This is a genomic window from Marinobacter sp. tcs-11, from assembly GCF_002049515.1.
GTDB classification, from domain to species: domain Bacteria; phylum Pseudomonadota; class Gammaproteobacteria; order Pseudomonadales; family Oleiphilaceae; genus Marinobacter; species Marinobacter nauticus.
Map to the genome: position 1 here is coordinate 1 of NZ_LLYU01000017.1, position 57671 is coordinate 57671.

General features: G+C 57.0%; 47 protein-coding genes and 2 tRNA genes (1 of these 49 running past the window's edge). 19 read left to right on the top strand and 30 right to left on the bottom strand.

The window, feature by feature from the left end:
* From ARC85_RS15365 to ARC85_RS15380, 4 genes are all read right to left on the bottom strand, one after another.
* Window positions 1-76: transfer RNA gene (locus tag ARC85_RS15365), tRNA-Val, on the bottom strand.
* A 179-nt stretch (window positions 77-255) separates the two neighbouring features.
* Window positions 256-525 (bottom strand): hypothetical protein, encoded by a 270-nt coding sequence (locus ARC85_RS15370; protein ID WP_199453251.1) that lies wholly within the window; start codon window positions 523-525, stop codon window positions 256-258.
* 45 nt (window positions 526-570) lie between these two features.
* Entirely contained in the window at window positions 571-1428 is an 858-nt protein-coding gene (locus tag ARC85_RS15375; protein WP_022991642.1) for a DUF2846 domain-containing protein, read from the bottom strand.
* A 118-nt stretch (window positions 1429-1546) separates the two neighbouring features.
* Entirely contained in the window at window positions 1547-2506 is a 960-nt protein-coding gene (locus ARC85_RS15380; RefSeq protein WP_286715343.1) for a coiled-coil domain-containing protein, read from the bottom strand.
* Between the two features lie 185 nt (window positions 2507-2691).
* Here ARC85_RS15380 and purE point away from each other — a divergent pair, with 185 nt between their 5' ends.
* The 6 genes from purE to ARC85_RS15410 all read left to right on the top strand — a co-directional run bounded on the left by purE (window position 2692) and on the right by ARC85_RS15410 (window position 10039).
* Complete coding sequence (gene purE / locus ARC85_RS15385) at window positions 2692-3183, top strand: 5-(carboxyamino)imidazole ribonucleotide mutase (RefSeq protein WP_224849189.1); 492 nt, start codon at window positions 2692-2694, stop codon at window positions 3181-3183.
* A gap of 167 nt (window positions 3184-3350) precedes the next feature.
* A complete protein-coding gene (locus ARC85_RS15390; RefSeq protein WP_153740471.1) occupies window positions 3351-4469 on the top strand; it encodes a 5-(carboxyamino)imidazole ribonucleotide synthase in 1119 nt (372 codons plus the stop codon).
* 73 nt (window positions 4470-4542) lie between these two features.
* Window positions 4543-5121: a superoxide dismutase [Fe] gene (sodB, locus tag ARC85_RS15395; RefSeq protein WP_286715345.1), complete on the top strand. Its 579-nt coding sequence runs from the start codon at window positions 4543-4545 to the stop codon at window positions 5119-5121.
* Between the two features lie 256 nt (window positions 5122-5377).
* Window positions 5378-7438: a putative bifunctional diguanylate cyclase/phosphodiesterase gene (locus ARC85_RS15400; RefSeq protein WP_286715346.1), complete on the top strand. Its 2061-nt coding sequence runs from the start codon at window positions 5378-5380 to the stop codon at window positions 7436-7438.
* Window positions 7439-7461: 23 nt separating this feature from the next.
* On the top strand, window positions 7462-8049 hold the full coding sequence (locus ARC85_RS15405) for a LemA family protein (protein ID WP_011785499.1): 588 nt from the start codon (window positions 7462-7464) through the stop codon (window positions 8047-8049).
* 10 nt (window positions 8050-8059) lie between these two features.
* Window positions 8060-10039 (top strand): M48 family metallopeptidase, encoded by a 1980-nt coding sequence (locus tag ARC85_RS15410; RefSeq protein WP_286715348.1) that lies wholly within the window; start codon window positions 8060-8062, stop codon window positions 10037-10039.
* A gap of 87 nt (window positions 10040-10126) precedes the next feature.
* Here the strand turns inward: ARC85_RS15410 and gspD are convergent, their stop codons facing one another.
* The 6 genes from gspD to ARC85_RS15440 all read right to left on the bottom strand — a co-directional run bounded on the left by gspD (window position 10127) and on the right by ARC85_RS15440 (window position 16689).
* Complete coding sequence (gspD, locus tag ARC85_RS15415; RefSeq protein WP_114433390.1) at window positions 10127-12076, bottom strand: type II secretion system secretin GspD; 1950 nt, start codon at window positions 12074-12076, stop codon at window positions 10127-10129.
* Window positions 12077-12110: 34 nt separating this feature from the next.
* Window positions 12111-12959 (bottom strand): type II secretion system protein N, encoded by an 849-nt coding sequence (locus tag ARC85_RS15420; RefSeq protein ID WP_286715350.1) that lies wholly within the window; start codon window positions 12957-12959, stop codon window positions 12111-12113.
* A 1-nt stretch (window position 12960) separates the two neighbouring features.
* On the bottom strand, window positions 12961-13752 hold the full coding sequence (gene gspN / locus ARC85_RS15425; RefSeq protein WP_153740477.1) for a type II secretion system protein N: 792 nt from the start codon (window positions 13750-13752) through the stop codon (window positions 12961-12963).
* 166 nt (window positions 13753-13918) lie between these two features.
* Window positions 13919-15571, bottom strand: coding sequence for a chaperonin GroEL (groL, locus tag ARC85_RS15430; RefSeq protein WP_014421008.1), 1653 nt, complete (start codon window positions 15569-15571; stop codon window positions 13919-13921).
* A 76-nt stretch (window positions 15572-15647) separates the two neighbouring features.
* Entirely contained in the window at window positions 15648-15935 is a 288-nt protein-coding gene (gene groES, locus ARC85_RS15435; protein ID WP_011785505.1) for a co-chaperone GroES, read from the bottom strand.
* 196 nt (window positions 15936-16131) lie between these two features.
* Window positions 16132-16689 carry an FxsA family protein gene (locus ARC85_RS15440; RefSeq protein WP_278349930.1) on the bottom strand — a complete coding sequence of 186 codons (558 nt, stop codon included), beginning with the start codon at window positions 16687-16689 and terminating at the stop codon, window positions 16132-16134.
* Between the two features lie 72 nt (window positions 16690-16761).
* Between ARC85_RS15440 and ARC85_RS15445 the strand changes: the two genes are divergently transcribed.
* On the top strand, window positions 16762-17523 hold the full coding sequence (locus ARC85_RS15445; RefSeq protein ID WP_278349929.1) for an SDR family oxidoreductase: 762 nt from the start codon (window positions 16762-16764) through the stop codon (window positions 17521-17523).
* 23 nt (window positions 17524-17546) lie between these two features.
* Window positions 17547-17870 (top strand): MGMT family protein, encoded by a 324-nt coding sequence (locus ARC85_RS15450; RefSeq protein ID WP_011785508.1) that lies wholly within the window; start codon window positions 17547-17549, stop codon window positions 17868-17870.
* A gap of 42 nt (window positions 17871-17912) precedes the next feature.
* Here ARC85_RS15450 and ARC85_RS15455 read toward each other — a convergent pair whose 3' ends face one another.
* Window positions 17913-19427, bottom strand: a complete 1515-nt coding sequence (locus tag ARC85_RS15455; RefSeq protein ID WP_011785509.1) for a fumarate hydratase — start codon at window positions 19425-19427, stop codon at window positions 17913-17915.
* Window positions 19428-19904: 477 nt separating this feature from the next.
* Here ARC85_RS15455 and ARC85_RS15460 point away from each other — a divergent pair, with 477 nt between their 5' ends.
* Entirely contained in the window at window positions 19905-22721 is a 2817-nt protein-coding gene (locus ARC85_RS15460; RefSeq protein WP_286715352.1) for a hypothetical protein, read from the top strand.
* Window positions 22722-22785: 64 nt separating this feature from the next.
* Here the strand turns inward: ARC85_RS15460 and ARC85_RS15465 are convergent, their stop codons facing one another.
* Window positions 22786-23838 carry a CaiB/BaiF CoA transferase family protein gene (locus ARC85_RS15465; RefSeq protein WP_286715353.1) on the bottom strand — a complete coding sequence of 351 codons (1053 nt, stop codon included), beginning with the start codon at window positions 23836-23838 and terminating at the stop codon, window positions 22786-22788.
* Window positions 23839-24024: 186 nt separating this feature from the next.
* On the opposite strand from ARC85_RS15465, the gene ARC85_RS15470 reads away from it, so the two are divergent.
* The gene (locus ARC85_RS15470; RefSeq protein WP_206851374.1) at window positions 24025-25041 is read left to right on the top strand and encodes an AraC family transcriptional regulator; all 1017 of its coding nucleotides are present in this window, start codon (window positions 24025-24027) and stop codon (window positions 25039-25041) included.
* Between the two features lie 10 nt (window positions 25042-25051).
* Here the strand turns inward: ARC85_RS15470 and ARC85_RS15475 are convergent, their stop codons facing one another.
* Window positions 25052-25927 carry a hypothetical protein gene (locus tag ARC85_RS15475; RefSeq protein ID WP_286715354.1) on the bottom strand — a complete coding sequence of 292 codons (876 nt, stop codon included), beginning with the start codon at window positions 25925-25927 and terminating at the stop codon, window positions 25052-25054.
* Between the two features lie 4 nt (window positions 25928-25931).
* Window positions 25932-27578 (bottom strand): DNA recombination protein RmuC, encoded by a 1647-nt coding sequence (locus ARC85_RS15480; protein WP_206851369.1) that lies wholly within the window; start codon window positions 27576-27578, stop codon window positions 25932-25934.
* A gap of 250 nt (window positions 27579-27828) precedes the next feature.
* On the opposite strand from ARC85_RS15480, the gene ARC85_RS15485 reads away from it, so the two are divergent.
* The 4 genes from ARC85_RS15485 to ARC85_RS15500 all read left to right on the top strand — a co-directional run bounded on the left by ARC85_RS15485 (window position 27829) and on the right by ARC85_RS15500 (window position 31614).
* Window positions 27829-28212 carry a hypothetical protein gene (locus ARC85_RS15485; protein WP_206851352.1) on the top strand — a complete coding sequence of 128 codons (384 nt, stop codon included), beginning with the start codon at window positions 27829-27831 and terminating at the stop codon, window positions 28210-28212.
* A 132-nt stretch (window positions 28213-28344) separates the two neighbouring features.
* The gene (locus ARC85_RS15490) at window positions 28345-29151 is read left to right on the top strand and encodes an ATP-dependent zinc protease family protein (protein WP_022991663.1); all 807 of its coding nucleotides are present in this window, start codon (window positions 28345-28347) and stop codon (window positions 29149-29151) included.
* A complete protein-coding gene (locus ARC85_RS15495; protein ID WP_011785517.1) occupies window positions 29148-30665 on the top strand; it encodes an inactive transglutaminase family protein in 1518 nt (505 codons plus the stop codon). Before ARC85_RS15490 ends, ARC85_RS15495 begins: the two co-directional genes overlap by 4 nt.
* A gap of 1 nt (window position 30666) precedes the next feature.
* Complete coding sequence (locus tag ARC85_RS15500; RefSeq protein ID WP_014420996.1) at window positions 30667-31614, top strand: alpha-L-glutamate ligase-like protein; 948 nt, start codon at window positions 30667-30669, stop codon at window positions 31612-31614.
* Between the two features lie 68 nt (window positions 31615-31682).
* On the opposite strand, the gene ARC85_RS15505 is transcribed toward ARC85_RS15500, so the two are convergent.
* On the bottom strand, window positions 31683-33278 hold the full coding sequence (locus tag ARC85_RS15505) for a BCCT family transporter (RefSeq protein WP_222197302.1): 1596 nt from the start codon (window positions 33276-33278) through the stop codon (window positions 31683-31685).
* Window positions 33279-33550: 272 nt separating this feature from the next.
* On the opposite strand from ARC85_RS15505, the gene ARC85_RS15510 reads away from it, so the two are divergent.
* Entirely contained in the window at window positions 33551-35194 is a 1644-nt protein-coding gene (locus ARC85_RS15510; protein ID WP_286715356.1) for an FMN-binding glutamate synthase family protein, read from the top strand.
* Between the two features lie 110 nt (window positions 35195-35304).
* Window positions 35305-35381, top strand: a tRNA-Pro gene (locus ARC85_RS15515).
* Window positions 35382-35428: 47 nt separating this feature from the next.
* On the opposite strand, the gene ARC85_RS15520 is transcribed toward ARC85_RS15515, so the two are convergent.
* The 3 genes from ARC85_RS15520 to putA form a co-directional block, all read right to left on the bottom strand.
* Complete coding sequence (locus ARC85_RS15520; protein WP_286715358.1) at window positions 35429-36697, bottom strand: MFS transporter; 1269 nt, start codon at window positions 36695-36697, stop codon at window positions 35429-35431.
* Window positions 36698-36699: 2 nt separating this feature from the next.
* A complete protein-coding gene (locus ARC85_RS15525; RefSeq protein WP_286715360.1) occupies window positions 36700-37911 on the bottom strand; it encodes an MFS transporter in 1212 nt (403 codons plus the stop codon).
* A gap of 117 nt (window positions 37912-38028) precedes the next feature.
* Complete coding sequence (putA, locus tag ARC85_RS15530) at window positions 38029-41658, bottom strand: bifunctional proline dehydrogenase/L-glutamate gamma-semialdehyde dehydrogenase PutA (protein ID WP_286715362.1); 3630 nt, start codon at window positions 41656-41658, stop codon at window positions 38029-38031.
* 199 nt (window positions 41659-41857) lie between these two features.
* Here putA and ARC85_RS15535 point away from each other — a divergent pair, with 199 nt between their 5' ends.
* Together ARC85_RS15535 and ARC85_RS15540 are read left to right on the top strand one after the other, a co-directional pair.
* A complete protein-coding gene (locus ARC85_RS15535; protein WP_011785524.1) occupies window positions 41858-42310 on the top strand; it encodes an Lrp/AsnC ligand binding domain-containing protein in 453 nt (150 codons plus the stop codon).
* A 1-nt stretch (window position 42311) separates the two neighbouring features.
* Window positions 42312-43448, top strand: coding sequence for a glycerate kinase (locus ARC85_RS15540; protein ID WP_286715363.1), 1137 nt, complete (start codon window positions 42312-42314; stop codon window positions 43446-43448).
* Here ARC85_RS15540 and ARC85_RS15545 read toward each other — a convergent pair.
* Window positions 43437-44078 (bottom strand): Crp/Fnr family transcriptional regulator, encoded by a 642-nt coding sequence (locus tag ARC85_RS15545; protein ID WP_153741387.1) that lies wholly within the window; start codon window positions 44076-44078, stop codon window positions 43437-43439. The genes ARC85_RS15540 and ARC85_RS15545 overlap by 12 nt on opposite strands.
* A gap of 112 nt (window positions 44079-44190) precedes the next feature.
* Between ARC85_RS15545 and ARC85_RS15550 the strand changes: the two genes are divergently transcribed.
* Window positions 44191-44379: a YgaP family membrane protein gene (locus ARC85_RS15550; protein WP_011785527.1), complete on the top strand. Its 189-nt coding sequence runs from the start codon at window positions 44191-44193 to the stop codon at window positions 44377-44379.
* 89 nt (window positions 44380-44468) lie between these two features.
* Here the strand turns inward: ARC85_RS15550 and ARC85_RS15555 are convergent, their stop codons facing one another.
* The 11 genes from ARC85_RS15555 to ARC85_RS15605 form a co-directional block, all read right to left on the bottom strand.
* The gene (locus tag ARC85_RS15555) at window positions 44469-44834 is read right to left on the bottom strand and encodes a MerR family transcriptional regulator (RefSeq protein ID WP_011785528.1); all 366 of its coding nucleotides are present in this window, start codon (window positions 44832-44834) and stop codon (window positions 44469-44471) included.
* Entirely contained in the window at window positions 44815-45117 is a 303-nt protein-coding gene (gene ihfA / locus ARC85_RS15560; protein ID WP_011785529.1) for an integration host factor subunit alpha, read from the bottom strand. The genes ARC85_RS15555 and ihfA overlap by 20 nt, the downstream gene beginning before the upstream one ends.
* 3 nt (window positions 45118-45120) lie before the next feature.
* A complete protein-coding gene (gene pheT, locus ARC85_RS15565; RefSeq protein WP_199453295.1) occupies window positions 45121-47493 on the bottom strand; it encodes a phenylalanine--tRNA ligase subunit beta in 2373 nt (790 codons plus the stop codon).
* A gap of 62 nt (window positions 47494-47555) precedes the next feature.
* A complete protein-coding gene (gene pheS, locus ARC85_RS15570; protein ID WP_199453297.1) occupies window positions 47556-48554 on the bottom strand; it encodes a phenylalanine--tRNA ligase subunit alpha in 999 nt (332 codons plus the stop codon).
* 137 nt (window positions 48555-48691) lie between these two features.
* Window positions 48692-49045 carry a 50S ribosomal protein L20 gene (gene rplT, locus ARC85_RS15575; protein WP_011785532.1) on the bottom strand — a complete coding sequence of 118 codons (354 nt, stop codon included), beginning with the start codon at window positions 49043-49045 and terminating at the stop codon, window positions 48692-48694.
* Window positions 49046-49095: 50 nt separating this feature from the next.
* Window positions 49096-49287 (bottom strand): 50S ribosomal protein L35, encoded by a 192-nt coding sequence (gene rpmI / locus ARC85_RS15580; protein ID WP_007151842.1) that lies wholly within the window; start codon window positions 49285-49287, stop codon window positions 49096-49098.
* Between the two features lie 92 nt (window positions 49288-49379).
* Entirely contained in the window at window positions 49380-49925 is a 546-nt protein-coding gene (gene infC / locus ARC85_RS15585) for a translation initiation factor IF-3 (RefSeq protein ID WP_081432078.1), read from the bottom strand.
* The gene (gene thrS / locus ARC85_RS15590; protein ID WP_286715365.1) at window positions 49922-51847 is read right to left on the bottom strand and encodes a threonine--tRNA ligase; all 1926 of its coding nucleotides are present in this window, start codon (window positions 51845-51847) and stop codon (window positions 49922-49924) included. The genes infC and thrS overlap by 4 nt, the downstream gene beginning before the upstream one ends.
* Before the next feature lie 151 nt (window positions 51848-51998).
* Entirely contained in the window at window positions 51999-54599 is a 2601-nt protein-coding gene (locus ARC85_RS15595; protein ID WP_286715367.1) for a TRAP transporter permease, read from the bottom strand.
* Window positions 54600-54679: 80 nt separating this feature from the next.
* Window positions 54680-55663 (bottom strand): TAXI family TRAP transporter solute-binding subunit, encoded by a 984-nt coding sequence (locus ARC85_RS15600; protein WP_011785536.1) that lies wholly within the window; start codon window positions 55661-55663, stop codon window positions 54680-54682.
* A gap of 187 nt (window positions 55664-55850) precedes the next feature.
* Window positions 55851-57671 carry the 3' portion of an efflux RND transporter permease subunit gene (locus ARC85_RS15605; RefSeq protein WP_011785537.1) on the bottom strand. The gene runs 567 nt beyond the window's last position, so 1821 of the gene's 2388 nt are visible here — the last part of the coding sequence; its start codon lies beyond the right edge, outside the window; its stop codon occupies window positions 55851-55853.

A 57671-nucleotide genomic window follows, 5' to 3' on the forward strand; every position in this document is an offset into this window, starting at 1 on the left:
TGGTGGGTGGTGCAGGGATCGAACCTGCGACCCTCGCCTTGTAAGGGCGATGCTCTCCCAGCTGAGCTAACCACCCACTTTCGCTGCCTTACTTTACTTCAGGCTCAAAACAGTCACTTGCTGCGCTTGGCGCCTGCTGAGTCAGCGTTGCTGTCTCAACCAAGTGAGACGCGCATTTTAAGCATTTCGCTCACTGTGTCAAATGTTTTTCCGAAAAATACTGAACTTTTTTCCGAGACGCTCTCAGGCGAACATTTATTGATCAAAATCAGAACGTTGTACTGTTTTACCCTGCTCAGGGAAGTGCCGTATTTCCGCAGACTTCTGGCCTGCCTGCTGCCCCTTTCGCTTCAGAGCCAGCTCACTCACTCGCGCCCGGCGCTCGCCAGGCACCGCCTGACTGGCAAGCGCCTGGTTAAGGTCATCCAGGCGTTGCCGAGCCTCCCGCCAGGATTCCTCAAGCAACGGACCAACCTGCCGGGCCAGCCTGCCAATACGTAGCCGGAACGTATCTTTGAAGGACATTGTTTTTATCTCTCTTCACTACACCATCCCCAGTGTAGACATTGCCTAGAAGATCCACCAGCCTCCCGATTCCGCCTCTTCCCTGCGCTCGCGCTCAAGTTCCAGTTGGGCATACTCCTGCTCCAGCGCCTTCAGCTTGCGATCAGCTTCCAGTGGTACCGTTGGCCCACCCCCGAATGGCCAGAACCAGGAGGTCTCCTCATATTTACCCTGCTGCTGCAGGCGCTCAATCTCCAGCTCGCGCTCCTGCTCAAGAGCCAGCTTCCGCTTCTCGTAGTCGGTATCTTCGTTAACTTCGACAATCGACGTTGCGGCATGGTTCGGCGCCAGTAGATCGCTGTTCAGGAACAGCGTGGACACAATTTCGTCCGACTGCATGGCGTATTCACGGGTAACCAGTTGCAGCTCACCGGAGGCCAGCGGGTGCTCCGGATCCAGGTCCGGATGAGGACGCGAGGGCTCCTCCAGTTCGTTGTATCTAAGGTAGTAGATCTTGCCAGGCTCCACCTTCAGAGTGGCATCCGCAATCAGGCTCAAACTGAAGGAGTTCAGGCCTTCAAGCCCAAGCAAAGGCCGACGCATGGCGATGTGCCGTTCACCGGGGCTCACTTCCAGCCAGGTAAAGCTGTTATTGCGAATGTTGAAATAGTGCTTGTCGTCAATATAGACGCTGGGAGACTCGATCTCATCCGCCGCCCATTGGGAGTGGGTACGGTAGAAATACAACAAGGCATTGCCCTGATCCCACTGATCGGTGTCGATATGCACGAAATCATGGCCCGACACCGGGTGGAGAAAGCCACCCACACTCTTGCCGATAGACTGATAAACGGTGCAGCCAGACAACACCAGAAAGCACGCCACAACGGCGGCACTTTTAACGAAAGGCACTCGGATTTTCATTGTTATGCACTCTTCATCCCTTATCGAGTAGGGACGATCATAACAACTGGCCACCACAAGAAATGAGAGCTACCGCAAGGGATGAATACAAACCGTTACATTCACCCCCCGGCAACCGCTACTGCCCTGAACTCGACGCCCTGAGCTGATTGACCTCCTCCGACAGGCGCACGAGGCGCGAGGTAAGTTGGGCACGGGAAGCATCGATGGATTCCACGGTCCGGGCCAGTTCTGCCAGTCGATTCCGCAGCGCCTGAACATCACTGGCTCCTGCGAGGCCGTCCGTTCGAGCCTCGACGGAGGACAGCCGGCTTTCAATACCATCGATACCCAGTTTCTGCTCCTGCTCAAACCGGCGGATACGGCTCTCCACCACCTGATCGATATCACCGATCTGCTGACTCAGCCTGGTCAGTTGCGACGTCGCCTCACTATTTGCCTGCTCCAGCGCAGCCACAGACGTCTCCAGCTTCTGGCTCAGCTGGGCGATATCTCCAGCAAACGTGGTACGAACCTGCTCGAGCGTGGTTTCCAGATCCGACACCGATTTGCCGGTCTCGGCCAGATTCTGATCCAGCACCGAGAGCCGCTGACCATGCTCCTCAAGCTGTTTCCGGTTTCGTTCATTGGCAACCACCCAGAGCTTGCGGATTTCACTGTTGGCGGTCTCAACCTTTTCCGCATTGGCCGCTATCTTTTCCTCCAGCGAGGCACCCCGCTCCTGCAAGGATTCCCCGGTTTCCGAAAGCTCACCCTCAAAACGGGCCAGCGCCAGCTTACTTTGCCGCGCCCAGTAATCCGCCTCTTCCAGTTGACTCTCCAGCGCCGCGATGCGCTGACTCTGGCTATACCACCCTGCGCCAGCAGCCACCGCAAGCCCGAGCATCGCTCCCCAGACAAGAATTCGTCCACCACGACCACCGCCTCCGCCAGCGCCCGAAGCTGCACCTGGCGGCCTGGCTTTGGGAGCCCCATGCCCAGTCTCACGCTCTTTGCTGGCACGAGGGGGTCGCACTTCCCCAGCGCCGATCGGGGGTTCTGCTCTCAGCTCGTCTTCGTCCGGGCGGATGGGTTCCATTACAGCTCCTGGGAATGGATGGTTTAATCGTATAACCGACGATAATACCTGCAGTTACGGACGGGTTAAAATGAAGGCTTATAAAGAAAGCGCTCAGACAGCCGAACGCCCGGGTTGCCGTGTTGCACGGCAACTGGCCAGAACATACAATGGCCGGCTTTCCAATTATCACAGGACTGTTGCTTATGCAGCCGCTTGTTGGACTCATCATGGGCTCCAAATCTGACTGGCCCACCATGGAACACGCTGCCGACATGCTCGACAAACTCGGCGTGCCCTACGAAACCCGGGTTGTCTCCGCCCATCGCACACCGGATCTGCTTTTTGATTACGCCAAGACCGCGGCCGATCGCGGCCTGAAGGTCATCATCGGTGGTGCCGGCGGCGCAGCGCACCTGCCTGGCATGGTTGCCTCACAAACGCCTTTGCCGGTACTGGGTGTGCCCGTACAATCAAAAGCACTGAATGGCCTGGATTCGCTGCTATCCATCGTGCAGATGCCAGGCGGCATTGCTGTTGGCACATTGGCGATTGGCAAGGCCGGCGCCACCAACGCAGGCCTGTTGGCAGCGCAGATCGTTGGCACGTTCGACGACAAGGTTCGCCAGGCGGTGGAAGACTTCAGGAAAAATCAGACCCAGACGATTCTGGACAACCCTGACCCCAGGGATCAGTAGCACCAATCCAAAGCCAGGTGAGCGGGCCGGGGAAGACTTTCCAAAACTGTTGAGGGCCAAGGACGGCCCGAAACAAGCGCACAGGGATGTGCTCGTAGCGTGTTTTGGAAAGTCTTCCCCGGCCCGCTCAGGCACCGAAGCAGCTTTCTTTTGATCAGGAGAACCAGATGAGAATCGGTGTACTAGGAGCCGGCCAACTCGGGCGCATGCTGGCCCTTGCCGGATACCCCCTCGCAAAGGAATTTGTCTTCTACGACATGTCCGGCAGCCCCAGCGCTGGTCTGGGGGAAGTCATTGTGGATCGCGACGGCAGCTACCTGGACGACTTCCTCTCCCGCGTCGACCGCGTAACCTACGAATTCGAGCACCTGCCTGTTGAAGTGGCGGAGAAGCTGGCCCAACACAAGCCGGTTCACCCCTGCCCCCGGGCGCTTCAGGTTTGCCAGAACCGGGAGGCAGAGAAAACCCTGTTCGGCCAGCTTGGCATTCCAACGCCGGAATGGAAAATCGCTGATAGCGCCGCTTCCCTGAAAGCCGCTGCCGAGGCACTTGGCTGCCCGGTGGTAGCCAAATCCATCACTGAGGGCTACGACGGCAAAGGCCAGGCCGTCCTGAGAGATCCGGAACAGGCAGAAGAAGCCTGGACCGCCATCGGCCATCCCAGGGTAATCGTGGAGAAGTTCGTTAACTTCAAACGCGAAGTGTCCATCATCGCTGTTCGCGGTGAGGATGGCGATGTCGCCTTTTACCCCATTGCCGAGAACACCCACCACGAGGGCATTCTGCGCTACTCCATTGCCCCGGCACCCGGACTGCAACTCCACATCCAGCAAGATGCTGAAAAGTACATCAAGGCACTATTGAACGAATTGAACTATGTGGGCGTACTGACTCTGGAACTGTTTGAGACCGGGGACGGCCTGGTAGCAAACGAGATGGCTCCACGGGTCCACAATTCCGGGCACTGGACCATTGAGGGTTCCATGACCAGCCAGTTCGAGAATCACATTCGCGCGGTCAGCGGACACGCTCTGGGCAATGTTCAGGCACGCGGCCTGAGCTGCATGATTAATATCATCGGCGAGCACGGCGACATTGAACGGATACTGGAACTGCCCTACGCTCACCTTCACCTCTACAATAAAGGGGAGCGCCCAGGGCGCAAGCTCGGGCATGTGAACATTCTGGCAGACAGTTATGAAGAGCTGGTCTGGCGGGTCCGGAACTGCGCTCAGTTTCTGCCCGGCAGCCCCGAGTTTAAAAGCTCTCTCACAACAAAGGGTTGATTTAACTCAAACCGCCCTTATATTGCGAGAGTGTCAACTCACATAAACAGAGAGAACCAGGGAGAACGACCTCATGGCATTTGAACTTCCCGCACTGCCTTACGAAAAAAACGCACTGGAACCGCATATCTCTCAGGAAACCCTTGAGTACCACTACGGCAAACATCACAACACCTACGTAACCAAGCTGAACGGTCTGGTTGAAGGTACTGAGAATGCCAACAAGTCTCTGGAAGACATCATCAAGAGCGCCAGCGGCCCGCTGTTCAACAACGCAGCCCAGGTATGGAACCACACCTTCTACTGGCACTGCCTGAGCCCGAACGGTGGTGGTGAACCCACCGGCGCCGCCAAAGAAGCCATCGAGAAGGCCTTTGGCTCCTTCGAAGACTTCAAGAAAGAATTCAACGACAAGGCCGCCAACAACTTTGGTTCTGGCTGGACCTGGCTGGTAAAAAAAGCTGACGGCAGTGTTGCCATCACCAACACCAGCAACGCCGAAACTCCGCTGACCGGCGCCGACAAGCCGGTACTGACCGTTGATGTCTGGGAGCACGCCTACTACATCGACTACCGGAACAGCCGTCCGAATTACCTGGAAGCGTTCTGGAACCTGGTCAACTGGGATTTCGTGAACGAAAACCTGGCCTGATCCAGCCGGAACAACGGTAGGTAGCAACAGCCTGACCGTTGACCAAACGCCCGCACGGGAACCCCTGCGGGCGTTTCTGTATCTGAATGCGACGAAACCGAAACAAATCGACACACGCATCCACAAGAAACTCTGAAAAAATCGTCCATACTCCATGAAGTTGAAAGGAATCTGAACCATACTGTCATGTGCCGCGTGATAGATCCTGTCGCAGGGTCCGACAGAACCAATCAGACAGATGAGCCAAGAACAGCGGATGCAAAAAACCTTTGAAGTAGAGAACCACCTCGGATATCGCATTCTCCGATGGGTACTGCTCGTCGCGTTGCTGAGCGGTATTCTGATGAGCGCGGTACAGGTGGTGCTGGATGCAAAGAGGGTATCCGCTGAACTGGAGCGTGATGCGGCCCAGACCCTTGCCATGGTGGAAGACTCTGCCACCCAGGCCGTTTTCAGCATTGATGACACGCTCGCCCAACAGGTGGTGGATGGACTGTTCGCCCTGGAACCCATTCACATGGCCAAAATCACCCATCCCGATGGTGATGAACTGGGTGATCGGCTACGGCCTCTGCAGGACTCCCCGTTTCGCCCTTTAACTGATCCGATATTCGGCCAGGTTCGCGAATACCGCGAAAGTCTCACGCGAGGCAGCAATCCGGATCTTGTCTACGGCTATCTTGAGGTTCACTACGACACCGCCCCCTATGCTCGAACCTGGCTCGGCCGAGCACTGGTGACGTTTGCCTCAGGCATCGCCCTGGCACTTATTCTTGGCATCGTACTGTTCGTGGTGTTCCATCTGCTGCTGACCCGCCCGCTGCTGCGCATTGTGCAGTCGGTCAAAAAGGTGGACCCGGCACACCCGGACGATCGCCTGGTTTCGATCCCGGAAGGACACCGGGCCGACGAGCTTGGCCTCTGGGTTAACGCCACCAACAATCTGCTCGTAGCCATCGGAGATACCCAGAAAAAACATCGGGAAGCAGAAGACCGGGTCACCCGACTGGCCCGTTACGACACACTGACAGGCCTGCCCAGCCGCGATGCCTTTATGGAAGATCTTCAGGGCGCTATTGAACGAGCCCAGGAAGGCCACAGCTCTATCGCTCTGATGGTCTGCGGTATTGACGACTTCAAATCCGTCAATGAGCAGTGCGGTTTTCGTACCGGGGACACCATCCTGCAGACCGTCGCCAGTCGCCTGAGCGCCAATCTCTCATCCGACAGATTCAATGTCGCCCGGCTGGGCAGCGACCAGTTTGTCATCGTTGAAAAACATCTTCGCGACGGTTTCCAGGCGGCAGAAACCGCCGAAAAAGTACTGGCCACCATCGGGTCACCGATCAATTCCGGTAACCACCGGATTTCCATGACCGCGACCCTCGGCATTTCCCTGTTTCCGTCAGACGCCGACCAGGCCGACCGACTGCTCCAGAGTGCAGAGCAAACCATGGCGTTGGCGAAACAGACCGGTCACAACCACTTCCAGTTTTATGTAGCCAGCATCGACCAGGAAATTCGCGAACGCAAACAGATGGAAAAGGACCTTGCCCAGGCCCTCGCAAACCACGAATTCCATCTGGTCTACCAGCCACAGATCAATCTGGAGACACGGCGCGTTATTGGTGCAGAAGCACTGCTGCGGTGGGAACACCCTGAACACGGCATGATTCCCCCGGACCTTTTCATTCCGGTAGCGGAAGCGAATGGTTCCATCGTCGAGATTGGTCAATGGGTCCTGGATCAGGCTTGCTGGCAGGCCGCTCGCTGGGCCAGCGAGGGCACTCACATCAGAATCGCTGTGAATCTGTCCGCTGTTCAACTGCGCCAGGAATCGATCGTTGACGATGTTCTCAACACCTTGAAACGACATAATATTCCTGCGGGCCGTCTGGAGCTGGAAGTGACCGAAACAAGCTTTATGACCAACCTCACCGATGCGGTCGCCAAGCTGCATCGGCTGCATCGGGCCGGCATCAGTATTGCGGTTGATGATTTCGGCACGGGCTATTCATCGCTGACCTATCTGAAGCAGATGCCGGTACAGCATCTGAAGATCGACAAGCAGTTCATTCGGGACCTGCTGATCAACGAGGAAGATACCCGAATTGCCAACACCATCATCGACCTTGGCAAGAGCCTGAATCTGACCGTCGTCGCAGAAGGTGTGGAAACAGCAGAGCAGGAGTATTACCTCAGCCAGCGTGGCTGTGCGCTTGCTCAGGGGTATTTCTTCTCCAAACCCCTGTTACCCAGAGATTTTGAGAATTTCGTACAGACTTTCCACGCCCGGATCGTGGAAAATAACGCCTGAACCTTTAGCCCTTAGGAGTAGTCATGGGAACGACTGTCATCGGTCTTGTAGTAATTGCCGTTGTCATCCTCTATCTGGTGTTTATCTACAACCAGCTTGTTTCTTTGCGCAACCAGTTCAAGAATGGCTTCGCCCAGATTGATGTCCAGCTTCAGCGCCGCCACGATCTGATCCCCAACCTGGTGGAGTCCGCCAAAGCCTATCTGGACCATGAAAAGTCCACCCTGACCCAGGTAATGGAAGCACGCAATAACGCGGTCAGTGCCCAGAAAGATGCCGCCCGTGACCCAGGCGACAGCACCAAGATCCAACGCCTTGGCAGCGCCGAGAACCTGCTGACCAAAGCCCTCGCCAATTTCTACGCCGTGGCCGAGAACTACCCTGAGCTGAAAGCCAACGAGACCATCCAGCAACTGATGGAAGAACTCTCCAGCACCGAGAACCGTGTCGCGTTCGCGCGCCAGGCGTATAACGATGGCGTGATGAACTACAACATCTTCCGCGAGAAGTTCCCCAACAATCTGGTCGCTGGCCTGTTTGCGTTCAAGGAAACCGCCCAGCTCCAGCTTGAATCTCCAGAGGCCCGCCAGGCTCCAAAAGTCAGTTTCTGAGGCCTGATTCATGGCGAGCCCCGGTTTCTTCCAGCGCCAGGCCAGTGCCCGGCGCAACACTGGCTTGTTGATTGTGCTGTTTCTCACCGCAGTCACCCTGATTACTCTGGCGGTCTGCCTGGTGGGTTACATGGTCACCCGCAGCCAGACCTCGGCCCTGCCTTTTCATTACTGGCTACTGTCCAGCCATGGCCTGACAACCGCCGGTGCGGTGGTCGCGCTGATTGGCATCGGCTCCCTGGTACGCTGGGTGGACCTCGCCGGAGGCGGCACCCGCGTGGCGAGAATGGTTGGAGCCCGGGCTATTGATCCGGACACCCGCGACCCGGAAGAACGCAAACTGCGCAATATCGTCGAAGAAATGTCGATTGCCAGTGGCGTTCCGGTACCGGAGCTCTACGTGATGGACCATGAAACCGGCATCAACGCCTTTGTGGCCGGTTACACCCCTGGTGAAGCGGTGATGGTGGTTACCCACGGAGCCCTGACCCAATTGAACCGGGACGAACTCCAGGGCGTGGTAGGCCACGAATTCAGCCACATCCTCAACGGCGATATGCGCATCAATGTCAGGTTGATCGCCCTGCTGGCCGGTATACTGATGATCGGCCAGATTGGCCAGTTTCTCCTGAGGGCTGGCTTCTACAGCAGCGGTCGTAGCCGAAACCGGGACGGCCGGGCACAGGCTGCCATGGGGCTGATCGGGCTGGCCTTGATGCTGATCGGATATGTCGGCGTGTTCTTTGGCCGGCTCATTCAGTCGGCCGTCTCACGTCAGCGGGAGATGCTGGCCGACGCGTCATCCGTTCAGTTCACTCGTAACCCCGAAGGCATTGGCGCAGCCCTGTTCAAAATCGGGATGAAAGGCGGGTATCTGGACACTACCAGCCATGCCAGCGACATGAACCACATGTGTTTCGGCGAGGCGGCAAGGATGAAATTCACCTCTTTGCTGGCATCCCACCCTCCCATTGACGAACGAATCAACGCCATCCAGCCAGGGCTGATGGCCCGCCTGCGCAGCAGGCTACGGGATACCGAACCTGGCTCACGCTTGCAGGGACAAGGCCGCAGTCCGGATAAGGCAGCCATTGGCGACCTGGTGAGCCAGGTAGTCGAACCCGCTCAAGGCACCCGAAAGTACAGCCTATCGCCTCTGGCGAGCTCCCTGACCAACGAATCTCCGACGGCAACCCCTGCGCTGTCCAGCCGCGTCGGCACGGTTTCCGCGGACAGCGAGCGCTTCGCCAGTAATCTCCTGCAGAGACTGCCATCGACGTTTCGAAACTTGTTATACACCCGGGCTGGCGCCGTTCAGCTTTGCTACGGCCTGGTGATTTACGAGCTGACGACCGCCGAGCAAACCGAGAAGCTTGCCCTGATACCGACGCACTCCGTGCTGGGCGCACAACCCGAATTGCTTGGCAAACTACTGCCATCCCTAAAAGAACTTGGCGAACGCGCACGTTTTCCAATGCTTGAACTGGCCATGCCGGCGTTGCGAAAGCTCGATCCGGAGGAGCGGGACACCCTTCTCGCAAACATTCAGACGCTGGTTCAGGCGGACAACCGGGTGACCCTGTTCGAGCTCGCACTCACCACCTTCCTGTGGCGGCATCTAGGCCGTGGCTCCGGGCAGGTGGTGCCCGTGAAATACCGAAGCTTCCGGCAAGTCAAACCCGCCATTGAACAGGTGCTGAGCCTGTTCGCCCGGGCCGGCACCGAAGCTCCGGGGAAGGCTCAAGCGCTCTATCAGGAAGCTATTTCCGGGTTTGGTAACGGAAACAACGAAACCATGCACAGCAAGATCACCATGCAGAACCTGAGAGCTGCTCTGAATGTTCTCAGCAAGCTCTCACCACTGCTGAAGCCTGCCATTATTGATGCCTGCGGACATTGCATCAGTCACGACGGAAAGGTGGAAGTTAAGGAATACGAATTAATGAGGCTGGTGGCGGATCAACTGGACTGCCCGATGCCGCCACTCTGAGAGCACTCGAAGCACCGCCCCAGTCCTGCTCGCCAGGGCGATGATCAGACAGCGCGGTTATCCACGCTGTCTCGTCAGCGCAACTCCCTACTGCCGGCGCCCTTCAAACAGCATATCGACCGACGGATCGGATTCTTCCTGGGGCAAGCCAAGCTTTTCCCGCACTTCCAGGTTCACATCCCAGAGGCGGTTGAACTTTTCAGTGGTCGCCGCCACAGCATCTGCTTTACCCAGCATAATCGTGGGGCGCAGGAAAACCAGCAGGTTGCGCTTAACGCGGGTCTCGGATTCAGAAGAGAACAAGCGACCAAGCACCGGGATATCGCCCAGCAGCGGAACCTTGCTCTTGCTGACCTGGTAATCGTCCTTGATCAGACCACCCAGTACCACGGTCTCACCGTCATCCGCCAGCACGGTGGTTTTAATCTCACGTTTGTTGGTGATCAGATCGGATGCACCATCAACGCTGGTTGTGGAAATGTCCTCGGTCGTTTGCTCAACCACCAGACGCACCAGGCCATCTGCACTGATCGTAGGCGTGACTTTCAGCGACAACCCCACATCGCGCCGCTCGATGGTGGTAAACGGGTTGGTGGTCCCGTCTCCGGTCACGGTAGACTGGCCAGTACGGAACGGTACGTTCTGGCCAACGATGATTTCAGATTCCTGATTGTCGAGGGTAATAATGCTGGGCGTAGACAACAGGTTCGCCGCAGAAGAAGAGGACAGTGCCTGAATCAGTAAGCCCCAGGTGACACCATCCTCATCACGCTGCCCGGCACCGACGGTCAACCCGCCGGCAAGCTGCGGAATAGTGTCACCCACCAGAGCTCCGATCACGGAGTTCAGGCCAACCATACCCTGGCCACTGGTCAGGTTTGTACCCAGCACCGGAAATGAACCTGCAGACTCATCGCCAGCCGCCAATTGCACCCCGAGCTGATCGCCCAGCTCATCACTGATTTCCACAATAGCCGCTTCAATCATCACCTGGGCACGGCGCACATCCAACTGTGCCACAATCTGCTCGGCTTCCTGCATCAGGGAGGGGTCCCCCCGGACAACGAGAGCATTCAGCCCTTCATCAGCAAAGACTGAAAAGCTGCTGCCCGGATTCCCGGTAGAGCCACCCGAGCTGCCGCCAGCGCTGCTCTCTTTCACTACCTCACCCATCACACCTTTGAGTATTTCGGTCAGCGTCTTGGCATCGGCATGACGAAGACGAATCACCTTGGTGGTCCCGCCACTGGCAGACGGTTGGTCCAGTTGGAGAATCAAACCGCGCATCTTGTCCCGAAAGGTTTCGTCGCCGCGCAGAATCAATCGATTGCTGCGCTCGTCGGCTGTCACGCTGTATTTGCGTGCGGCATTCTCACCGCCAGCGCGGCCAAGCTCTTCTGGTGCCAGCTCCTGCAGCAGGGTCACCATGTCACCAACCCAGGCTTCCTGCAGCTGAATCACTTCCACTTCGTATTTTGAGGGGCTGTCCAGTTCCCGAACGATCTGTTCAATGCGAGCGATATTAGAGGCATGATCACTGACAATCAGGGCGTTTGCCGCAGCCACGCCCGCCAGATGGCCGTATTTGGCAACCAGCGGCCGCAGAATCGGAACCAGTTCCAGGGCGTTGGCATTATCAATCTGGATAACACGGGTGATCAGTTGCTCGGAGGGCGTTTGCGGAAATCTGTTCAGGTTCTCTGCAGACTGTTTGGCATCGACCTGCTGGACAATTTTGACGACTTCCTCTCCGGGGATCGCAGTAAAACCGTGCACATTCAGCACTGCCAGGAAAAGATCGTAGATTTCGTCCTTGTTCATGGGGGCACTGGACAATACCGTCACTTTCCCTTTAACCCGGGGATCCACCACAAAGCTGTAGCCGGTTATGTCTGCCACCTGGGTGACGAAGGCCCGAATGTCCGCATCCTTGAGGTTCAGCCTCCAGGTTTCTTCCTGCGCCTGCGCCAGCGAAGCCAGCGGCAGTAAAAGCGCGAACATGATTGCCTGGAGGAGGTTGATCTTGTGGTTATACATCTGGCGATATCGTCCTGTTTTTTTGAGTACCCTGTCAGCGCCATTGTTCGGGTATGGCGTAACTGACCGTCAGCAGGGTTCCGTCACGTTCAATTTCTATATCCAGCTGCGGCTGGCTGCGCCAACTGTCCAGCAGCTGCTTGTCCTGCTCGATGTCGCCCAGAGGCTGACCGTTCACCGAGGTAATGATATCTCCCGGACGCAGATTCACGGCGTTCAGCATGGCGTTCGAGCCATCATACACATACCCGCCGCGACCCTCTGCAGGCTGCAGACCGTAGGTTGCCAGTGCAGCCACGCCTTCACTGTCCAGCCGCGCTCTGGCGTCTTCCAGGTAGGTATCCGGCGATTCTGCCGTTTGCACCGGCTCTTCCGCAACCAGCGCTTCGGTCTCTATCTGTTCCTCAAACGCCAGGGATTCGTACCTCCCCCCCCTGCGTAGCAGAATTCTTCCAGCCTCGACCTCCGCCAGCTCAGCGTTGCCCGGTAACTGGTCGCCAACCCGATAGTATTCGGTTTCGCCGTTACTTCCGGCAACTATAGCACCGGAGTCCTCCGGACGCTGCCCGACAAGCACACCTTCCAGCCTCAGGCGCAGCCCGGTTTCCGGTGCAGAGCGGCGCACCACGTCGGCCACACCCACCTGATTATCCGGTCTCCCGAAGAACTCATAACCGGCGATCGGAGCCTCTGACACTCGGCTACGGACCTCAGCGCCGGCAGCCGTCTGCCCAAAGATTTCCGGTACAGGCCGGTCGTTCCAGGCAATCAACCAGGTTAGTTTCGCCAGCTCTACCGCAAGGTAAAGCACCAGCGCAAGCAACAGCAGATTCGCCAATGTACGCGAGAACCGCTCCTGACGCCCCACCGACAGCTTCATCATATTACAGGCCTCCGGGCAGCAATGGCTGCCGGACCCGGAACACTACGTCACCCGGCCTTGCAGAATCTGGCCAGGGCTGTTGCGCCAGATCGACCATGCGCTTGTACACCCGCAGTTCCATCATGCCATCCCAGAGTATGCTGGCATCAGCCGCCGGCCCGCTTGCACCCTGCTCTGCCACTACCAGTGAAACGCCTCCGTCCACGGTGTCCAGATCTGCCTGCATAGGAGGAAACACGGCCTGGCCCACCTGATTGCCCATCGGCCAGGTAACCCTGCCACCATCCCAGCGCCCGAGCCCGTCTGCTGACTTCAGGCGACCGTCTGCCCAGGACATCTCGAAGCGATCCACAGACACGGTTCCCTCAATCATGGCGCCACCGCTCTGGCGTATCAGTTGCTCGAACTCGGCAACCGCTATCAGCCCATTGGCACTGACCTCAAAATTACCCTGCCAACCGGCACGGGCAACCCCTTCCACGCGGGATTGTGATGAAGACACGGAAAATTGCAGCGGTAATGTCACCCCGGACAGCGATGGCCAGCCAAATTGCCATTCCAGGCGTGCCGGAAAACCAGCCACAACAACCCCTGCGGCCCCATCCCAGAGACGCCCGGATACCTGCTGCACCCGAACCTGCTCTGGCAGCTGCACCTGGGCCGAGGCCTGCTGCCAGAGCCAGCCAGCCGGAACCAGAACAATCAGCGTGATCCCGTAAACCAGCAGACCGAGCAACAGCAGCAGAACCACTTTGCCAGGGCCGAGAAAGGATTTTGGTCGGGATTCAGTCATTGCAATTGGCACATTTAAAAACCGGTAGCCGAGTCTAACAAAGCCATTGGGCAAGTTCATGACAAAAAAACGAAAAACCCCGCGCCAGTGTGAACCAGCGCGGGGTTTTCAGGGGTAGATCGGGCCAGGCCTCAGAAACTGAGACCTGTTCGGGATCTGGCCGGCATTACATCATGCCGCCCATGCCTCCCATTCCGCCCATGCCACCCATATCCGGCATACCACCGCCGGCTTTCTCGTCTTCCGGCTCGTCTGCAACCATCGCCTCGGTAGTGATGATCAGAGAAGCGACAGAAGCCGCTGCCTGCAGGGAAGAACGGGTTACCTTGGCGGGATCCAGGATACCCATTTCCAGCATGTCGCCATACTGCTCGGTAGCAGCGTTGAAGCCGAAGGAACCTTCGCCTTCTTTTACCTTGGCAACCACCACAGAAGACTCACCGCCTGCGTTGAATACGATCTGACGCAGGGGAGCTTCCATAGCGCGACGCAGAATGTTCACACCGGCTTTCTGCTCGTCGTTGATGGCGTCTACCTTGTCCAGAGCCGCAATGGCGCGGATGAGGGTAACACCACCACCAGCTACGATGCCTTCTTCAACGGCAGCGCGGGTGGAGTGCAGAGCGTCTTCAACGCGGGCCTTCTTCTCTTTCATTTCAACTTCAGAGCCGGCGCCCACTTTGATGACGGCGACACCGCCAGCCAGCTTGGCGACGCGCTCTTGCAGCTTCTCTTTGTCGTAATCAGAGCTGCTGTCTTCGATCTGCTTGCGAATCTGCTCAACGCGAGCGCTGATATCAGCCTCGGCACCAGCGCCACCAATGATCGTGGTGTTTTCCTTGGTCACGTTGACACGCTTGGCAGTACCCAGGTCATCCAGAGTGGTGTTTTCCAGGGTCAGGCCGACTTCTTCGGAAATCACAGTACCGCCAGTCAGAATGGCGATGTCCTGCAGCATTTCCTTGCGACGGTCACCAAAGCCAGGCGCCTTCACAGCGTTGACCTTCACAATGCCGCGCATGTTGTTGACCACCAGAGTAGCCAGGGCTTCGCCTTCGATGTCTTCAGCGATGATCTGGAGCGGCTTGCCAGCCTTGGCAACGGCTTCCAGCACCGGCAGCAGTTCGCGGATGTTGGAGATCTTCTTGTCGACCAGCAGGATGTACGGGTCTTCCAGCTCGGCAGACATGTTGTCCTGGTTGTTGATGAAGTACGGGCTCAGGAAACCGCGGTCAAACTGCATACCTTCAACCACGTCCAGCTCGTCTTCCAGGCCACGGCCTTCCTCAACGGTAATGACGCCTTCTTTACCCACTTTTTCCATCGCGTCTGCGATGATCTTGCCGATGGTTTCGTCACCGTTGGCGGAGATAGTACCGACCTGGGCGATCATGCGGCTGTCGTCGCAGGGCTTGGCCATTTCACGGATGGCTTTAACAGCTTCGGCGGTACCTTTGTCGATACCACGCTTCAGGTCCATCGGGTTCATGCCGGCAGTCACGGCCTTGATACCCTCATTCACGATGGACTGGGCCAGTACGGTCGCAGTCGTGGTACCGTCACCAGCAGTTTCGTTGGCCTGGGAAGCGACTTCCTTCACCATCTGCGCGCCCATGTTCTCGAACTTGTCTTTCAGCTCGATTTCCTTGGCCACAGATACGCCGTCCTTGGTCACAGTCGGAGCGCCGAAAGACTTCTCCAGAACCACGTTACGACCTTTGGGGCCCAGTGTTACCTTGACCGCGTCCGCCAGGATGTTAACACCTGCTACCATGCGCTTACGGGCGCTATCACCGAATTTAACGTCTTTTGCTGCCATGTCTTCTATTCCTGTTCGTTAAACCGAAAATTGAACCAATCGGATTAATGAGCGTTCGTGCCTATCGCTGTTGCGATCACTCAAGCACGCCGTAAATATCGTTCTCACTCATGATGAGCAGCTCTTCACCGTCAACCTTCACGGTGTTACCGGCGTACTGACCGAAGACCACGGTGTCACCCACCTTGACCGCCAGTGCACGGGTTTCGCCGTTATCCAGAATGCGGCCATTACCCACAGCGATCACTTCGCCCTGGGAAGGCTTTTCTTTGGCATTACCCGGCAGCACGATGCCACCCGCAGTTTTCTCTTCTTCTTCCTTACGGCGTACGACAACACGATCGTGTAGCGGACGAATTTTCATTGCTCTGTTTCTCCAATAGTCAGATTAATGTGGCAATGACAATTGCATGTTAAAAATGTCTGGCCGGAGACCCGGACCCGACAAATTGCCCCGGCATCCAAGCCACTGATAGACAGCGGTTTTCAGCCTGAAGCGAATCTGTGCTGTGTTAATGGGGTTGAGCGAAAGGTTTTCAACACCCGCAACGAAAAAAAATTTACTTTTTTTCCTGCTCATCCTGATCAGACTGCCCCTGCTGGAGCTGGCCCCTATCAGTCCGGGTCTGATCCTGGTACTCGCCTTCAATGATGTTGCCGTTGGCATCACGATCGAATGGTCGCTGCTGGCCAAATGGGCCTTGCCCGAAGGGCCCTGCACCGCCTCCGGCGCTGAAAAAGAAACTCCGGCCGTGATTCTGCCCCGACACCGTCATCCGCTTCAGCGCCTGCGATGCCAGCCAATGTCGCGAGCCCGGCAACAAACACAGAAAGCCGAAGGTGTCGGTGATAAACCCCGGCGTGAGCAACATGGCGCCACCGACCGCAAGAACCAGCCCCTCGGCCACTTCTTTTGCCGGCAACTCACCGCTGTTGAGCCGTTCATTCGCCCGCAACAAGGTCGCCAGCCCCTGCTGGCGCAGCAACCAGGCCCCGATTACAGCCGTCAGAAACACCAGCCCTACCGTATTCAACACGCCGATAACGCTACCGACCTGAATCAATACCGCCAGTTCGGCAATGGGCATAACGATGAAAAGAAAAAAGAAAACGGGCAAAATGCCTCCCCATAAAAACGATGCAGACACACAGAGAACGTAAAACACCTCTGAACTTAATTAGGGCAAACCATGAAACTTCAAGATTCTGTTATCGCAATCACTGGTGGCGGCCAGGGCCTCGGCCGCGCAATGGCTGAATACCTGGCAGCCAAAGGCGCCAGGCTGGCACTCATCGACCTGATGGAAGACAAGCTGGCTGAAGCCGCTGAGGCCTGCAAACTGGCCGGTGGCGACGCCAAAACCTATGTCTGTAACGTCGCCAAAGAAGAAGACGTTGAGACAACCTTTCAGGCAATCATCAATGACTTCGGCCACCTCAACGGCCTGGTGAACAACGCCGGCATCCTGCGCGACGGCCTGATGGTGAAATTCAAGGACGGCAAGCTCGAGAAGCGCATGGAACTGGCCCAGTGGCAGTCCGTGATCGACGTTAACCTCACCGGCGTTTTCCTGTGCGGCCGGGAAGCGGCCACCCGCATGATCGAAAACGGCGACCAGGGCGCGATCATCAACATCGCCTCCATCTCCCGCGCCGGAAACATGGGCCAGAGCAACTACTCCGCCGCCAAAGCCGGCGCATCTGCCCTGGTGCCAGTGTGGGCCAAAGAACTCGCCCGCTACGGCATCCGCTGCATGGGCATCGCCCCAGGGTTTATCGAAACCGAAATGACGGCCTCCATGAAGCCCGAAGCCCTGGAGAAAATGACCGCCGGCATCCCCCTGAAACGCATGGGCAAGCCAGAGGAAATCGCCTCAGCGGTAGCGTTTATCTTCGAGAACGACTACGTTTCTGGCCGCATGATCGAGGTGGACGGCGCCCTGCGCCTGTAACCCGGCCAATACCGGAGCTCTGAATGAACGAGTCCGAAAAGGAACCGACAAAGGAGCAGAAAATCTGGCAGGTAGTGGCCGCGATTCCGAAAGGGAAAGTGGCCAGCTACGGTCAGGTAGCCGCCATGGCCGGCCTCGGACGCCAGGCGCGTTTCGTTGGCCGGGCCCTGGGCAAACTGCCCGCCGGCCACTGCATTCCCTGGTATCGGGTTATCCGGAGCAACGGCCAGATCGCCTTTCCTGAAGGCACGGAAACCTGCCAGCTTCAAACAGAGAAACTGAGGCTGGAAGGGGTGGAAGTGTATAAAGGAAAGGTAAAGATGAAGGACTTTCAGTGGCAGCCTTGAGCCGAACACCCAAGGCTGCCACCGGACTAACAAAGACTCAGATCAAACCGCCTTGGCGGCAATGATCTTGTCGTGCCACTCAACCGGGCCGGTCTGGTGCACGGAACTGCCACGGGAATCCACGGCTACGGTTACCGGCATTTCTTCCACCTCAAACTCATAGATGGCTTCCATACCCAGCTCTTCGAAGGCCACCACCTTGGCGCCCTTGATGGCCTTGGAGACCAGGTATGCAGCACCACCCACCGCCATCAGATACACTGCGCCGTGCTTCTTGATGGCGTCGATGGCAACCTGGCCACGCTCGGCTTTGCCGATCATGCCAGTCAGGCCGGTTTTTTCCAGCATGGTGTCAGTGAATTTGTCCATGCGGGTTGCAGTCGTGGGGCCGGCGGGGCCAACCACTTCTTCGCGTACGGGATCAACCGGGCCCACGTAATAGATGAAGCGGCCTTTCAGATCCACCGGCAGCTCTTCACCGCGCTCGATCATATCCACCATCTTCTTGTGGGCAGCATCACGGCCGGTCAGCATCTTGCCGGACAGCAGAACGGTTTCACCCGGCTGCCAGTCTTTCACGTCTTCCGGAGTTACAGTGTCCAGATTCACACGGCGAACATTCTCGCCAACTTCCCAGGTGATTTCCGGCCAGTCGTCCAGGCTCGGCGGGGTCTGCAGGGACGGGCCCGTACCATCCAGCACAAAGTGTGCGTGGCGGGTAGCGGCGCAGTTCGGAATGATCGCCACCGGCTTGTTGGCCGCGTGGGTGGGGTAATCCTTGACTTTTACATCCAGAACGGTGGTCAGGCCACCCAGCCCCTGAGCGCCGATGCCCAGCTCGTTCACCTTCTCGAACAGCTCCAGGCGCAATTCCTCGGCACGATTGGAGGCACCGCGGGCCTGCAGATCGTGAATATCGATCGGATCCAACAGAGCCTCTTTCGCCAGCTCCATCGCCTTCTCAGCGGTACCACCAATACCAATACCCAGCATGCCAGGCGGACACCAGCCGGCACCCATCTGCGGCACCATCTTCAACACCCAGTCCACAACCGAGTCGGACGGGTTCAGCATGGCAAACTTGGACTTGGCTTCAGAGCCGCCGCCCTTGGCTGCCACGTGCACGTCTACGGTGTTACCCGGCACCATCTTGTAGTGAATGATGGCGGGGGTGTTGTCTTTGGTGTTCTGGCGTTTGCCGTCCGGATCTGCCAGCACAGAGGCCCGCAGCACGTTGTCCGGATGGGTGTAGGCGCGGCGTACACCTTCGTTGATCACGTCGTCCAGCGCCATGTCGCACTCGAACTTCACGTCCATACCGATGTTCACGAACACGGTGACGATACCGGTGTCCTGACAGATCGGACGGTGGCCCTGGGCACACATACGGGAGTTAATCAGAATCTGGGCCATGGCATCCTTGGCCGCCTGGGACTCTTCCTTCTGGTAGGCCTCGTACACGGCCTGAATGAAATCCTTCGGGTGATAGTAGGAAATGAACTGCAGCGCATCGGCTACGCTTTCGATCAGGTCGTCCTGGCGGATCACGGTGGTCATAGTGGCCTCATCAGCTTTCTGATTATCGGAAGTATGCGGAGCCACCAAAGCAGCCCCCTGCTTATATAAGGAAGCGAGAGTTTACCAGAAATTCGACACAGCGGTTGATGCGACAGAAGGCGCAAATGCTATGTACGCCAGCGAAAATAGCTATGACGGCAAAACCAATTCGCAACAATTTGTTAAAACAGGCATTACCCGGCCACTGGAACTCGACAAACCGCGGAGCGGCCACTATTTTTGATTGAGGGCCACTCCAAGGGTACGAGGAGGGTTTCCAGACGCAGAATCACACTTTTGGCTGATCAACACTTGCTACTCTGTCGCTATAGTCGAAGCTACAGAAATTGGCTTTTAAGTGCTGGCTACAATTTCAGACAACCAACAAATCAGAAAAGGCTGTGCGCGGAATCCTGGGGCCGACCGGTTCCGTCAACGCCGGATATAACGACACAACAACAGGAAAAGGTTCCACCCATGTTCAAGAAAACTCTAATAAGTCTTGCCGTGGCTTCTTCCCTTGGGTTGACGGGCTGTTTCAGTGGCTCAAATGACGGGGGCAACGAAAATCCCAAGCCGCAGTATTCTGCTGATTCACTGGGAAAAACCTACCCCATCTTTAACCCTGCGAAGGGCCAGTTGCCTCTTCCCAACGATTTGATTTTTGACTCCACGCAAAAAGATGGAACCTTTGGTGTTGATGACACTACTCCGCCAGTTACCACAGCGCTCAATGAGCTGTCCGGCGCCTCGACCATTGCCCCTGCTGTGATTCAGACCAGCGGGCAGCTTGATGCGTCAACCGTTATTGCCGGACAAACAGTTCACCTCATTGAATTGGCTTACGCCAGCGGCGACCCGGTACGGGCGCTGTCTGCTGGCGAGCCACCAACTCTCGAACTCGCAATCAGCGGCCCCCAGAACATGCCGAAGATTCGCGCAGACGTTGAATCTCTCGACGGCAATTCGGCCATTCGAATCCTGCCGCTCGAACCCCTGAACCCGCAGAAGCGCTACGTGGTTCTTGTCACGACAGGGGTCAAAGACATCAATGGCGATTCGATCATTCAGGATCCGCTGTATACGAACATCACCGGCGAGGGAACAGAGGATGACCCCGGCAAAGGGCTCGTCAACGGGGCTCTTCTGCCTGTCAGAACTCTCGTTAACAACCTTTGGGAGCCAATCGCCACCAACTACATCAAGGCGCTGGGTGGCTCGCTGAATGAAAGCGAGATAGCTCTGACCTACAGCTTCACAACGTCAAATGATGCGAAAGTACTGCAATACATTGCTGAGCCAGCGGCCTGGTTCGCGGATCAGATCACCACTTTCGTACGCACCAGTGCGGTGACGGCCGCTCGTCAAGGGGGCGCCTCCGCGTACGCGGATCTTGCAGCCGCTGCGGACGCTGCCGTAGCACAGTTCCCACAATCGCTTCCCGAGAATCCGGCCTCGCCTCTGAACGCCGTATTCGCGCCCACTGGGCCCTGCCCGATCGCAGGTGCCGGGGATCTGGGTTCAGGAGCCATCGACTGCCTGGCAACCTCCCTCGCATCGCAGTTCCGGGAGGAACTCCCAACACCGTTGCCTGGTGTTAACCGTAACGTATTCGATGGCGCCGGCTTTACGGATGCGATTACCATCGACAACGGCACCATTCAGCCAGTTGGCCTGGTATCAGCAGTTGCTGGAAGCATTCCCGGAGCATCCGGTGTGCTGGCCGTTCAGGGCAGCATCTCGCTCCCCTACTATCTGGGCAATACCCCCGCTGGTATCGCAGGTGGTAATGCAGTGAACTGGATTGCAGACCAACCCCTGGCCGAATCTCTGAACACCACCTTCTCGGCGCTTGGCCTGAGCCTGCCGCAGGCCGATGCTTCCGTATCGACAGCGGTCAACTACATCTTCCCTTTCCCGCTGGAACAGAGCACTCAGGAAGTCCCGATGCTCGTTCTCTACCCGAATAGTGGCGAAGAACGCGGCGTAGTCATGTACCAGCACGGCATCACCACGGATCGTAGTGCAGCCCTGACCTTTGGCACGGCATTGGCGGCCCAGGGTTACGTTGTGGTCGCTATCGACCAGCCACTGCATGGCATCACGCCATTCTCCGAGGAGGCTCAGCTTGAGCTGGCAGGTGACCTGTTGGCCGCCGGTGGAGCTCCGGAAGCGGCAATTCCCGTATATGCCCCGGTCGTTGTAGAGGGCGACACTACACGTCTCGTCAACGAGCTGGGCTTGTCTGCAGCAACCGCTCAGTCGCTCGTCAACACCGTAGCCAATGCCGGCAGCACCATCCCCGGCCTCGCGCCGGATACGTTTGAACGCCATTACGGCCTGTACGCCACCCCCGCGGGCACACCGGCGCCAATGGTTTTCGATCCAGCTAACGCCGCCGGTACCGATGGCTCCGGCAGCTTCTTCATCAACCTCCAGAATTTCCTCGCTGGCAGGGACAATATCCGTCAGAGCGTTGTTGACCAGTTGAACCTTCGCGCCACCCTGGCCGGCAGTCCGGCGGCAGGTCGTGCAGGCATGACGCTTCAGAAACCGGCAGCAGCGGGAGGAGATGACGGCACACTGATCATCGACATCAACGATCCGGTCTACTTTGTTGGCCACTCGCTCGGCACCATCACCGGTATGCCGTTCCTGGCAGCCGCCAACGAGGATCAGATCGCGGACACCATTTTCACCGCACCTGACGGCAGTAGCTCATTGCCATCTGCGTTCAATAATATTCAGTCTGCCAGCCTGCTGACGCCGGGCGGTGGCGTGGTTCGACTGCTGGAGAACTCACCGTCGTTCGCGCCTCGCATTCTGTTTGGCCTGCAGCAAGCTGCTGGACTGGAACAAGGCGATGCCAATCTCGAGACGTTCTTTAATATTTTCCAGGCTGCGATCGACTCAGCAGATCCTGTGAACTTCACCGCCTCCCTTGCAGCGGGTGGAACGCCTATCCTGCTGTCCGAGGTTGCAGGAGATACCGTTATCCCGAATGCAGCTGACCAGGAACAGTGGGGTATTGACGCACTGTCCGGCACATTCGGACCAGAAGTTACAGGTCTGCCTGTACCAGTCACTGTGAACAGCTTCAGTGCACCATTGGCCGGCACAAAACCGCTGACCATTGGACTCGGCGATGATCTGTTGACGACTTATCAGGCAGGTGATCACGGAACCCCGGTATCGGCTAATAATAATGCCGTATTTGGCGGCATGGTCTGCGAGACACTGGTGACCTTCGGTGTTGCTTTGGCGGAACTGCCCGCATTCTGCACCGCGCCCTGATAAACTCAGGCAGGCAGAATGAGAAAGGGCTCCCACAACGGGAGCCCTTTTTTTGTCTGTGCCTCTAGCTTAAAACGGAACCAAGCTGTCTCTGCAGCTGTCCATCCCCCCTATCCCTCTCAACAACCATCCCCCTGGCCTTCAACTGCGGATGCTCTGCCGCCTCCTCAATCGTCAATACCGGCTCTACGCAGGCATCCACATCGGCAAACACCTCCCGCCACTCAGCCAGTGAACGCTCCGCGATCTTCTGCTTGATAGCGGCTTTCAATTCCTGCTGATGTTCAGGCTTCTGGCTCAGGGCATAGCTTTTCAGTTCGCCCAACCCAAGGGTGTCACACAGGCGCGAAGAGAACTGTGGCTCCAGGCTCCCGACAGACAACCAGCGGCCATCTCTGGTCTGGTAATAGTCGTAGAAGGTGCCACCATTGAGCATGCCGCTTTCGGGCTTCTGAGGCTGTCCGCCTGCCAGAGCAGCAGCACCCGCCATGGCATTCAGGGCGAAGGCGGCATCGGTCATGCTGATGTCGATAAAGGCGCCCTCTCCGGTTTCCTGGCGTTTGATGACCGCAGCGAGGATGCCCATCACAGCGTGATGGGAGCCTCCGGCCACGTCGGCAATCTGAATGCCCATGGGTGGTGGACCGCTGTCAGCGCGACCGCAGTGGCTGGCAACACCGGAAATAGCAAGATAGTTGATATCGTGGCCTGCCCTGTCCTTGTAGGGACCGGTCTGGCCATAGCCCGTAATGGCACAGTAAATCAGCTTGGGATTGATGGCTTTGAGTACCTCATAGCCTATCCCGAGGCGATCCATGACGCCCGGGCGAAACTGCTCCACCACAATGTCGTAGTCCTGAACCAGCTGCTTGACCCTTTCAACACTCTCGGGCTGCTTCAGGTTCAGTTGCAAGGTTCGCTTGCCGCGACCGAGGTAGGAAAAAGTCGTGCTGAATTTACCATCAAAAGGTGGCATTACCTTGGCCAGATCCACGCGATCAGGAGCTTCAACTCTGAGCACTTCCGCGCCCATATCGGCGAGCATCATGGTGGCGTAGGGTCCGGGCAGCAAGGTACTGAAATCCAGAATTTTCAGGTTGGCGAGCGGGGCTGCCATAAAGCATCTCCTTGTTTTTGATCGGCGGCAATGACTCTGGCTCATGCTGACGGGTTTTGCAGGCCGGGCCAACTACCGGTTCCTTCATTCCTATTGGCCGTTTCTTCCATCTCTTGGCAAATCATGGGCTTGCAATGTTGAGCCGGGTACTTATGATGAAGTTCGTTCTTTCTTCTGGCTGCCTCTATGTCAACACTGACAGTCTCACGACATTTTGTTGAAGCTTCCCTTTCAGGCGCCGAACGCCTGGGCCTGGACAGCCGTGCGTTGCTCCAGGAAGCAGGGATCTCTCCAGATCTTCTTCGCATTGAAATGGCAAGGGTGAGCAGTGATCAGTTCAGCAAGCTGATGCAGGTAATCTGGCAGCGCACTGGCGATGAGTTTATGGGCATGGGGCCACGCCGTGCCCGCTCCGGAACGTTCGCCACCATGTGTGCGTTGGTGGTCGGTTGCCAGACGCTGGAAGAGGTATATCAACAGGCCTTCCGGTTCTCTCGGCTGTTCGAACCGATGGTGTCCATGGAGCTTGAAATCCTCGATGACCGTGTGCGCCTGGTCACGCGAATTGAAGGCAGCATCCACGACCCGGACTATTTTCTGCGCGAGAGCATTCTGGTGATCTGGCACCGGCTGGGCAGCTGGCTCATTGGTCAGCCAGTGGAACTGGAGAAAGCTGAGTTCGATTACCCGAGACCAGACCACGGGGACGAATACCGGCACATTTTTCATTGTCCGCTGGCGTTCGAGTCCGACTGTACGGCATTGACCTTCAGCAAACGTTTCCTCTCCGCCCCGGTGATTCGGGACAAGCCGGAAATGCGACAGTTCCTGAAAACGTCCCCGGCAGATCTGCTGTCAAGACCGGATGAGAGCAACACCTGGACCGGTCGCATTCGGGGCCTGATTGGCCGTGACTTCTCCAAACCCATGCCGGATTTCGACTGGATAGCGCAAGAGCTCCACACCAGCCCGCAAACCCTCAGGCGCCGACTGAAGCAGGAGAACACGTCGTTTCAGGAGATCAAGGATCTATTGCGGCGGGATATGGCCATCTACTATCTGGCCCATCCGGAGATACCCATCAACGATATTGCCGAACGGGTAGGCTTTACCGAACCATCCACCTTCCATCGGGCCTTCAAAAAATGGACGGGGGTCACCCCGGGGGCCTGGCGGGAAGGCGAACGGGGCGATCTGATCTGAACACCCGGCCTTACGAACTTCCCTGCTGCAGGTTCCGGATCAAGCGCCCGAGAGTTCGGGCAATGTCCCGGGCCTGATCGCGATTCTCGGCCAACTGGAAAAGCCGTGAGCCGTCCCGCGGATCATAAACCCAGCAGGCTCCGACCACCGGTTCACAATCCCAACGCAACTGAGGATTCACACCGAATACCGACAGAGACAGGGTCCTGCGAACGGTGGTGCCATCGGGATTGCGCTCGATGTCCTGAATACTGATATTGCCGTCATCCAGAGCCACCTGGTACTGGCGATCTGCTGGCCTGTCCAGGCGCACCACCGTTTTGTCACGCCGCCAGCCAGCGGTCTCGAGCAGAGTATTCAGATGGATGACCAGAGCCTCCCTGTCCGAGCTTGCCAGATACAGCTGGCGCAGCGTCTTCACATCCTGTTCATTCGCCGGCTCAATGACGGCCACGGGCTCGTTGGCACTGGCCTGCCCTTCGGCCAGAGCGCGAACACTGGCACGGCTGGCCTTCTCAATGTCGGTAATCAGCTTCAGGCTTTGCTGATAATGCGTGCCCTCTGCCCCGGCCCTGGTAATGTATTGCTCCAGTGCTGAACGTGCCTCATTCAGATGATTGGCCTGCAACATGGCCCGGCCGCGATAGTAGTAATACTCGGCGGGCTTCTCTCCCTCCATGGCCTGAAGACGGTTCAGGTACTCTCCTGCCTCACTCCAGTTCTCTGCTGTAACGGCTTCTTCCGTCGCCAGCATCAAGCGGCGAATTTCGTGTTCCGGAGCCAAGGCATGGGCGAATCCCGCCTGCAGGGCAAGAACAGAAGACAACACCAGGCCCGCAAATGCCTTGTGACCAGGCAAACGCCTTTTTTTCATGGATGACAACATACCGCTACTCCTGTTGGTCCTCTGCACGGGCTTCCCCGGCGTCCGTAGGCTCCCTGTCGATGGCGGGCGTATCTCCCGGTTCATCGGCGTCTTCAGAATCGACCTCGGCCTGATCCACGATCGACTTGGGCAACTCTTTTTTAACCCTGACCCCCAGCTCCACAAACCGATTGGCCTGGGAAATCAGATTACCACGGCCCCGGGTCAGGGTATTCATGGCATTATCGTAGGTACCCTGGGCCGTGTGTAACTGGCTTCCCAGCTTTTCCATTGCCTCGACAAACACCCGCAGCTTGTCGTAGACCGCGCCGGCGCGATCGGCAATGCGGCGGGCATTCTGGCTCTGGCGTTCATAACGCCAGATATTCTCAATGGTTCTCAGTGTCGCCAGCAGGGTGGTAGGCGTCACCACAATAATCTTTCGTTCAAATGCTTCTGCGAAGAGATTCTCGTCCTGCTGGAATGCTGCCACAAATGCCGGCTCAATGGGCATGAACAGCAGCACGAAATCGGGAGAATGCAGCCCGTTAAGCTGACTGTAATCTTTTTCGCTCAATGTACGGATGTGATTGCGAACCGCCTCAACATGCTGCTTCAGCGCCGCAGCTCGCTCTTCCTCCTGATCTGCGGTCACCCACTGCTGATAGGCGACCAACGATACCTTGGAATCAATTACCAGATTTCGCTGGTCCGGCAAATGCACGATGACATCGGGCCTCAACAACTGGTTGTCTTCGTCCCGGTAACTACCCTGGGTTTCGTACTCAACCCCTTTGCGCAGGCCCGACCGTTCCAGCACCCGCTCCAGGATCAACTCACCCCAGTTGCCCTGAATTTTCTTGTCGCCTTTGAGAGCGCGGGTCAGATTGGCGGCTTCTTCGGTAATTTGCCGGTTCAGCTCCTGCAGGGATTTTATTTCGCTGCGAAGCGCCTGACGATCCCGGGTTTCCGTGGTGTAGACATCCTCAACCCGTTTGCGGAAATCCTGCAACTGGTCGCGGAAGGGGTTAAGCAAGGAGTCCAGGCTGGTTTTCGATTGCTGGCTGAAGCGCTCACTTTTCTGCTCGAAAATCCGGTTCGCCAGGTTCTCGAATTCCTGTTTCAGTGCATCTCGATTCTTTTCCAGCAACTCCAGTTTTTCCGAGGCACTACGGCGCTCCTTATCCAGAGTGACCTGCTGCTCGCGTAGCTCGACCTTCAACTGGCCCAGCTCTTCCGAGAGCGTTTCAGCCCGCTTCTGGTATTGACCGCTCTCACTTGCCAGTTGCGCCACCCGGTCCTGTTTTGCTGTCAACTCCGAGGCCAGAGCCGCCAATCGGTTTTCCAGGGCAGCAGACTGTTGTCGCCAGTGTTCGATGCTCTGCTCCAGCTGTCCGGAGCGGGCTTTCTGCTCCTCGAGTGCGGTCCGCAGATGTTCAACTTCCTGCTCATGCAACGCCCGCACCTGCTCGCTATCTCTCAGCTGCCTGTCCCGGGCGTCCAGTTCCTCGCGCAAGGCAGACTCGGTGGCTCTATCCTGACGCCGACGCCACAGCAGCCAGATCACGCCCGCCAAAAGCGAGGCGGCACTCGCCACCAGAGCAAGGAACCAGCCTGCTAGCCATTCCGGACGTTCAGCCATGGTGAGGGTAAGCGCATCTAGCACCAGCATGTTCTCCTTGGTCTTCGTTGGTCAGATCAGGGCATGGCCCCGGGATCAAAGCCTGACAGTCTACCGCAATGCTCACCCTTTTTTCTTGTTGGCGGAACGGTGCCACCAGGCCGGCCTCGACTGTTTGGCATTTATCAACATTGCGTCAATCCACCTATGGACGCAGGGCGTAAATTGCTCTACAACGGTTAAAAAGCACCCAACCGGAGTGCTAAAGCCGTAAACGGAAAGCTGACTGGCAGGTCGGAGCATGTTCAAGGAATTGTGGAGAAAATTCGGGTCCGATTTCCTGCAGGCTACCTGTGTGGACGACGAACAGACATTGTCTTCGGAAAATCAACGCTCGGCGGACAAGCATGTGCGGGTTTTGCCTCACATCACCCATACCGGCGAGTTTCACCTTGAACGACTGACCCAGTTGCTGAAAAGCCGTTATGGAAAGAGCTTCACGGTGCCGACCGACACCACCTCCAGCGACCGGGCGCTCAAAGAAGTCATCTCCTTCGCCGCGCGCATTCAGGACCAGGATATTCAGCGGGAGCTGCTACTGTTCTACCTGAATTGTTCCCCGGTCATTCAGGAGTACCTCAGATCCGAGACGCCGCTGGGCCAAGGGCCTTTTCTGGGCCGATAAAGGTGCGCCTTAACCATCTGTAAAGTCACCACACAGGTACGTTGTAGTATACTCACCCGCCTGATTGACAACACATCCAATGGCTGAGGCATCCAGTGCCAATAATTCTCACGGCCGGTTCAGGGGATATTCATGGGGTCCAGTGTTTCGCAAACCCGCTCATTGTTCGCAGTTGCCTTAACAGGGCTGGCGGTCGCACTTTCTGGTTGCGCTTCCGATCGTTATTTCATGGTACCGAAAGAGAATATTGAAGAGGTGCGAGCCTCGGTCCAAAGCCAGCGTGCGACCCTTGTTACCATGGAGCAGAATGCCGGTGTAAGGCACGAAAAGCTCCTGCAGCAGAATCAGGATTCTACCCAGACCATTCTCCAGGCCATTGCCACTCAGGTTGAAAAGCCATCGTGCCCACCACCAAAGGCGGCACCTACCTGCCCCGCTTCCCGCGAAGATAAAGGCCGGGCGGATCGCCTCAAAGGCAAAGTCGTTGTCGGTGAGGTCGAAAAGTTTTTCCTGGCTGGCCCCGACCATGTCTATACCGCCCGAATCGACAGTGGCGCGGAAACCTCTTCCATACACGCCCGTAACGTTCAGCGTTTTGAACGGGATGGCAGCAACTGGGTACGCTTTGAAGTGCCCGTCCCCGGTACTGAGGATGCCGAGTGGGTAGCCATGGAGAAAGAAATCTCCAGGCGAGTGAAGATTATCCAGTCCAGTGCCGATGAGTCAGAGCGCCGGGTGGTGGTGGAGCTTCAGTTTGCCATCGGCGACCACCAGCAGGTGGCTGAGTTTACGTTGGCCGACCGGACAAATCTGACTTACGAAGTCCTGATTGGCCGCAACGTATTGCGAGACGTCATGTTGATCGATGTCGGCAAGGAATTCGCAACCGAGTTGCCCGAATCCTACCTTGAACAAGCGGCAAACGGAGAGGAAGAATGACGGTACGCTCCCGGGTCCCGTTTTACGTGTTTGTCTTCCTGTTGATTGCGGCAGGGATAGCGATCGCCACCTGGCGCCATCTGGAACTGGGTATTCCGTGGATGACCGGTGAACAACGTCCGGTCTGGATGATTGAGGCGCGAGTCGATTTTGAGGGCCAGAACAGCCCGGCTGAAGTGAGCCTGCACATCCCGGAGCAACCGCCCGGCTTCCGTATCCTGACGGAGCAGGCCGCCTCGCCCGGCTACGGCTTCTCAATTCTGGATAGCAACAGCGGGCGCAGGGCCCAGTGGACAAAACGAGACGTCGCCGGTCCTCAGACTCTCTATTTCAAGGCACAGTTTGTACCGGATGAAGACGCGATTCATGCTCCGCCAGTGCGTAAACCCCGGGCATTGACGGTTTTCTGGGAGGAGCCCCAGGCCACCGCCGTAAGAGAGCTCCTGACCCAGGCTTCCGAGCGATCCAGTTCCCCGGAGAGCATGACCCGCGAGCTGATCCGCCTGATGCAGCCAGACAACCGCACCCAGAACACAACATTACTGGTATCTGACGACAACTATCTGCAACTGCTGGTGAAGATGCTGAACCACGCTGGCATCGCTGCGCGCACCGCAGATGCCCTGAAGCTTGAGGATGCCCGCCGTCGCCAACAACTGGTGCCATTTCTACAGATATACAATGGCAAGCGCTGGCTTACCTTCGACCCGCGCACCGCAGAACAAGGTGTACCGGAAAACCTGTTGCTCTGGAGACAGGGAGCAGATTCCCTCCTCGACGTGGTGGGTGGCGACGACTCCCAGGTAAGCTTTTCCATGCTGCGGCAGACCGTGCCGGCGCTGCAACTGGCAACGCTGGAGTCCAACGCCAATGGGCTGAGTGTACTCGGTTTCTACCAGCTACCCATCGAAGAACAGAGCATGTTCCGAATGCTGCTGTTGCTCCCCATCGGCGCCCTCATTGTCGCCTTCATGCGGATTGTCATTGGCATCCGGACATCGGGCACCTTCATGCCGGTCCTGATTGCCGTCGCCTTTGTACAGACCACTCTGGTGCCGGGGCTGATCGCATTTCTGTCCGTTGTAGCCATTGGCCTGCTGTTGCGCGGCTATCTTTCCAGCCTGAACCTGCTGCTGGTATCACGCATATCGGCGTTGATCATTCTGGTGATCTTCATCACCGCAGGGCTCAGCATCATTGGCTACCAGATGGGCTTTAACACCGGCATGACCGTCACCTTCTTCCCCATGGTGATCATCGCCTGGACCATCGAACGTATGTCCATTCTCTGGGAAGAGGAAGGCGCCCGCGAAGTGCTTGTGCAGGGGTCAGGCAGTCTGTTTGTGGCCATCTGCGCCTACCTGGCCATGAGTACACCGCTGGCTGGCCACCTTACCTTCAACTTCCCGGAGTTACATCTGGTTATTCTCGGGCTGATCCTGCTGATGGGTCAGTACACCGGCTACAAGCTCAGCGAGCTCAAGCGGTTTACCCCGATGAAGGCCTACGACTGATATGGACTGGATCTCTCCACGCAGGCTGAAAAATCTCGGGATGCTGAACATGAACCGGCGCAATGTAGATTACATTGCCCGGTACAATGATCGCACCTCCTACCCGCTGGTGGACAACAAGCTCAAAACCAAGCTGGCGGTCAGCGAATACGGCGTAAAAACCCCCAAGCTGCTGCAGGTGGTTCGCCAACAACACGAAATCTCCCATTTTCGGGAAATGGCAGAGGATCTGGCCGGTTTCGCCATCAAGCCAGCAAAAGGCTCTGGCGGCAAGGGCATTACCGTGATTACCGGGCGAGACGGCGACGACTTTATCAAGGCCTCCAGCGCCCGCATTTCCGTCGCCATGCTGGAGCGTCACCTCACCAACATTCTGGCTGGCCTGTATTCCCTTGCCGGTACCCCGGATGTTGCCATTGTTGAAAATCTGGTTCAGTCCTCCCCGGCACTCGCCAAGTACTCCTTCCAGGGCGTACCCGACATCCGGATCGTGGTGTTTCAGGGATATCCCGTCATGGCTATGCTCCGGCTGGCAACCACCGCGTCCGACGGTAAAGCCAACCTGCACCAGGGGGCTGTTGGCGTCGGGCTGGATATCGGCTCTGGCCAGAGCCTGAACGCAGTTCAGTTCAATCGGCCGATTACCCTGCACCCGGACACCGGACTGGCTCTGGAGAATATCCGGATTGAAGACTGGGAAAACATGCTGGAAATGGCAGCCCGATGCTATGAGGCCACCGGCCTGGGATATATGGGCGTAGACCTGGTGGTGGACGCCAACGAAGGCCCTCTTCTGCTCGAACTGAACGCCCGGCCCGGACTGGCCATTCAGATGGCCAACGGCTGCGGCCTGCTCCCCAGGCTCAACGCGATCGAGAGCCTCAAGCGCCCGCATTTCAGCCCCAGAGAGCGAGCGCTGTTTGCCATGGAAAGCTTTGCCCGGCGCTGACAATCAGTGTTTGGGCATAAAAAAACCGGAGCTGGTGTAGCTCCGGTTTTTTTGTTCAGACCCGCTGATCAGGAGGTCAACTCACCCCTTTGCAGGAGCAACTTCCTCTCATGGGTCAGGCCTTTCAACAAGCCCCAGGTCATCAGTAGAAGTATTGCCGTGAAGGGCAACCCGGCACTGATGGCCACGGCCTGGATCGCGCCCAGAGCGTCTTCGCCACCGCCGAAGATCAACGCCGCCGCAATGGCACCTTCCATGACCACCCAGAATACACGCTGAGCCGTCGGGGCATCGGTTTTGCCGCCAGCAGTGATGCTGTCGATCACCAGCGAGCCGGAATCCGACGAGGTTACGAAGAACACCAGCACCAGGATAATACCGACGAACGAGACAATTCCGGTCCAGGGCAGCTGCTCAAACATCTGGAAGGTCGCCAGAGAAACCTCGGTCAGCCCTTTGTCTGCGAGCACACCAACGCCTTGCTGGATCTGCTCCAGTGCCGTGCCACCGAAACCACTCATCCATACGGTGGTGATCAAGGTCGGGATAATCAGAACCGCAGTGACAAACTCACGTACTGTCCGGCCCTTTGAAACCCGCGCGATAAACATACCTACGAACGGTGACCAGGAAATCCACCAGGCCCAGTAGAATACAGTCCAGCCCTGGAACCACGCCTCGTCTTCACGACCAAACGGATTACTCAGCGGCACAATGTTGGCCACGTAGGTGGAAGAGGTTACCCAGATGGTCTCCAGAATGGTCATGGTTGGACCGGCGAAGATCACGAAGAACAACACGATGCCCGCAGTCGCCATGTTGATGTTACTGAGGACCTTCACGCCGCCGTCCAGGCCACGCAGCACGGAAATGAGCGCCAAGGCCGTAACGCCAACAATGATAGCCATCTGCACATTGGTGCCAGAACCTACCTGAAACAGGTAATCCAGGCCGGAGGCAGCCTGCTGGGCACCAAAGCCAAGTGACGTGGCCAGACCAAAGATAGTGGCCACAACCGCGAGGACATCAATGATGTGCCCCGGCCAGCCCCACACCTTGTCTTTCAGCAGTGGGAAAAACGCGGAACGGATGGTCAGTGGCATGTTCTTGTTGAACGCAAAGAACGCCAGAGACAGGGCCACAATGGCGTAGATTGCCCAGGGGTGCAGCCCCCAGTGATAAAGGGTCGCCCCCATCGCCAGATCACGCGCTTCGGGAGAGTTGGCAGCCACGTTGAAGGGGGTTTCGTACCAGCCTGTATAGTAGGCCACCGGCTCGGCCACGGCCCAGAACATCAGGCCGATCCCCATTCCGGCTGCGAACAGCATGGCAAACCAGGACATGGTTGAGAATTCGGGCGTCGCATCCTGTCCGCCCAGCCGGATCTTGCCCACCGGCATGAAGATCAGCGCAAGGCTGACAACCACGAAAATGTTGGCGCTGAGCAGGAAGAACCAGTCAAAACTGGCAATAATGTCCCACTTGGCCCCATCAAGAGTCTCCTTCGCCGCTGCCGGAAACATCAGGGTTCCGATAACAAACAGAACCACAATGATGGCCGCTACCGGGAAAACCCAGTTATGAAGATCCAGGCCGAACGGATTGATATTATCCTGGCCTGCGACGTAATCCGTCTGATATTCGTCTTTCACTACCTCGCCCACGTTGGCGCCTCCTGGTCTGGTGTGATCACTGAATATGCTGAGTGAATGGATAACGCAATGAACAATCATTCATACGTTACAAGCCGGTCATTTTATTACTTTGAACTCAAAACATCAAAAGCAAGAAAAATGCCTTTTTTATCTACATCAGCATAGACCAGATTTTTCAGAGGCAACGATTGTTCCCTGAAACAGGTCTACTACCCGGACAGGTGACGTAGTTATACTGCAAGGTTTCGCCGACACCCGCCCGACAGCAACCAGAGGTATTCATGGAAAAAACCACCACCTTCCCTTTGCGCTACTCCGTTTATGTTCTCAGCATCGCCGGGCTGCTGGTGTCGTTACCGGTAACGCTTTGGCTTGGAGCAGGCTATCTGTTTCCGGTGATTTTTGGTGCTCTCACAGCCCTCGGCACCTGGGATTTACTGCAGCGAAAGCATACTGTTAGCCGAAACTATCCCATCATGGCCAACTTCCGGTATCTGTTTGAGTCAATCGGCCCGGAGATCAGGCAGTACTTTATCCAGTCTGATACGGAGGAGCGGCCGTTCTCGCGGGAACAGCGCACTATTATCTATCAACGAGCGAAGAACGTACTCGACAAACGGCCATTCGGCTCACAGCTAGGCATGTACGACGAGGGCTTTGAATGGATGAACCACTCGCTAACCCCAACCCGACTCGACAGCAGTGACTTCCGGATCCTGATCGGCAAAAACTGCGAGAAACCTTACAGTGCCAGCGTGTTCAATATCTCTGCCATGAGCTTTGGCTCACTTTCCGCCAACGCCATTCTCAGCCTGAACACCGGTGCAAAGAAGGGCGGCTTCTACCACGATACGGGGGAAGGATCTATCTCCCGCTACCATCGGGAACCCGGTGGAGATCTGGTCTGGGAAATCGGTTCCGGCTATTTCGGTTGCCGGCATCCCGACGGCTCCTTCAATGCCGAGATGTTCGAAAGGAATGCCACCCTGGACCAGGTCAAAATGATAGAGGTCAAACTATCTCAAGGGGCAAAACCAGGCCACGGTGGCATTTTGCCCGGTGCAAAAGTGACCCCCGAAATCGCTGAGGCCCGAGGCGTTCAGGTTGGCGAAGACTGCATTTCACCCGCCAGCCATTCCGCCTTTTCCACCCCCATTGAACTGCTGGAATTCCTCGAACAGCTGCGAAGCCTCTCCGGCGGCAAACCGGTCGGCTTCAAGCTCGCCATTGGCCACCCCTGGGAATGGTTCGCCATCGTTAAGGCTATGCTGAAGACAGGCAAAAAGCCCGACTTCATCGTGGTTGATGGCGGCGAAGGCGGCACCGGTGCGGCGCCACTGGAGTTCATCAATCGCCTTGGCATGCCGATGACTGAAGCCCTGCTTCTGGTTCATAACACACTGGTGGGTACCCACCTGCGCGAAGACATCGCCATTGGCGCCGCAGGTAAGATCACGTCCGCTTTCAATATTGCCCGCACCCTTGCTCTGGGAGCGGACTGGTGTAATTCCGCCAGGGGCTACATGTTTTCCCTGGGCTGCATCCAGGCATTGAATTGTCATACCGGCCGCTGTCCCAGCGGGGTCGCAACGCAAGATCCCCGTCGTGGCAATAAACTGGACGTCCCCTTGAAAAGCGAGCGGGTATTCAACTTCCACAAGAACACCCTGGATGCCCTGCAGAATCTGCTTGAGGCCTCGGGGCTCCGCCATCCCTCTGAGCTTGGCCCGGAGCACATCGTCCGTCGCGTCTCCAAAACCGAAGTGCATAGCTATCTGGACCTGTTTCCGTTCCTCGAACCGGGAGCACTACTGGAGGGCAAAACCGGCCTTCGGGTTTTCGATAAGTACTGGGAAAACGCCCAACCGGATACCTTCGAGCCCCCGGAATTCATTCTGGCGCTGCGGGAGACCAAGTTACGTTGATTTCGAGATAAATTCGCCAGCCCGGTGTTTATTTTTAGCTTGGGCTGGTGTAGACTTCGCTCCCGCTAAGCCACTGAGATAAACCTTGTTTCTCGGCGGTTTGCAGTTTACGGGGCGTAGCGCAGCTTGGTAGCGCACTTGCATGGGGTGCAAGGGGTCGTAGGTTCAAATCCTACCGTCCCGACCAGAATTCCCTACACAAAGCCCGGGCCGAAAGGTCCGGGCTTTGTCGTTCTAGCAGGCAGCGACCGCCTGCCCACGCTTCTCCCAGGGGTATTCCCGAATCGGCAGGTGAATCAGTGCCGACAACGCCCCGACACCTACACCGATCCACCACACCAGCGTGTAGTTGTGGTAGAGGTCGTACAGGGCTCCACCCAGCCAGACACCAAGAAAGCCGCCAAGCTGGTGCGAAAAGAATACCAGGCCATAGAGCGTGCCCATGTACTTCAAGCCGTAGATGTGCGCAACCAGGCCGGAAGTCAGTGGTACCGTCGCCAACCACAACGAACCCATTGCCACCGAGAAGAGCACCACGCTTTCAGGAGTAATGGGCGCCATGATAAAGGCGGCAGAGACGATTGTCCGTAACAGGTAAATCGTCGCCAGAAGGTACTTGCGCGAGTATCGGTTACCCAACCAGCCGGCCATCAGTGTGCCACCGATATTGAACAGACCGATCAGAGCAATTGAGATGGCGCCGAGCCCGGACGCTGACGTTACCCCCAGCACGTAGATCAGGCTGTCTGGCGTAATTGGCCCACACATTTCGGTTATAAACGCCGGAAAATGCGCGGTGATGAAAGCCAACTGATACCCGCACGAGAAAAAGCCGATAAAAATGAACAGGAAGGAGGGGTCTTTCACCGCTCGCTTCAGCACCACCCCCATCGGTTCATCGGTCGATACCGAGGGCGCCGCCTTGGGTGCCCGCATAAACAGAAGGGCAAGCATCGACACCGTAATGAAACCGGCCAACACCATGAACACGCTTTGCCAGGGCATCTGGCTCAGCAGCGCCTGCGCGACGGGCGGGCCAATGATCTGCCCTGCAGAACCGGCTGCGGTTGCAATGCCCAGCGCCATGGAGCGATGCTTTTCCGGGGCAGAGCGCCCTACGACAGCGAGAATGACACCGAATCCGGTTCCGGCAATCCCGAACCCAACCAGCATCTCCAGGAACTGGTGCTGGCCCAGGGTAATGGCGAATGCCGAGGCAACCAGCCCGACCACGTAACAGATACCGCCCACCAGGATAGCTTTGCGATCACCGTAGCGTTCGGCAAAGGCACCAAAGATGGGTTGCCCGATGCCCCAGAACAGGTTCTGAATGGCGATGGCCAGAGAAAACGACTCCCTTGGCCAGGCAAATTCCAGGGCAATCGGCAGTTGAAACAGACCGAACGAGGCCCGCACGGAAAAGCCAACCAGAATAATAATACAGCCTGCGACAAGTACAGGGTTGATCAGTCGATCATAGGTGCCGGAGGCCGTGCCAGACATGGTTACAGATTCCCGGAGCTGAACAGTCGGTGCGCCAGAATAAGCGCGAAGCCAATCAGTATACCTGAAGCAGCGAAAGCCAGGGTAAAGCCGCTCAGTTCAAGTAGCAGGCCAAAGAACAGGGGCGCCAGAAAGTGCACCGCCCGGTTTGCCATCAAACGCATACCCAATGCCCCTGCACGCCGCTCACGTTCCACAGATTCCGCCAGGATCACCATGGATAAAGGCTGGGTAAGACCGGAACCGATACCGACCAGCATGGCCAGGGCAGCCATCAGCAGCAACTGCTCAGACGCCCCCAGAAAAGCCAAGCCAGCGGCAAGGGTACCGAGCGAGAGTAACACTGTCGGCACGCGGCCTCCGGCAAGTGCAATAATGCGCGCCATAAACGGCCGAACCAGCATGGAAACACCGGCTCGAAGACTGACCAGAACTCCGATTATCAACGGGCTGATGGCCAGGCTCTCCAGGTACACTGGCAAATAGCTTCCGTAGACCCCGAGTGCGAACATCCCCAATACCGTGACCAGAATCGACAACTGCACCCCACGGTTACTGCCGAAAAGCTGCCATTGCGCCCGGAAACCCGCCTGCTTTCGGGTAACGTGAATACGCTCCCTCGCCTGCCCGATCAGGCGGAGTGTTACAACGCCCGAGACCAGTGCAAACAGAGCCATCACAAGGAACACGTACTCGGTATCGGAAGACTTCAGCACAACACCGGCCAACAGGGGGCCGATAACCTGCCCGCCCGACAGCCAGGTGGCATACCAGCCAAAGTACTGCTCCAGCCTCGGCCCGGTGCCCAGGTTGGAAATGATGGTCTGGGCAGCCAGAACCATCTGGAGGTGAGCCAGCCCCACCAGCAACTGACCAGTCACGAGGCCCGCATAGCCATACCACGCATGCATCGACAACAAGCCTGCCACCATAATGCCCGCCCCGGCCAGCAGCGTGGCCCTGCCACCAAACCGGCTCACGATGCCTCCCAAGGGAATGGCCAGGACCAGCGGTAGCAGATACTGAGCGCTTAACACCGCACCCAGAACGAGCGGAGACGCGCCAAGCTGAAGACCATACACTGGCACCGCCACAATCAGCATTGAGTAGACGACAAAACACAGCGTCAGTGACAGACAGACCGCGAAGAAATTTTGCGAGGCCTCAGAGGCTCCCCCGGAAGAGTCGCGGTGGCTGGAATGGTTGTTTTGCAAGTGGATGCCCGATTCGAATGATGTAGCTAAAACGGGCTATGGTAACGCGAATGGCTCGCAACAGAAACGCGAGGAAAGGAAAAGCCGGGGGAAGCGATCCCCCGGCCCAAGCCGGCTTTATTCAGCCGACGCAATCAGGCTGGCGTTACCGCCGGCCGCTGTGGTGTCGATACACAGATGCCGCTCAATCACGTAGCGTTGATCCAGCTTGTGTTCTGTGATCACCGGCAACAGCGCGCCATCACGCTTACTCAGCGCCATGCGATACTGCTTGAGCAGCGGCTTCTCGGCTACGCTCACCACCGCTTCAAAGCCGGTCAGATGGCTCAGAGCGTCCGGATCAAGCATGCCATCGCTGGCAATAACCGGAAGTCCGGCCTTGATGGCATCGGCCAGTGCCTTCTCGGCGCCCGGTGCAATCACTACCACCTTGTTACCCTGCGACAGGGCGGTGCCGGCCTGCTCAACGGCAGACTCGGCGTCTGGACCAAGGCACAGCACCAGCCCGCGACCATGGCAGGACAGATGGTTCTGCTCGCCCGTCGGCCCCGGCATCTCCTCGTACCCTTCGTCCAGAGGCGCCGGCACCTTACCGAAGAAGGGCTCCAGCAACGCCTGACGACCTTCCGCTTCCGGTACCGCTGCTTTGGCCAGCTTGTCGATCAGCTTCTGGGCCTTGTCGGTACTGAACACCTTGTCACTGGACTGAGCAGGCTTTTCAACCACCTCACCCCGCAGGAAACGGCGCACGTATTGCGGGCCACCGGCTTTCGGCCCGGTACCAGACAGTCCCTCGCCACCGAATGGCTGGGAGCCGACGATGGCGCCGATCTGGTTACGGTTAACGTAGGTGTTGCCCACCTTGATACGACTGGCAATGTGCTCGATCCGGCGGTCAACGCGGCTATGAATACCGAAAGTCAGACCGTAGCCCTTGGCATTGACGGCATCAATCACCTTGTCGATGTCCTTGGCTTCAAACGTAGCCACGTGCAGAACCGGGCCGAAAATCTCCTCTTCCAGCTCTTCAATTCCGCTCACCTGAAGCACTGCCGGCGACACGAACAGGCCCGTCTCCGGTACGTTGAGTTTCTTGAGCAGTTTGCCTTGCTGCTCGAATTTCTGGCAATGGTCGGTAATCTTCTTGCGGGCATTTTCGTCGATCACCGGGCCCACATCGGTCGACAACTGCCACGGATCACCAATACCAAGTTCCTCCATGGCACCGTAGAGCATGTCCAGGAGATTATCGGCAATGTCCTTCTGTACATACAGCATGCGAAGTGCAGAACAGCGCTGACCGGCACTCTGGAAGGAGGATGCCAGCACGTCACGCACCACCTGCTCCGGCAACGCGGTGGAATCCACGATCATGGCGTTCAGGCCACCGGTTTCTGCCACCAGCGGTGCATCCGGCTCCATGTGTTCAGTCATGGCCTTGTTGATCCGCTGCGCCGTGGCGGTTGAACCCGTGAAACACACGCCGGTCACCCGGGCATCTGAGGTCAGTCCGGAACCCACGGTGGCGCCGGTACCAGGCAATAGCTGGATCGCAGCCCGGGGGATGCCCGCCTGATGCATCAGCTCCACGGCCCGGAAGGCCAGCAGCGAGGTTTGTTCTGCCGGCTTGGCCACCACCGCGTTACCGGCCGCCAGGTTCGCCAGAATCTGGCCAGTAAAGATCGCCAGCGGGAAGTTCCAGGGCGAGATGCAGCACATCACACCACGGGCTTCGCCGTCATTCTTGTAACGAATGCCTTCATTGGCATAGAACATGGCAAAATCCACGGCCTCACGAATCTCGGCCACGGCATCCAGCAGGGATTTGCCTGCTTCTCGGGTGGTCAACGCAAACAGCTCGTGCACATTCTCTTCGTAAAGGTCGCCGACCCTGCGAATCATGGCCGCACGCTCTTCCGCCGGTACCGAAGACCACTGTTTGAAGCCGTCCTGAGCGGCGTCCAGAGCTGACGAAATATCCACGTCTGAGGTATAGGTGATGTGACCGACCAGGTCGTCCGGGTTTGCAGGATTCCGTACCTCAACCACTTCGTCACTGACAGAATCCACGGCCAGTATCGGGCCACCTTTCCACTGATGGCTCTTGTAACGATTACGACCTTCATCAATCTCGGCCACCGTCACCGGATCCGTAATATCCCAGCCTTTGGAGTTTCGACGCTGCTCACCAAAGATTTTCGACGGGTGCACAATCGCTTTGCTGGACAGGTTTTGGCCAAGGCCCACCACCACGTCAATAGGGTCTTTGGCGATTTCTTCCGGGGTGATGCTGGTATCCACAATCTGGTTAACAAAGGAACTGTTGGCACCGTTCTCCAGCAACCGGCGAACCAGGTAAGCCAGCAGGTCTTTGTGGGCGCCCACCGGCGCGTAGATCCGGCAAGGCACACCACTGTCCTCCAGAACCTGATCGTGCAGGGATTCGCCCATACCATGCAGGCGCTGGAATTCGAATTTATCCCGACTCAGATCCTTGGCCAGTTCCAGCACCGCTGACACCGAATGGGCATTGTGGGTGGCAAACTGCGGGTAGATACGGTCGGTCATGCCCAGAAGCTTGCGAGCACCGGCCAGGTAAGCGACGTCGCTGCAGGCCTTGCGGGTGAAGACCGGAAAGTCTGACAGGCCCATCACCTGGGCACGCTTGATCTCGGCATCCCAGTAAGCACCTTTAACCAGCCGCACCATGATGCGGCGATCCAGTTTTTCAGAAAGCGCATAGAGCCAGTCGAGGGTCTGCGAGGCGCGCTTGCCGAACGCCTGAACAACAACACCAAAACCTTGCCAGTCTTTCAGTTCCGGGTCGGACAGGATGGCCTCAATCACATCCAGGGAGAGATCAAGACGATCCTGCTCTTCGGCATCAATATTGAAGCCCATGTTGGCCGCTGCCGCCTTTCTGGCGAGCTTGAGTGCCCGGGGCATGAGCTCATTCATCACCCGCTCTTTATGCCCGTACTCATAGCGTGCCAGCAGCGCCGACAGCTTCACCGAGATACCCGGATTCGTCCTCACATCGCCTTTGCAGCGCTTGCTGATGCTGTCAATGGCATCAGAGTACGCCTGGTAATAACGCTGAGCATCGGCATCGGTGCGCGCCGCTTCGCCCAGCATGTCATAGGAATAGGTATAGCCCCTCTCTTCCTGGGACTTGCCGCGGTCCTGTGCCTCTTCAATGGTACGACCCAGTACAAACTGGCGCCCCATTTCCTTCATGGCCTGGCCCGCCACGGTGCGCACAACCGGTTCGCCCAGGCGCTTTACCAGCTTGCGCAAGGTATCCCCCACACTCTGGCGCTCGGAATCCTTCAGCAGGTTGCTGGTCATCAGCAGCGCCAGGGTGGCCGAGTTGATCATTCCGGATTTGGCTTTGCCCACGTGAGCACCCCAGTTGCCAGAGGTGATCTTGTCTTCGATCAGGTCCTGGATGGTGAGGTTGTCGGGTACCCGCAGCAAAGCCTCCGCCAGGCACATAAGAGCCACACCTTCTTTGGTGGTCAGCCCATATTCGGCGAGAAACTTTTCCATGATGGTCGGGCGTGCGCTGTTGCGGACATCCCGCACCAGCTCTGCCGCCCGGACCGAGATCGCCTTTCGGGTTTCATCCGACAACTGGGCCTCAGCAATCAGCCGGTGAATCACTTCATGTTCATCTGCCAGGTAGTTTGCACGGATCGCCTGGCGAATGTCGTTAAGTTCCGGTGCCACAGATTGCTGAAGACTCATGGTGTACCCTCCTGATTGTTTGAATACTGACCGCATTTTAGCGAAGCAGGTACATGCAATTAGCCTGTTCAGCATCACAATAGATTATTATTTTCCTTTTTTAGTACCCTAAAAATTATCTATAAGCCTGCACTTTCGCTAATATTGGACGTTTCGGCCTTTTAAAAAAATTCATCCACTATCTCAAAGGATAGCAGTCATGGCAGATCTCGACAGAATCGATCTTTCCATCATCCGGGAACTGCAGAAGAACGGCCGTATTACCGTGACAGACCTTGCTTCCCGGGTCGGTTTATCAAAGACTCCCTGTCAGGTACGAATGAAACGGCTGGAAGATCAGGGATACATTACCGGCTACAGCGCCATGGTGAATCAGACCAAGCTGGGGCTCTCTCATGTTGCGTTCGCCCAGGTCACCCTGAATGACACTAGCAGCAAGGCACTGGCGGCGTTCAATGAGGCCGTCCGGCAAATCTCCGCGGTGGAGCAGTGTCATATGATGGCGGCGAATTTCGACTATCTTCTGAAAATACGTACCCGCAACATGGCTGAATACCGCCAGGTTCTGGGAGAACAGATCTCCAGCCTGCCCCACGTACTCCAGACCAGCACTTTTGTCGTGATGGAAAACGTTAAAGACCGAGGACAGTAAGATGCGGATCGTTGTTGCCCCCGACTCTTTCAAGGAATGTCTCTCAGCGCAGCAAGTTGCCTCTGCCATCGCCCGTGGTTGGCGCAACGCTGCCCCGGAGGATGAGATTGTAGAAATCCCTCTCGCTGATGGGGGCGAAGGAACCACAGTGGCACTGACAGAGGCTCTGGGCGGGCAACTGCATACGGTGGCCGTCACGGGCCCGCTGGGTGAGCGTATCGAAGCCCGCTTTGGCCTGGCCAATAACAACGAAACCGCCGTCATTGAGGTAGCTGAAGCCAGTGGCTTGCATTGTGTACCCGCCGAGGCCCGTGATGCGCTCCGGGCAACCAGTCGTGGTACCGGAGAGTTGATTCTGGCAGCCCTGAAACACCGGCCGAAAACATTGATCATGGGCCTGGGAGGAAGCGCCACAACGGATGGCGGCGCGGGCATACTGCAGGCTCTGGGGGCGCGCCTGCTGGATAACCAGAGCGAGGAAATCGGGCCCGGCGGTGCAGGCCTGGCACGACTGGCCACGGCGGACCTTGAACCTGCCATTCGCAGACTCAACGGCATCCAGTTGATTGTGGCCTGTGATGTTACCAATGCGTTGCTGGGCCCGGAGGGAGCGGCAGCGGTTTTCGGGCCGCAGAAAGGCGCCAATGAAGACGACGTTCGTCAGCTGGACGCCAATCTTGCGCATTTTTCCCGTCTGGTTAAGGCGCAGGGCCTGGACATTGCCAGCTTTCCCGGTAGTGGCGCCGCCGGGGGTATTGGTGGCACGGTCAAGGGTATTCTGGGCGCCCGACTCCAACCGGGAATAGAGCTGGTGATGGAGGCCGTCAAACTGGAGCAGCATATCCGCAACGCAGATCTGGTGATCACCGCGGAAGGCGCCATCGATGCTCAAAGCGCCTTTGGAAAAACGCCGGCCGGCGTGTCCAGACTGGCGCATGCCTGCGGTGTACCAGTGATTGGCCTGTGTGGAAAATTAGGGGCTGAACTGGCTCCGCTCCATAGCGTTGGGTTAACAGCGGTTTTCTCGATCACCCCCGCTCCCATCACCCTGACGGAAGCCTATGGTTTGGCAGAAGCTAACCTCGAGAAGTCTTCGGAGCAGCTGGCGCGCCTGACGCACAGTTTCTCACGCCGGTGAAGCGGTTTTCCGTAATCCGGTGAGCTCAACCCGACCGCGGGCCAACCGAACCTGGCCCCGGCGTTCGAGTTCTTTAAGCAGTCGGCTGACCACTTCCCTGGCCGTTCCCAGCTCCACGGCCAGCTCCTGATGGGTAATATTCAGTACACTCTGACCATCAGCCGCACGGGCCTGAAGCCACTCCGCCAGGCGCTCATCCATACGGTGAAACGCTACTTCTTCAACCAACAACATCAGATCGTCAAGTCGACGGCCATAGGACTCCATAATCCCCAGCCGGAACTCTGCCGACTGATCCATCAGCCGATCGAATAATCCGCGCGGGATAATGGCGGCTTCTGCCTCCTCTTCAACGATGGCTTCAGCCCGGTAGCCACGGCCCGTCATCAGACAGCCAATGGACAACGTGCAGATATCGTCAGCGCCCATACGGTAGAGCACGATGCTGTGGCCAGATGCTCCGGTCATCTGCACCTTGATACTGCCATCCAGCACCAGGGGAAGCCCCCGGCAATGTTCTCCGGCACTGAACAGCACCTGCCCGGGAGGGAAACGCATGGCCTGGAGCCCCTCAAGGGCATCTTTGCGCAAGGAGTCATGTAGTGTGTCGAGAATACTGTGCCTGGCCATTCCGCATTGCCTTGTATCGAAAGTCGTCTGCCTGTGTGACTTTATCACTGAACCCGGCCAATAACAGGCCTATAGTCAAACCATCATCCGACATCACACAGGAGAGACCAAGATGACGGTAAACATGGGTTCCGCTGATCGTATTATTCGTGCCATCGTGGGTGTTGTCCTGCTGGCCCTGGTCTTTGTTGGCCCTCAGACGCCCTGGGGCTGGATTGGCATTGTACCGCTGGCAACAGCACTGGTGGGAAACTGCCCTGCCTATTCCCTGCTCGGCATCAAAACCTGCAAAACAAAATAGGCCTCCAGTCACCAGAAACACAAAGGCCAGAGCAGCTCTCGCCACTCTGGCCTTTGTCGTTCTTCAATGCAGACAGGCTTACTGCTGTTTCAGCGCACCGGCGTGTTCAGCACATCCAGCACTTCCTCAAGCTCGGTGATCATCTGACGGATCAACTGCTTGTACTGTGAAGTATCATCCTTCACTTCGCTGCTGCTGAGCTTCTGCTTGGCACCACCAATGGTGTAGCCCTGATCGTACAGCAGGCTGCGGATCTGGCGGATGGTGATCACATCCGCGCGTTGATAGTAACGGCGATTGCCCCGGCGCTTGACCGGCGACAGCTGCGGGAATTCCTGCTCCCAATAGCGCAACACATGCGCCTTGACCGCACACAGCTCGGCTACTTCACCAATGGTGAAATAACGCTTGCCCGGAATAACCGGGAGCTCATTGTTATGACTGGGTTCCAGCATACGCTTCTACTTTCTGCTTCAGTTTCTGACCTGGTCGAAACGTAACTACGCGCCGTGCACTGATGGGAATTTCCTCACCCGTTTTCGGGTTCCGTCCCGGTCGCTGCTTCTTGTCCCTGAGATCGAAGTTGCCGAAACCCGACAACTTCACCTGCTCGTTGTGGCTGAGTGCGCCTCTGATTTCGTCGAAGAAAGCTTCCACCATTTCCTTGGCTTCCCGCTTGTTAAGCCCCAACTCCTCGTACAAGCGCTCTGCCATGTCCGCTTTCGTCAAAGCCGCCATCTGTCAACTCCTCAGTGTTGCCCCCAACTCTTCTTTCAGGGCATCGATAACCCCATTGAAGAGCGAATGCACTTCGTCCTCGTTAAGCGTGCGTTCAGGATGCTGCCAGAACAGGCTCAGAGCCAGGCTTCGGTTACCCTCACCCAGGCTTTCACCTTCGTAGACATCAAACACACGCAACGCCGTGAGGTGCTCGCCAGCATGTTTACGGGCCACATGTTCTACCTGGGCGAACGCCACATCGCTCCCGATAATGATAGCCAAATCCCGGCGAACTTCCGGGAATTTTGAAATATCTTTGAAATTAGGCACATAACCGGCAACGATCGAATTCAAGAATAGCTCAAACATCAGGATCGTGCCATTAAGTTCAAGATTTTTCTGAACTTGTGGATGCAGTGCACCCAGCCAGCCCACATGCTCGCCATCCCTCAACAGTTCCGCCGTCTGGCCCGGATGCAGCGCAGGGTGCTGGCTGGCAATAAAATCAACCTCGATGCCAAGCAGTCGGAACAGGCTTTCCAATTCCCCTTTTACATCAAAGAAATCCGTGGTTCTGCGACCGTTTACCCAGTTTTCGGGATTCTGGTTACCAACCACCACCCCTGCCAACATCGGCTGCTGACTGATGCCATCGGCATCCTGAACGAATCGCAAACCGGTCTCGAACAAGCGAATACGGGGCTGCTGCCGGTTCTGGTTGTAGCCCACGGTTTTAAGCAGGCCGCTCCAAAGCGTCGTGCGCATCACCGAAAGATCCGACGAGATGGGATTGGCCAACGCAATCCCCTCACGTTCCGGATCCACCAGCTGTTGAACCTTGGGATCAACAAAGCTGTAGGTCACCGCTTCCTGGTAGCCCTGGGCGACGAAAAAGTTACGCACAGCAGACAGCGGCCGAACCGCTTCTTCCCGGGCCCGCAGCCCAAGCGAGCCGGTTGGCTCGGTGACCGGCAGATTGTTATAACCAAAAATGCGACCGACCTCTTCGATCAGGTCTTCTTCGATGGAAATATCCGGCCGGAAGCTGGGCACACTGATACGCCAGCCGTCTTTCAACAGCTTGTCGATGTGCAGGCCAAGCCGGCTGAGAATCTCTTCAACGGTAGTGCGGTCAATTCTAAGCCCCAACACATCCGCCAGGCGCTGCTCACGCAGATCAATCACCTGCGCCTTTGGCAGGTGTTCCTTGCTGGCCACTTCGACAATTTCGCCGGGCTCACCCCCGACAATAGCCATCAGCAGACCGGTTGCCCGCTCCATGGCATCCCGTGCCAGCTCATAATCCACGCCCCGCTCAAAACGGTGGGAGGCATCTGTATGCAGGCCATATTGACGAGCCTTGCCGGCCAGCGTGATCGGGTCAAAATAGGCGGATTCAAGCACCAGATCCCGGGTTTTCTCACTCACCCCGGAATGCTCGCCCCCCATCACACCGGCAATGGCCACTGGCTTCTCGTGGTCGGCAATCACCAGCGTTTCCGGAGTAAGCTCGACCTCCTGACCGTCCAGCAATACCAGTTTTTCGCCCGAGCCAGCCATACGCACAACAATCCCACCTTTGATCTCATCCCGGTCAAAGGCATGCATGGGCTGGCCCAGTTCCAGCATGACGTAGTTGGTGACATCCACCGCCGCATCAATGGAACGGATACCGGAACGACGCAGCTTCTCCTGCATCCAGAGCGGCGTTTCTGCCTGCAGATTGACGTTTCGCAGAACACGCCCCAGATAACGGGGGCAACCCTCAGGGGCTTCCACCCGGATATCAGGCACTTCCGAGTGCACCGCTTCCACGTGCGGAATGGAAGGCGCATTGGTGACCAGGCTGTTCAACACGCCCACTTCCCGGGCCAGGCCCTTGATGGACAGACAGTCGCTGCGATTCGGGGTCAGATCCACATCAATGGTGATGTCATTCAGCTTCAGATAGTCAACCACCGGCTGCCCAACCGGGGCATCCTCCGGGAGCTCCATCAGGCCGTCATGGTTATCGGACAAGCCCAGCTCGGATTCCGAACACAGCATACCCTCGGAGGGCTGCCCCCGGAGCTTGGCTTTCTTGATCTTGAAATTGCCGGGCAGCACAGCGCCCACCTCGGCAAAAGGCACCTTCAGCCCGTCGCGAACATTGGGGGCACCACAGACCACCTGCACGGTCTGCTCGCCATTGCTCACCTGACACACCCGCAGCTTGTCGGCATCCGGATGGGGCGCAACGGAAACGACCTCACCCACAACCACGCCGGAAAATTCGCCAGCCACGGCCTCAAAGCCGTCGACTTCCAGCCCCGCCATGGTGATCTGGTCCATCAACTCCTGAGAGCCAATGTTCGGGTTTACCCACTCGCGCAGCCACTGTTCACTGAATTTCATTATCCTGGTCCTGTCCTGATTCGGTTGATTCTGAGCCTGTTACGCCAATTCCTGGTGTCGTATCAACGGAACTGACGAAGGAAACGCAGGTCGTTTTCGAAGAACATACGCAGGTCTTTTACTCCATAACGAAGCATGGCCAGGCGCTCGACACCCAGACCAAAAGCAAACCCGCGATATTCCTCGGAATCAATACCGCAATATTCGAACACTTTCGGATGCACCATGCCGCAGCCCATCACTTCCAGCCACTTGATGCTGCCATCCTGCTCACGTCCCCATTCAATATCCACTTCCGCCGATGGTTCGGTGAACGGGAAGTAGGAGGGACGGAAGCGCACTTTCAGATCCCGCTCAAAGAAAACCCTGAGGAATTCCTCCACGGTGCTTTTCAGGTCCGCGAAGCTGACATTCTTCTCCACCAGCAGACCTTCCACCTGATGGAACATAGGGGTGTGAGTCATATCGGAATCACAGCGATAGACCCGTCCGGGGCAGATCATGCGGAACGGTGGCTTGCCTGCCTCCATGGTCCGAATCTGTACCGGCGAGGTGTGGGTACGGAGCAAGGTACCCGGATTGAAATAGAAAGTATCGTGCATGGCACGAGCCGGGTGGTGCCCGGGAATATTCAGAGCTTCGAAGTTGTGGTAATCGTCTTCGATTTCAGGCCCCTGCTCTACGCTATAACCGGCACGGGCAAAGATTTCCTCAATGCGCTGCAGGGTGCGGGTTACCGGATGCAAACCACCCAGGTCCTGCCCCCTTCCCGGCAGTGTTACGTCAATGGATTCCGCCGCAAGCCTGGCTTCAATGGCCGCTTTCTCAAGATCTGCCCGCCGTGCGTTGATGGCTTGCTCCACCTGCCCCTTGGCTTCATTGATCTTCTGGCCGGCCGCAGGGCGCTCCTCCGCAGAGAGCTTGCCCAGAGTTTTTGCCTGCTGGGTAATCACACCCTTTTTGCCGAGGTATTCCACACGAATTTGATCAAGCGCCTGCAGGTTGTCGGCCTTTTCTACGGCATTCAACCCGTCCTGAACCAGTTGCTCCAGGTTTTCCATTGACCCTGCTCCAAACCAGAAATGGGGTAGGTTAAAACAAAAATAGGGGAAGAGCGTGCCCTTCCCCTATCAGAAGGCGCCGTCATGAAACATGGGGCGCCCGGATCGATCAGCAATCGATGAAAGAGCTTAAGCGATCACAGGGACGCTTTGGCCTTCTCAACAACAGCGGCAAACGCCTGCTGTTCGTTCATGGCCAGATCAGCCAGAACCTTACGATCGATTTCAACATTCGCCTTCTTCAGACCAGCGATCAGACGGCTGTAAGACAGACCGTTTGCACGGGCGCCAGCGTTGATACGGGCAATCCACAGAGCGCGGAATGCACGCTTACGGTTGCGACGGTCACGGTAGGCATACTGACCGGCCTTGATAACCGCTTGCTTGGCAACGCGGTAAACACGGCTACGGGCACCGTAGTAACCTTTGGCCTGATTGAGAATCTTCTTGTGACGACGACGTGCTACCACGCCACGCTTTACACGAGCCATACTTTAATCCTTCTACCTTTACTTTCTAAGGAATGATTCGCGCGGCTGAATCAGCACGCGGTCATGCGCTTGATAGACGCTACGTCCGACTTGGCGATGAGCTTGGTACCGCGCAGCTGACGCTTACGCTTCGGGCTCTTCTTGGTCAGGATGTGGCTGGTGAAGGACTGCTTGTGCTTGAAGCCAGTGGCGGTCTTCTTGAACCGCTTGGTAGCTCCGCTCTTGGTTTTCATCTTCGGCATTTTTAAAACTCCGCATTCTATTTTGGATAAACAATTGTGCCCCTGAACGACAAATCCCCCGCTAATGCGGGGGACCCGTCACGGGATCAGGTTCACTTCTTCTTGCGGGGTGCGATAACCATGGTCATCTGCCGGCCTTCCATTTTCGGCCGCATCTCAACCTGGGCTATTTCTGCCACATCTTCCTCAATCCGCTGCATGAGCTTCATACCAATTTCCTGGTGTGCCATCTCACGTCCACGGAACCGGATTGTGATCTTGCCGCGGTCCCCGTTCTCAAGGAAACGTACCAGGTTGCGTAGTTTGACCTGATAATCCCCTTCTTCCGTTCCTGGTCGGAACTTCAGCTCTTTGACCTGCGTCTGCTTCTGCTTTTTCTTGGCAGCCGCTTTGGCCTTTTTCTCTTCAAAGATCTTCTTGCCGTAGTCCATTATCTTACAGACGATCGGATCGGAATCCGTAACCTGTACCAGATCCAGGGTCGCCTCTTCCGCCATACGCAGGGCGTCTTCGATCGGAACAATCCCGACCTGATTGCCTTCGGCATCAATCAGTCGGACTTCAGTTGCGTCAATATTCTCATTGATAGGCGCCTTGGGTGCGCGCCCACCCCGATTCGCTCGCTGTTTAATAATCAGATCTCCGTTTTGGTTCTACCTTTGCGCTCGACGTCGGCTGCAAGCAGCTTTTCAAAATCGTCGACCGACATGGTTCCCAGGTCTTCGCCCTTACGTGTCCGGACGGCAACGGCGTTGTTCTCGATTTCTTTATCGCCAACAACAACCAGATAGGGAACCTTATTTAGAGTATGCTCGCGGATTTTAAAGCCGATCTTCTCGTTTCTCAAGTCAGCATTAACCCGATAGCCTAAAGAATCCAGTTTTTTGGCCAGATTCTGACAGTAATCACGCTGTTTATCGGTAATATTCAGGACAGCAACCTGTGTCGGTGCCAGCCAGGTTGGGAAAGCACCCTCGTACTCCTCGATCAGGATACCGATGAAGCGCTCAAAGGAACCCAATACCGCCCGATGCAGCATAACCGGCGTTTTGCGCTCGGAATTGTCGGCCACATACTGCGCCCCCAGACGACCCGGCATCGAGAAGTCGACCTGGATGGTACCACACTGCCATACCCGACCGAGGCAATCTTTCAGAGAAAACTCGATCTTCGGGCCGTAGAAGGCACCTTCGCCCGGCAACAGCTCCCAGTCAACCCCTTCACGGTTCAGCGCCTGCTCGAGCGCTGCCTCGGCTTTGTCCCAGACTTCGTCCGACCCTACCCGCTTTTCAGGGCGGGTGGACAACTTGTAAAGAATTTCACTGAAGCCGAAGTCTGCATATATCTCGTGCAACATGGCAATAAATGCAGACACTTCTTCCTGGATAGCATCTTCCTCACAGAAGATATGGGCATCATCCTGGGTAAAACCACGCACCCGCATCAGGCCATGCAACGCGCCAGAAGCTTCATTCCGGTGACAGGAGCCAAACTCGGCCAGGCGCAGTGGCAGATCCTTGTAGCTTTTCAGCCCCTGATTAAACACCTGCACGTGACACGGACAGTTCATGGGCTTGATGGCGTAATCGTGCTTCTCGGACTCAGTGGTAAACATGTCGTCCTTGAACTTGTCCCAGTGGCCGGACTTTTCCCACAGGGTCCGCGACACCACCTGAGGTGTCTTGATCTCCTTGTAGCCATGCTTATGCTGCTGGGCACGCATGTACTGTTCCACCTCCTGATAGAGGGACCAGCCATCCGGATGCCAGAACACCATACCCGGGGCTTCTTCCTGCATGTGGAACAGGCCCAGCTTCTTGCCAATCTTGCGATGATCCCTTTTTTCAGCTTCTTCCAGGCGGTGCAGGTAGGCCTTGAGGTCTTTCTTGTTACCCCAGGCCGTACCGTAGATACGCTGCAACTGCTCATTGCTGGTATCGCCACGCCAATAGGCCCCGGCCACCTTGGTCAGCTTGAAGGCCTTGAGCTTACCGGTGCTGGGCACGTGAGGACCACGGCAAAGATCGATGAAGTCGCCCTGACGATAGAACGACAGGTCTTCCTCTCCCGGAATATCCTCGATGATGCGAACCTTGTACTCCTCGCCCATCTCGTTAAACAGCTTGATCGCTTCGTCCCGGGACATAATGGAACGGGATACCGGCAGATCCTGCTTGGCCAGCTCTTCCATGCGCTTCTCGATACGCGCCATGTCTTCGTTGGTAAACGGGCGCTCATATTTGAAGTCGTAGTAGAAGCCGTTCTCGATTACCGGACCGATGGTGACCTGGGCGCCAGGGAACAGCTCCTGAACCGCCATGGCCATCAGGTGAGCAGTGGAGTGGCGAATAATATCCACGCCTTCTTCATCACGCTCCGTCACAATCGCCAGCTCTGTATCGTTTTCAATCAGGTGGCTGGTATCCACAAGCTTTCCGTTAACCTTTCCGGCCAGGGCCGCTTTGGCCAGGCCCGCGCCAATGTCTGCGGCAACGTCGTGTACGGTTACGGGTTCAGCAAAACTGCGATGACTGCCATCTGGCAGGGTAATGACGGGCATGATGATCTCCTCGTGGTTTCTCAGCGGTGATCTATACCAAAGATCACTTGGTTGCCGGGCTGCGCGACACAAACCGCGAGCCGGATTTGAGGGCGAGTCTAACAGAAAAAAACCCGGCAGCAACGCCGGGTTTTTACGGAGCCGAAGCCAATCAGGCCGGCTGGGGTTGAGCATCCTCCCGCGCCTTGCGCCTGAGCTGTCCGAAAGCGACCAGGCCCAACAGTAACAGTGCCGGGATAAACATCAACTCTTTTGGTGGCCGCTCCAGCTCAATCTGGACTGCATCAATGGTCCAGCCAAACTGGATACCGGCATCTTCCGCAGCACTGCCAAAGTTGACGAAATCCACCACCAGATCACCGCCCTGCTCTGACACTTCCAGGCCTGCACCCGCCAGGCGCTCCTGCGCGGTTTCACCTCCAGGGATCTCAAGCTCGACGTAGGTGGTGACATCACTGCCATCCAGCGCCATGCCTGACACCTTCAGCACCACCTCACCATCAGCAGGCACATCCGCCACGTATTCCATAACGGCGGTCCCCGGCCGTTCTTCGTTCGGCGGATAGATCATGTCCCACCAGAAACCGGGCCGGAACATGGTGAAGGTAATCAGCAACAACAACAGGGTTTCCCACTTCCGGCTCCGGGTGAACCAGAAGCCCTGAGTTGCCGCCGAGAACACCAGCATGGCCGTGACGGCACTGAACACCGTTACCAGCAGATCAAACCAGCCAGTCAGGCCAATCAACAACAGCTGCGTATTGAAGATGAACATGAACGGCAGGATGGCGGTTCGAATATCGTAGGTAAAACCCTGGACACCCGTTCGGATCGGGTCTGCCCCTGAGATTGCGGCCGCCGCGTAGGCGGCCAACCCCACGGGCGGCGTATCATCCGCCAGTATCCCGAAATAGAACACGAACAGGTGCACCGCAATCAGCGGAACGATCAGGCCATTCTGGGCCCCCAGGGTTACGATAACCGGAGCCATCAAGGTGGAAACCACAATGTAGTTGGCGGTTGTCGGCAACCCCATGCCCAGAATCAGACTGATCACAGCGGTGAAGATGAGCATCAGCAGCAGATTCCCTCCAGACAGGAATTCCACGAATTGGGTCATCACCAGGCCGATACCGGTCAGCGTCACTGTACCAACTACGATGCCGGCTGTTGCTGTCGCAACGCCGATACCCACCATGTTCCTGGCGCCGGTCGCCAGCGAATGGAACAAGTCACTGATGCCGCCGGTGAATTCAGACATCAATCCGCCATGCTTGCGGAAAAATGCCTTCAGCGGCCGCTGGGTAATAACGATAAAGATCATGAACAAGGTTGCCCAGAAGGCAGACAGCTGGGGCGAAAAGCGTTCAACCGTCAGACACCAGACCAGCACCACCACCGGCAGCAGATAATAGAGTCCGGTTTTAACGGTGGGGCCTACCTCTGGCAACTCGTTCATTTCTTTGTCGGGATCGTCTTCCTCCAGCTCCGGGAAGCGGGTGGCATAACCTACCAGGCCGACATAAATCATCACCAGAATCGGCCCAAGCACCCAGGGCGCGGCCTCACCCAACACCCCTTTGGTCCAGCCAACCCCGTAATAAACCGCGAAGGTTAGTACGATCAGGCCAATCAGAATGACCACCCAGTTCAGCATGCGCTGGGCCAGGGTTGGACGATTCAGCCGCTCTACCCCTTCCATCTTCAGCTTGCAGGCTTCCAGATGGACGATGTAAATCAGGGCAACATAGGAAATCAGTGCCGGCAGAATGGCGTGCTTGATCACCTCGAGATAGGAAATCCCCACGTACTCGACCATCAGGAAGGCCGCGGCCCCCATGATGGGCGGGGTAAGCTGGCCGTTGGTGGACGCAGCCACTTCAACCGCGCCGGCTTTGGTAGCCGGGAAACCGACCCGTTTCATCAGGGGAATGGTGAAGGTACCGGTGGTCACCACATTGGCGATGGAGGAGCCGGAAATCACCCCACTCAGACCACTGGAAACCACCGCCGCCTTGGCCGGGCCTCCGCGCATATGCCCCAGCATGGCGTAAGCCACCTTGATAAAGTAGTTACCGGCTCCCGCCCGCTCAAGCAAGGCACCGAACAACACAAACAGGAAAACAAAGCTGGTAGATACCCCAAGAGCAACCCCGAATACCCCCTCGGTTCCGAGCCATTGGTGGGAAGCCAGCTTGTTCAGGCTCACGCCTTTATGAGAAATCACATCCGGCATGTAAGGGCCGGCCAGTGAATAGGCAATAAAAACCGCCGCAACAACAGTCAGCGGGAGCCCAAGGGCCCTCCGGGTAGCTTCCAGCAGCAATACCAGGCCACCCAACGCCACCCAGAGATCCATGGTGGTTGGTGCCCCCGGCCTCTGCGAAAGAGCATCATAAAAAACATAAAGATAGGAAGCCGCAAACGCAGCAGCCAAAGCCAGTACCCAGTCGTATAGGGGGACCTTGTTGGCATGCACCCCCTTGATCATCGGGAATGCCGAGAAAGCGAGAAACACCGCAAACGCCAGGTGAATTGACCGCGCTTCGGTGGAGTTGAATATTCCGAAATTCAGAATGAACGGCAGGGGTGATGCAATCCAGAGCTGGAACAACGACCAGCACACCGGAACGATGAACAGGATAACCGCTGCAGGCCCGGTCAGCGCCCGGCCTCCGGTTTCGGTCTGCAATACCTGTTCTACCTTGCTGGCATCAACTCCCGCCCCGGTACCGGGGTCATTCTTTGCCATAGAATGTTCCTGTGATGGGAAATAACCTTACTGAATCAACAGAGCGGGCCTCAGCCCGCTCTGTTGATATTCCTGGCCGATCAGTCGATCAGGCCAGCCTCGCGATAGTACTTGGCCGCGCCCGGGTGCAGCGGCGCACTCAGGGCATCAGAGACCATTTCTTCTTTCTTCAGGTTGCCGAAGGCAGGGTGCAGACGCTTGAAGCTGTCGAAGTTCTCGAACACGGCCTTGACCACTTCGTACACGACATCTTCCGGAACGTCAGTTGAGGAAACGAACGTAGCAGCCACACCGAAGGTAGTTACATCTTCGTCGGAACCACGGTACATACCACCCGGAATCACTGCCTTACGGTAGTAGGGGTTTTCCTTGATCAACGCTTCCGTCGCCTTGTTGTCAACGGCAACAATTACACTGTCACAGGACGTGGTGGCTTCCTTGATGGCACCGGAGGGGTGGCCAACGGTGTAGAAGAAAGCGTCAATGTTGCCATCGCACAGCGCCTGGGACTGCTCGGCAGCCTTGATCTCAGCCGCCAGCGAGAACTTATCCATGGTCCAGCCCATTTCATCCATCAGCACTTCTGCTGTGGCGCGTTGGCCAGAACCCGGATTACCCACAGACACGCGCTTGCCTTCCAGGTCTTCAAAGGTCTTGATGCCGGAACCTTTGCTGGCAACCACGGTGAACGGCTCAGGGTGCAGCGAGAAGACCGCACGCAGCTTCTCGTTTTTGCCCGCATCTTCAAACTGGCTGGTGCCATTGTAGGCGTGGTATTGCCAGTCGGACTGGGCAACAGCCAGATCCAGCTCGCCCTGGCGAATGGCGTTCAGGTTGTAAACGGAGCCACCGGTACTCTCAACCGAGCAACGGATACCATGCTCCTTGCGATCCATATTCACCAGGCGACAGATAGCGCCACCCGCCGGATAATAAACGCCGGTAACACCACCGGTACCGATGGTCACGAAGCGCTGTTCCTGCGCGGAAACCGCAGAGGACGCGGCACCCAGGCTCACGGCGGCTGCAACGGCAAAAGCGGACGCTTTGAGTTTCAGTGTCATGTGTGCTCTTCCTTTTCTTGATAGTTATAGTCGATTACCCGCACGGGTATACGGGCAAACATCCGGTTCGTTCTAGAACATAGAACACTTCTGGCCATAAATAAAGGAAGGATTAGCACGCTAACCAGCTGACCTATCAACAAAAAAGCCCGCACAGGCGGGCTTTTTTGCTGGTTCAGGGCGATTTTCAGGACTTCGCAGCCCGTGCTTTCGCCAGCATCTTGTCCGGGCGAAGCAGGAATCTCGCCAGGGCCGGCAGCAGCCAGATTGCCCCTACCATGTTCCACAGGAACATGAAGAACAGCAGGAAGCCCATGTCCGCCTGGAACTTTATCGGAGAGAATATCCAGGTCACAACACCAAGACCCAGAGTCACACCGGTAAAGATAACCGCCTTACCGGTGGAGCGCAGGGTTTCATAGTACGCCTCCTGCAGCGTCTTGCCCTCCAGCAGGAACTTTTCAAGTTTGCTGTAGATATAGATACCGTAGTCCACACCGATACCCACACCCAACGCAATCACCGGCAGCGTGGCCACCTTGATGCCGATACCGGACACCGCCATGATCGCCTCACACAGGATGGAGGTCAGGCCCAGCGGAATCACAATACAGGCCACAGCCCTGATGGAGCGGAAGGTCAGGAAGCAGAGCAAACTCACTACGCCATACACCAGCAGCAACATCATGTCCTTGGCGTTCGAGATCACCTCGTTAGTCGCCGCTTCGATACCGGCGTTACCAGCTGCCAGCAGGAAGGTATGCTCCTCGTTGCTGTTGGCATCGGCGAACTGTTCGACCCGCTCGACTACCGTTTCCAGAGTTTCCGCCTTGTGATCTTCCAGGAACACCAGAACCGGCGTGAGGCTGCAGTTGGTATTAATCAAACCTGCCGGCGCGTCACGAATGGAGGCATTGATGATGGTCTGGTTGCGGGAAATCTCGTACCACTTCCAGTTACCCTCGTTCAGAGCCTTGGTAACCAGCTTGGAGACATCAGCCAGGGAGGCGGAGCTCTGCACACCCGGAGTGTTCTGCAGCTCCCACTGCAGACTGTCCATGGCCCGGAGTACGTTGTACTGGGTACATTGTTCTTCCGGGGTCTTCACCATCACCACAAGCACGTCTGCACTGGTGGAATAATTGTTGATGATGTAGGCGTTATCCTTGTTATAGCGGGAATCCGGGCGCAATTCGGGCGCACCCTGGTCCAGGTCACCCACTTTCAGGTCCTGCTTGTAGTACATGCCCAGCCCCAGGCCGATCACCGCGATCAGCAGGGAAATCGGCGCAACCCCCGGATGGGAGAAGTAGGACATGACCCGCCACTTGCGGTCCTGCTTTTCACCATGATTCTGAACATGCTGAACACCGCCTTTGGAGATGCCGATGTAAGACATGATCAGAACGTGCAGCACCAGGTTGGTAATGATGACGAACGCCACACCCAGACCGGCCGCCACAGCCAGATCACGAATAACGTCGATTTCGATAAACACCAGCGTGAGGAAGCCGACAGCGTCAGAAATCAACGCCAGCATGCCCGGAATATAAAGAGCCCGGAACGCCAGACGAGCTGAGGTGACGGCATCGAAACCCTTGGCCGACTCAACCGCCATGGCATTAACGATCTGAACCCCATGACTGATACCGATCGCGAACACCAGAAACGGCACCAGTACCGAGTATGGATCCAGGCCATAGCCCAGCAGCCGCAGGGCCCCCAACTGCCAGAACACGGCAATGATTGAGGTAAAGATCGGCACCAGGGTTCCGGCGATGCAGCGGGAATACCAGAACAGCAGCAGCGTGGTCAGCAGAATGGTAATGCCGGCAAACCAGGCAATGGAGCCGATACCTTCAATCAGGTCACCGACTTTCTTGGCGAAACCAACAATGTGAATATTGACGTTCGGATTCTGTGCTTCGTACTTCTCCCGGATCTTCTCTTCCAGCTCACGGGAGAATGCTGCGTAATCCAGAGCCTCACCAGTTTCCGGATTTTTCTC

What these genes read in the sequence shown, in the direction of transcription:
- ARC85_RS15545 (WP_153741387.1), bottom strand. Translation starts at nt 44,078, where the DNA reads ATGGCCAGGCACAGTATTCTCGACACACTACATGACTCCTTGCGCAAA.
- rpmI (WP_007151842.1), bottom strand. Translation starts at nt 49,287, where the DNA reads ATGCCGAAGATGAAAACCAAGAGCGGAGCTACCAAGCGGTTCAAGAAG.
- pheT (WP_199453295.1), bottom strand. Translation starts at nt 47,493, where the DNA reads ATGAAATTCAGTGAACAGTGGCTGCGCGAGTGGGTAAACCCGAACATT.
- ARC85_RS15510 (WP_286715356.1), top strand. Translation starts at nt 33,551, where the DNA reads ATGGAAAAAACCACCACCTTCCCTTTGCGCTACTCCGTTTATGTTCTC.
- ARC85_RS15375 (WP_022991642.1), bottom strand. Translation starts at nt 1,428, where the DNA reads ATGAAAATCCGAGTGCCTTTCGTTAAAAGTGCCGCCGTTGTGGCGTGC.
- ARC85_RS15490 (WP_022991663.1), top strand. Translation starts at nt 28,345, where the DNA reads ATGGGGTCCAGTGTTTCGCAAACCCGCTCATTGTTCGCAGTTGCCTTA.
- pheS (WP_199453297.1), bottom strand. Translation starts at nt 48,554, where the DNA reads ATGGAAAACCTGGAGCAACTGGTTCAGGACGGGTTGAATGCCGTAGAA.
- thrS (WP_286715365.1), bottom strand. Translation starts at nt 51,847, where the DNA reads ATGCCCGTCATTACCCTGCCAGATGGCAGTCATCGCAGTTTTGCTGAA.
- ARC85_RS15410 (WP_286715348.1), top strand. Translation starts at nt 8,060, where the DNA reads ATGGCGAGCCCCGGTTTCTTCCAGCGCCAGGCCAGTGCCCGGCGCAAC.
- ARC85_RS15550 (WP_011785527.1), top strand. Translation starts at nt 44,191, where the DNA reads ATGACGGTAAACATGGGTTCCGCTGATCGTATTATTCGTGCCATCGTG.
- ARC85_RS15400 (WP_286715346.1), top strand. Translation starts at nt 5,378, where the DNA reads ATGCAAAAAACCTTTGAAGTAGAGAACCACCTCGGATATCGCATTCTC.
- purE (WP_224849189.1), top strand. Translation starts at nt 2,692, where the DNA reads ATGCAGCCGCTTGTTGGACTCATCATGGGCTCCAAATCTGACTGGCCC.
- ARC85_RS15480 (WP_206851369.1), bottom strand. Translation starts at nt 27,578, where the DNA reads ATGCTGGTGCTAGATGCGCTTACCCTCACCATGGCTGAACGTCCGGAA.
- gspD (WP_114433390.1), bottom strand. Translation starts at nt 12,076, where the DNA reads ATGTATAACCACAAGATCAACCTCCTCCAGGCAATCATGTTCGCGCTT.
- ARC85_RS15470 (WP_206851374.1), top strand. Translation starts at nt 24,025, where the DNA reads ATGTCAACACTGACAGTCTCACGACATTTTGTTGAAGCTTCCCTTTCA.
- ARC85_RS15600 (WP_011785536.1), bottom strand. Translation starts at nt 55,663, where the DNA reads ATGACACTGAAACTCAAAGCGTCCGCTTTTGCCGTTGCAGCCGCCGTG.
- groES (WP_011785505.1), bottom strand. Translation starts at nt 15,935, where the DNA reads ATGAAAATTCGTCCGCTACACGATCGTGTTGTCGTACGCCGTAAGGAA.
- ihfA (WP_011785529.1), bottom strand. Translation starts at nt 45,117, where the DNA reads ATGGCGGCTTTGACGAAAGCGGACATGGCAGAGCGCTTGTACGAGGAG.
- ARC85_RS15420 (WP_286715350.1), bottom strand. Translation starts at nt 12,959, where the DNA reads ATGATGAAGCTGTCGGTGGGGCGTCAGGAGCGGTTCTCGCGTACATTG.
- ARC85_RS15495 (WP_011785517.1), top strand. Translation starts at nt 29,148, where the DNA reads ATGACGGTACGCTCCCGGGTCCCGTTTTACGTGTTTGTCTTCCTGTTG.
- putA (WP_286715362.1), bottom strand. Translation starts at nt 41,658, where the DNA reads ATGAGTCTTCAGCAATCTGTGGCACCGGAACTTAACGACATTCGCCAG.
- sodB (WP_286715345.1), top strand. Translation starts at nt 4,543, where the DNA reads ATGGCATTTGAACTTCCCGCACTGCCTTACGAAAAAAACGCACTGGAA.
- ARC85_RS15390 (WP_153740471.1), top strand. Translation starts at nt 3,351, where the DNA reads ATGAGAATCGGTGTACTAGGAGCCGGCCAACTCGGGCGCATGCTGGCC.
- ARC85_RS15405 (WP_011785499.1), top strand. Translation starts at nt 7,462, where the DNA reads ATGGGAACGACTGTCATCGGTCTTGTAGTAATTGCCGTTGTCATCCTC.
- ARC85_RS15485 (WP_206851352.1), top strand. Translation starts at nt 27,829, where the DNA reads ATGTTCAAGGAATTGTGGAGAAAATTCGGGTCCGATTTCCTGCAGGCT.
- ARC85_RS15380 (WP_286715343.1), bottom strand. Translation starts at nt 2,506, where the DNA reads ATGGAACCCATCCGCCCGGACGAAGACGAGCTGAGAGCAGAACCCCCG.
- ARC85_RS15555 (WP_011785528.1), bottom strand. Translation starts at nt 44,834, where the DNA reads ATGCTGGAACCCAGTCATAACAATGAGCTCCCGGTTATTCCGGGCAAG.
- ARC85_RS15370 (WP_199453251.1), bottom strand. Translation starts at nt 525, where the DNA reads ATGTCCTTCAAAGATACGTTCCGGCTACGTATTGGCAGGCTGGCCCGG.
- ARC85_RS15465 (WP_286715353.1), bottom strand. Translation starts at nt 23,838, where the DNA reads ATGGCAGCCCCGCTCGCCAACCTGAAAATTCTGGATTTCAGTACCTTG.
- ARC85_RS15450 (WP_011785508.1), top strand. Translation starts at nt 17,547, where the DNA reads ATGAACGAGTCCGAAAAGGAACCGACAAAGGAGCAGAAAATCTGGCAG.
- ARC85_RS15500 (WP_014420996.1), top strand. Translation starts at nt 30,667, where the DNA reads ATGGACTGGATCTCTCCACGCAGGCTGAAAAATCTCGGGATGCTGAAC.
- ARC85_RS15520 (WP_286715358.1), bottom strand. Translation starts at nt 36,697, where the DNA reads ATGTCTGGCACGGCCTCCGGCACCTATGATCGACTGATCAACCCTGTA.
- ARC85_RS15475 (WP_286715354.1), bottom strand. Translation starts at nt 25,927, where the DNA reads ATGTTGTCATCCATGAAAAAAAGGCGTTTGCCTGGTCACAAGGCATTT.
- groL (WP_014421008.1), bottom strand. Translation starts at nt 15,571, where the DNA reads ATGGCAGCAAAAGACGTTAAATTCGGTGATAGCGCCCGTAAGCGCATG.
- ARC85_RS15445 (WP_278349929.1), top strand. Translation starts at nt 16,762, where the DNA reads ATGAAACTTCAAGATTCTGTTATCGCAATCACTGGTGGCGGCCAGGGC.
- ARC85_RS15595 (WP_286715367.1), bottom strand. Translation starts at nt 54,599, where the DNA reads ATGGCAAAGAATGACCCCGGTACCGGGGCGGGAGTTGATGCCAGCAAG.
- ARC85_RS15455 (WP_011785509.1), bottom strand. Translation starts at nt 19,427, where the DNA reads ATGACCACCGTGATCCGCCAGGACGACCTGATCGAAAGCGTAGCCGAT.
- gspN (WP_153740477.1), bottom strand. Translation starts at nt 13,752, where the DNA reads ATGACTGAATCCCGACCAAAATCCTTTCTCGGCCCTGGCAAAGTGGTT.
- ARC85_RS15460 (WP_286715352.1), top strand. Translation starts at nt 19,905, where the DNA reads ATGTTCAAGAAAACTCTAATAAGTCTTGCCGTGGCTTCTTCCCTTGGG.
- ARC85_RS15540 (WP_286715363.1), top strand. Translation starts at nt 42,312, where the DNA reads ATGCGGATCGTTGTTGCCCCCGACTCTTTCAAGGAATGTCTCTCAGCG.
- ARC85_RS15535 (WP_011785524.1), top strand. Translation starts at nt 41,858, where the DNA reads ATGGCAGATCTCGACAGAATCGATCTTTCCATCATCCGGGAACTGCAG.
- rplT (WP_011785532.1), bottom strand. Translation starts at nt 49,045, where the DNA reads ATGGCTCGTGTAAAGCGTGGCGTGGTAGCACGTCGTCGTCACAAGAAG.